Here is a 57,671-nt window from a genome sequence, read left to right on the forward strand (position 1 = left end):
TGATTATGAATAGAATTATAAAAATCATATTACTCGATATTCTCAAGAATAAAATAATCATAGCTTACACTTTGATTTTAGCAATTTTATCTTGGAGTTCTTTTGCTTTAGAAGATAACTCATCAAAAGGTATTTTAACTATTTTAAACGTAATTTTATTTACGGTTCCTCTAGTTTCCATCCTTTTTTCAACAATTTATCTCTATAATAGTTCAGAGTTTGTTGAACTTTTATTAAGTCAACCCATTAAACGAAAAAAGATTTGGATTAGCTTATTTCTGGGACTTTGTTTTTCCATGATACTCGCTTTTTTTGTCGGAGCAGGAATTCCCTTATTAATCAATTCTCCAGATAGTGTCGGAGTAATGATGCTCATTAACGGTTGTTTTATCACCGCAATTTTTACAGCCCTAGCATTTTTAAGTTCCATTTTGACCCGTGATAAAGCAAAAGGAATCGGAATAGCCATTATGACTTGGTTGTTTTTTGCACTTCTTTTTGACGGATTAGTTTTGTTTTTATTATTTCAATTTCAAGAGTATCCTATAGAAAATGCAATGGTCGGAATTACCGCATTTAGTCCAATTGACTTAGCTCGAATTCAAATTTTATTACATCTTGACGTATCGGCCATGATGGGCTATACTGGAGCTATCTTCAAAGAATTTTTTGGAACTTCAACGGGTTTAATTATCTCTTTTTTATTATTGATATTATGGATAATTGTTCCGTTTTTCGTTTCCTTAGTCAAGTTTAAAAATAAAGATTTATAACCTAATCTTTTAAGTGATGAAAAAAGATATCCAAAATAGAGATGACATCATCAAATTAGTTGATGCATTTTATATAAAAGTAAAAGCAGACGATCTCCTTGGAAACATTTTTACAGACGTGGTTCATGTAAATTGGGAAACGCACTTACCCAGAATGTATGATTTTTGGGAAAACATTCTTTTTTGTACAGGTAATTTTGATGGAAATCCGATGATGACGCACAAAGCATTAAATCAAAAAAAACAAATGGACTTTACTCATTTTAACCGTTGGAATAGTATGTTTAAAGAAACAGTGGATAGTTTATTTAAAGGCGAAAAAGCCACTGAAATAAAAAACAGAGCCATGAATATCTCCAAAGCAATGATGGATAAAGCATTAAGTTAAAAAGTGTTAACTATGATTTGACGCATAGATTTTTAGCCCAATTCTTCTTAAATTTGAACAGTTTGTAAACGAAATACAAGCTGTTTTTTTTAATTTAAATTTTATAAATATGAATGTTTTAGAACAACCTACAATTGGAGAATATGTGGCAAAGGATTTTAGAACCGCTGCCGTTTTTTCAAAATATGGTATTGATTTCTGTTGTAAAGGAAATCGAACGATTGAAGAAGCTTCTGAAAAAAAAGGATTAGATTTCAATCAAATTGAACAAGAGGTTACTCAAATTTTAGCGACACAAGCCACCAATACCATCGATTTTAATTCATGGCCATCCGATTTGCTGATTGATTATATCGAAAAAACACACCACCGTTATGTCGTAGAAAAATCGGCAGTTTTAGTTCCGTTTTTAGACAAATTAACCAAAGTACATGGTGGAAATCATCCAGAATTGTTTGAAATTCATGAACTTTTTGTTGGATGTGCAAGCGAATTAGCTCAACACATGGTTAAAGAAGAGACCGTTTTATTTCCGTTTATTAAAAAAATGGAAAATGCAATCAGAACAGGTCAAGCTATCGAACAACCGCATTTTGGAACGGTAGAAAACCCGATTGCCATGATGAAACATGAACACGAAAATGAAGGTGATCGTTTTGTAAAAATTGCTGCATTAACCAATAATTACACACCACCAGCTGATGCTTGTAACACCTATAAAGTTACGTTTGCAATGTTACAAGAATTTGAACAAGATTTGCATAAACATATTCACTTAGAAAATAATATTTTATTTCCACGTGCTATTGCGATGGAAAGTAGATTCAACTAAGAATACGCATTTATAATAGGTTTTTAATTCAACTAAAAATCACTTCAAATATCTTTTTTGAAGTGATTTTTTAATTAAATAGTAAACGAGTTTGCTAGTTTGTTAGCTTTTAAAATTTAAAAAGAAATAGCGTTTATTTCAGCTTTATAAAAATCAAGTTGTTGATGAATGCTGTCATCATTAGTTTTGAAAAAAGCACTAGTTTTAAGTAAATTGTGATAATAATCAATACCCAAATTTATGTTATTTCTATACGTATTCCATTTTTTTAATTGATTAGCCGTTACTTCATCTGTAAAAGTGCTAATTTCATTTCTTAAATAGTCTACATACATTTTTAATTCTTTGACAAACAAGTTTGGGCGATTTTCTTGCAACATCACATTGGCATTTCCATAAATGTGTTGCACCATATCTTTTAGTGAATATTCGCTGTCAAAATAGGCTAAGTTTGGCCCTGGACAAATCACGACACCCTGTTGTTGTCCTTTTATTGGTAAATTATTTTCAAGATAGGAGGAATTCGCCAATCCAACGCAAAGACACGCTTTTTCAGTGATTTTTTGTTGTTTAATTTCAAATTCCTTGAGAGAAATTTCACTTTTTTGTTGGTCTAACTTGTCTAATTCTAAATCTTGGTATTTTTTTGAAGCCGTACAAATCCCTTCTTTATTATAGGATTTGTTTAAAGCTAAAAACTTTTTCGGACAAGAACTTCCTGCTTTATGATCATTAATTCTTTTTTGTTTCCAAAAATCATTAGAAACCCCTTTAATCGAATTAAAAGGAACGCCCAAAGGTGAAATGTTACTCAGATAAAAGTCTTTTTCTTTGGCTTCTGCTAATAACTTTCTCGTTTCTGCATCTACAGAAGTGGCTTCTGGTACTAAAAGAAATGGCGAACCCCAACCAATTGAATCCAACTGATATTCTTCCAATAAAAAGGCGTGTTCTTCTGCAGTTCCAACACCACCTTGAGCGGTGAATTTTATTGGTAAAGCGGCAGTTGGCAATGGAAGTTGTTTTAACGTCAATGCTTTTATCAATAAATCATGTGTAGATTGATGTAATTCGCTGCGTTTTTCTTTAAAATCTTGTAAAATGGGACCCATTAAAAAGCCTTCGGTTGCAAATGCATGGCCGCCACAATTCAAACCCGATTCAATACGGTATTCTGAAACCCATAATCCTTTTTTGGCTAAAAAATTCCCTTGAATCAAAGCCGAACGATAATCACTTACTTTGAGAATTATTTTTTTTCTAAGCAAACCATTTGTGTCAGGATAAAAATCGGGAAAACTTTCAAAATAGCTGTATAATCGCGGATTCATTCCAGCCGATAAAACGACAGATGAACTTAGATTGCTGTTAGCGAAACCTCTCAAAGCAGCATGAGCATCGTTAAATTCGATTGGTAATTGTTCGCCATTTTCAAAGTTGTCTTTATCCACTTTTGTCATAATATTGACATCAATTTCACCCAAAGAAATATTATTTTCAATAAATTGAACTAAGTTATCTTTCATCGATATTCCTTCGTCAATAAATTCTTGTAATCCTTTTTTTAAATCGGATTTGTTGGGTAAAAGAGCGATATAGTTTTCTAAAGCAGTTTTGCTTTCAGCTAAATCTTTTTTAAATTTTTCAAATTTTTGATTCACAATACTATCCATGGTATTGAGATAAGTTGTGATTCTTTTTGCTCTATAATCTTGTATTTTCTGTGTGATTTCTTGATAGGGAATACTGAACTTTTCACTGTAAAAAGCTCTCATTTTCTCTATTAAATCATCGTCTGTTATAGAAACAGTAGAAGAAATTCCATATTGAGCCACTCGAATAGGGCTATCAATGGTAAAAGCCAATCCCATCACTGGAATATGAAAGGAATGACTATTTTTTTTGTTTGACATAGTTTTATATTAAATTATTTTTGTTTGTTTTTGTTGGAATGTCTTCATTAAATGAAAAATAATGATTCCCAATCCGGTGATAATTCCTACTCCAAACAACACAAATGCAAGATGCAAACCGTGTTGCGATTCTTGAAATTTGCTAAAGGTTTCGGATGAATTCCCAAAGAGCCAAATGCTTTTTTTCAATCCCATAATCAAAAGTGTAACCCAAAATAAGATAAAGGAAATGTGAAAAATTTGGATTCCGTTTTTTAATTTTTTAACTGTTTTTTCAGAAAATGAGAAAGCGGTATTAAAAATGTAAGTGATTGAAGAAAAAAGAATTAAGGTGTTAATTCCGATGGTTGTTCCCATGGAATGGGCCACCGTAATATGGGTGCCGTGCGTAAATAAATTGATAGACGGAATTGAAATTAATAAAGCCACAATAATATTTAGAAAAACCCATAAATCGGCTAAAATCATAAATCGATAGGCAATAGAAAATTGAATCTTTTTCTCTTGGGATAGGTTTTTTCTCCAATCATAAATTATAGAGAATAGAATTACCCATTCGGTCATACTAATGACATATGCAAAATAGCGTATCCACGATGCGGTTGGCACCATATAGACATGATGAGCCCAACCAAACATCAAATTGGTTAAGCCTAAAAAGTAAAAAAAGAAGGCTTTTTTAGAAGTGGCATAACTGCTTTCACCGCTTATTTTTTCCATGACAAACAACGCGGTTCCATAAACGAGCATGTTCCATGAACCAACATAGGAACCACCAGCTTTCCATTGCACAGCGATGTTCTGTATAAAATTATCTCTAAAATAGGGAAGGAGCCATAAGTGAGCTTCGGTAAAATGAAAAATCATCAATACGATTCCGGTAGACCACATATAATAGTAAACAGGCCAAGTTTTAAACGACGAAAGCATTGATTTGAAATAATTGATTCCAAATAAAATCCATCCAGAAACAATTGGAAAATAATAATAACTTGGAAATTCCAGGTATTCTTTTCCTGCAAAATTTTTAGATAAATAAGAAAAAGCAATACCAATTCCAGTTATAATAAAGAACCAAAAATGTGCTTTGACAAGCGTATTGCTGTAGAATTTAAGGGTTGGATTCGTTTTTAAATAATAATAAATTCCGCCAATTGCTGCTAATAAAATCCAAGAAACTACAAATAAAGTATGCAACGGTCTAATCGCGTTGAAAGGAAGTTTTTCTTTGATAAAATCAGGAAATATATATTGTAATCCGCCCAATAAACCGAATGACATTCCTATAAATAAGGAAATTAAAGCAGTGATTATAAAATAAAATGGATATTTGTTATTTTCCATTTTCATGTTGTTTATTTTTAATAGTTACCCAACCGTCCTTGCTAATTTTGGCATTAACATCGGGATAATACCCCGTTTGATCAATTTCTTTAAAAAATTGTACGAGTTGGTCTTTTTCTTCCTCCGAGAAATTGAATTGTGGCATTGTTTTTATACCACTATTTACAATCGCTTTGATGTATTTTTCACCCTTTCCTTCTCGAGAATATACATTAGTAATATCGGGACCAAGGTAGCCGCCCAAACCATAAATTTGATGGCAAGAACTGCAGTTGTGTTGTAGCCAAATGTTTTCACCTTTAATTGCTTTTTCAGTTAAGTGAACGGTTTGATATGCCGTTTTAGAAGTGTAAATGATATAATTATAAATTGAAAACGAGCCAATTAATACAGTAAGAATAAGAAGGTATTTTAAATGATTTTGCATTGCAACACCTAGTTTTCGATATTGATTACTGTTTTTAATTCCACTTCACTTTTGATAGAATTGGAAATCAAACAAGCCGCTTCCGATTTTTCTAAAATACGTTGTGCTTTTTCAATTTTATCTTGATTGTCAATTGTTAATACGGGTGAGAGAATAATTTTAGTCATTAAAAACTTGCCTTCTATTTTTTCTAAAATTCCTTGGGCATCACATTTAAAGTCGATAAATTCAAAGTTAGAATAATCGGCAATAGCCAAAAAAGTAGTCATAAAACAACTTAAAACGGAACCCGTATACAAATGCTCTGGCGACCAAATATTTGGCATTCCTTTGTCAAATTCTGGTGGTGTGGCTACTTCAATTGTCGTTGGTAATTCTGGCGAAGACATGATTCCTTTTCGGTCATTTTCCCATTTTAGACTTAAATTATAGACATGTTTTTCCATTGTTTTTGTATTATAGGTTTAAAACAACAAAAGAAGGAATAACTATCGATTTTGTGTATGATTTAAGTCATAGCAGAATTAAATTATGAGTGCTATAATTCCAATTAAAAGCATTAAAAAAAAGACTAACGTTACTTTCCAAAATACATTAGCTTTTTTTAATTCCATGAAATGAAAAGCAACCAATAAAAATTTAATTCCAGAAAGTGCTAATATGGCAACTACAACCATTTTCTGAACACTATATTCGGTTAAAAAAGCTATGATAATGGTGAGCACCAAGAGAATTCCAAATATTAAGGATAATTGTCTTTTCATGGCTAAAAAATTAAATAAATGATAGGGAAAAGCAATAGCCAAATGATGTCACACATGTGCCAAAAAGTCGCCGAGGCTTCTACGTCTTCTAGTTCTGCTTTGTTTTTACTTATGCTTTGTTCGGTGAGGAATAAAATTACCAATCCAATCAATACGTGAATAATATGAAAACCGGTTAACATCCAATAAAAAGTGTAAAATGTATTGGTATCTAAAGTAATTCCGTTATCAATTTTGGTGTAATATTCATAGCTTTTTAAAAGAAGAAAAAGAAAACCGCCTAGCATGGCTAGTTTAAAAAAGAATGTTGTTTTTTTTATATTTCCTTCTTTATAAAAATGAACGGCATTAGCCATAAATAAGCCGCTTGTGAGTAGAAATAGGGTGTTTATTGCACCGATTGTTGGGTTTAATTGTAGTTTGGATTGGTGAAAAACATCGGGTTCTTGTGCTCCATAGTAGACAAAAGCTACCAACGCCATTCCGAAGGTAATGAGTTCTAAATAGATGATAATCCACATCAAAATTCCTCCAGGTGGAAAATATACGTTCTTGTAATCGATAGCTGTTTTATTCATTTATTTCTGTTTTATTTTATCATATAATTTGACCATCGATTGCAATAATTCTGATGGTGTTGTCAAAATTTGATAATGATTTTGTCCAAACATTTGAGGTAAATAATATTTGGCTTGTGCTTCAATGGCTAAGGCATACGAATTTATATTTCTTTGATTTAGCTCTCTCAACGCTTGTTTTACATCATTTACACCATATTTACCTTCATATTTATCATAATCGTTTGGTTTTCCGTCAGAAATTAAAATAATCCATTTGTTTTTGGTGTTTCTAGTATCTAAACGAGCTCCGGCGTGACGCAAAGCTGCACCAATTCTTGTATAGCCAGAAGGTTCAATAGCTCCAATTTTGTTTTTGGCGGTAGACCAATTTTCATCAAAATCTTTTACGGTTAAATAAGTTGAAAAATTTCGTGTTTTAGAATAAAAACTATCAATTGAAAAATCAATATTAAATTCGTTTAATATTTCACCAAACAAAATGGAAACTTCTTTTTCAACATCAATCACACGATTTCCTTCTGCATAACTATCGCTGGATAAACTGATGTCTAAGAGCAACAAAATAGATAAATCCTTTTCTCTTTTTCTGTTGGAAATATAAATTTTTTCAGTCGGATTTTTTTTGGAATGCACATCAACATACAAATCAGTTATGGCATCAATATCAAATTCTTCGCCTTGATTTTGTCGTTTTTGTTGTTGCATTTTGTTGTTTAAATTCGTCAGAATCTTTCTTAAATTCGTAAGCGTTGCACTGTTTTTAAGGATGGTTTTTTTATAATAACCAGCATCTGTTTTCAATTGTGTTTTAGGATAAACTTTACAAAATTTGTCTTTGTATTTTCGTTTTTCAAAATCCCATTCGTCATACAAAAGATGAAAACCTTTGGTATCAATTTCGGCACTTTCAGAAATAGACGTATTTTCGGTAAATTCAGATTGATAAACAGAATGAGCCGTGTCATCAACACGAACGGTGAATTTCATATTCAAATCTTCAATCGCGTTTTCATGTTTTTCTAACTCATCCGAACCATCAAAATCACGCCAATTTCCATTAAATTCTTCGGCTGTTTCTGCTTTTTCAAAACTGTGTAATAAAACATAATCTTCTTGTTGTTTTTTATCAATTTCAATGGTGATAATTTCTTCTACCGCTTTTGTTTTTAAGGTTGTAATTTCTTGATTATTATTGGATTTTTTTACCAAATCAGAAAAATTTTCGAGCACACTTTCGGTACTTTCTTCTTTTTCATTTTTCATTAATTTTCCATAAATCCATGAATAATCTGTTGGATTTTTTTCTGTAGCAACGGAATCCAAATGAGTTTTTAAAGCAGTATAGATTTCTTTTGAATTGGGATAATTTTTAAATAATACATCCAATATAAGTTGTTTGTTTTCGTCTGAAAAGGATTCTTCAGCAATCAAATTAATGTTTAAATCGGATTGCATACTTAAAAACAAAACTCTAAAAAAGTAATACTTTATATTTTCTTCTTTAGAAGAAAGCAGGTTAAAATAAATAGGTAAAAAATAGTTGTTGTTTTTGTAACCACCTTCGCGTTCTGCAGGGTAAATTTCAATAGGTTTTGCTGTAATAGCTCTTGCTAAAATGGTTAAACGCGGTTTTATATCTTTTAAGAAAACAGCCTTGTTGTCTAAAAGAATTTTTTCTTTTTTTCTTTTTTTGAAATACTTAGAAACTTTTCCGAAAATGAGTTCGTCTAAATCCATTTTGTTGTTTTAAATCATCAAATCGCACAAATCCTTTAACGACTGAATCGTTTGTAAATCATCTGTCAAAGGTTCTACAATTGCAATGTGTGTTGAAAGTCTTTTTGGCAACCCACTTGTAATCAATTTTGCTGCATTTACTAAAAGTCTGGTTGAAACGGTTTCCGTTAACCCAAGTTCGGTTAGATTTCTAATTTTATTTCCAATGGCAACTAATTTTTTTGCATTATCTGCATCAATAGTTGTTTCGTTTATTAGAATTTCAACTTCTTCTTTTGGTTCAGGATAATCAAATGAAAGAGCCGCAAATCGTTGTTTAGTGGATGGTTTTAACTCTTTAAATCCACGTTGATAACCTGGGTTAAAAGAGGCAACTAACATAAAATCGTCATGTGATTTTACGGTTATTCCAAGTTTATCAATAAACAATTCTCTACGATGATCGGTTAAGGAGTGAATGGCAACAATTACGTCTGGTCTTGCTTCTGCAATTTCATCTAAATAGATAATTGCACCTTCTTTTACAGCAATTGTCATTGGTCCGTCAATCCATATTGTTTCGGCACCTTTGATGATAAAACGCCCAATTAAATCGGTAGAAGATGTTTCTTCATGGCAACTAATTGTGATGAGTTTTTTGTTTAATTGATGAGCCATATACTCAATAAAACGCGATTTTCCTGTACCAGTTGGCCCTTTTAAAAGCAATGGAATTTTATTTGAATAAGCGTGAGAAAATATTTCTTCTTCCTTTCCAATGGAATGATAATAGGGAATAGTTTGTGTCATTTTGAATTTAAATTATTGTTTAGCCTCAGCTTTATATGAAAATAAATTAGGGTTGATTTTTATAGAAAGAAAAGCCCAATTATTACCAGCATTTTTGTTTCCTGTTTTTATGATTTCCATGGATGATGAAGCAAACATTTGAGAATATCCACCTTCAACTGTTACATAATCATACATTTTGTATCCACATGTTACATCTACTTCAGTTCCAAGATAGTTGTCTTGTTTTTCTCCCGCATTATAAATGGAAGCAGCTGAGGCAAAATAATGTGGTGTTACTTTTGCAAAAAACTTATTTTTTTCATAGCCAAGATTCACATAAATATCATTTAATCCTATTGAATTTGCGTGATTGCCTACGTAGAAATAATCCATATAGCCATTAAATTTATGATTAGTTCCGTACAAAGGATTGAACGATTTTACATCAGTTGAAGTATCGTTTTGGTCTTTTCCAGAGAGTACTTCAAATCCTAAACCAGTGTTGAAATTGGTGTTGATTTTGTAATTTACATTAGCAGAAAAATAATGAGCACTAACAGAATTAGTTGCTATTTTTCCTGTTTGTAAATACGCAGCACCATCGACATTTAACTTGTTTTTTTTGTAGACCAATCGTGTTCCGATAGTTTGACTATAATCCACTTTTTCTTCCGTGTCAACAAGATAGGGCATTCCGTTATTAAGTGCTAAAACGCTTAAATTAAACTCATTAAAATCGGTGTGATACCATAAATATTGAAAAGATTTATATTGTGGAACAGTGTAATCTTCTTGGAAATTAGTTTCTTTATTTGCATTTAAGGCCAATCCTAAATGAAATTTATTTTTTGAATTGGGATTGAATTTTAAAAGAAAAGCATCATGACTTCTGGCTTGCATTGTCCAATCTACATTTCCAAAAATACGGGCATCGTCATAATTAATTTCTTGTCTTCCTAACTTAAACGAAAATTGCTCCTCTAATTTAATTTCGCCATAAGCTTCATGAAAAGCATTATTTAAATCTGTTTTTGAAGTAGTGGCAACATCGCCCCAAGTTCTTACATTTTGAGGCGAAACTTTTAATATAATATTTTAAAAGAGTAATCAAAAGTTAATCGGGTGCGTTGCGAAATAAAAGAAGCTGCTTTTTCTGAATCTGGTTTTAAGGTCCCGTAACCATTTCTATTTTCAAATCGGGCACGTAAATCGGCACTGACGTCAAATTGTTGAGCTTTCGTTGAACTAAATGCAAGTAGAGCAATAACGAGGCTGCAAAAATATTTTTTCATGATATTATAGGTTTACTGTTTCAATAATTTTTTCGACAGTTTCTTTGTTGTTCACGCCTAAACCTTCTTGTTGATGAACTAATTCACCTTCTTTATTAAAAACACTAATAATATTTGAATGTGAAAAATCAATGGGAGAAATTTGTTTGTATTTGACCGCTAGTACATTTGCAAATTCCTGTACTGTTGTTTTTGTTCCTTGAAGAAATATCCATTGTGGAGCTTCCATAAAGTTTACTTTAGCAAATTCTTTCAGTTTATCGGGAGTATCAATTTCGGGATCGATGCTTACTAAGACAAAGTTTAAATCATTCAGCTTATTTTTTGGCATTTTAGATTCAATATCTCGCATATCGGCTACTAATCTTGGGCAAGCCGCTTTGCAACTAGTATATATCATAACCATCACCGTTACTTTTCCTCTAAAATCTTTAATTTCAACGGTTTTATTGTCTTGTGTCTTCCATTTACTGGATAAATTAAAAATAGATTCTTCTGAAATTGGCGTGTCTTTAATTTGTTTTTCTTCTTGTTTACAACCGAACAGAAATAAACTTGAAATGATAAATAGCAGTATTCTTGTTTTCATTTTTCAATATCTTTTACACATCTAAACCCTAAATTTTGAACCGAATAATTTGCTTTCACACTTCCTCTAAAAGCATATCGAATAAATGCGGCATAATTCATTAAATCAGTTGCGTTTAAAGAACCACTTCCACAAAATAAGTTGTTGTTTTCTGCCGAATCACCTCTGGATTCACCCGTAATTAAAACCGAATTAAAATCTGAAGTCCATTCCCAAACTAATCCATGCAAATCATAAACACCGTAATAGTTTTTAAAAGTAGTTCCAACTTCTTTTTGGTATGTTTTTGGCTTTTCATACCAATCTAAAATAATTTGATTGTAGGATTCTAACTTTCGAGCATCTGGAATTGTTTCATCCGCCATTGCTGCATATTCCCATTCATCTACTGTTGCTAATCTTTTTCCTTGGCAATCACAATACGCATTTGCAGCATACCATGAAACATTTGTAACCGGACTATTTGGTTTAGCGTCAACATTTAATAAAGTATCATTTTGCCATTTAACTAGGTAATTTCCGTCGGCAAATAATTTTTTAACCTTTGATTTTTGCCATTTTTCATTCTTTTTAACAAAATCTAAAAATTCAGCATTTGTTACAGGATGTACATCCATATATAAATCATTCACAATTACTTCTTCTTGTTTTTGTCCATATAAAGGAACGTAACTTCCACCTTTAACAAGAGCCATTTCAGTTGTAACACTAAAAGAGCTATCTGCTTCTTTTGATATAGTTATATTTGAAATAGGACTAGTTACGGCAGCATTTTGTCCTTCATTGTTTTCACAAGAAACAATAAGTAAAATGACTAATAAAAAACGTATTCGGTACATTTTTGTGATTTTTACATTTAGTTAAAAAATAACCATGATAGTAAACAGTAAAGCACTATCATGGTTATGTAACTAATTAACTATTTTTTTGCATTTCTAACTTTTGTAACCATTTCTTTAGTAACATCTTTTTTGCTGTTACCCCATGTGCTATATACATAGGTTAAAACATTTGCAATTTCATCATCTGTTAATGTTTGTGCGGTCATTACACTGTTGTATGTTTTACCATTCACAACCATCTCACCCGTTTTTCCATGAATCACGATATCAATGGCTCTATCTACATCAGCATTTAAATAATCTGAATTAGCAAGAGGAGGGAAGGCGTTTGCTAAGCCTTCTCCAGCTGGTTGATGACAGGCATAACAAGTTGTAGAATAAATTGATTTTCCATCTGCAATTCGTTCAGCTAGTGTAACCGGAATTGTTGGGTTAGCCGCTTTACTACCTGGCATTGTTTGAATTGTTCCACCTTCAGGTAAATAAACAGTATTAGATTGTGTTCCAGAATAAACGGTTTTGTTTTCCTCACCAGTAACTTTTAAGATACCTAAACTTCCTTTATTAAAGGTTCTAAAGATAGAGTGGTCAACAATCACTAATGAACCTGGTACGTCTACTTTAAAGTCTACAATGGCTGCACCACCGGCAGGAATTAAAGTGGTTTGTACGTTTTTATTAATTAAAGAACCGCCTTCTACGTGTACTTTATCAAAAATTTCACCAATCACATGGAATGAAGAAACCAAGTTTGGTCCACCATTACCTACATATAAACGAACCGTTTCACCTACTTTAGCGGATAAAGATTTATCTCCAGTGATTGCACCTGTTTTTCCATTAAAAACTACATAATCTGGTTCTTCTTTAATTGCTTTTGCCATATCAAAAGGCTGTAAACCTTTTTCGCCATAAGCCCCTTTCGTATAAAAATCGCCTTGCATAATGTAGTATTCTTTATCTACTTTAGGAAGACCGCCAGCAGGTTCAACTAAAATTAAACCATACATACCATTGGCGATGTGCATTCCTACGGGAGCTGTAGCACAATGGTAAACAAACAAGCCTTCATTTAATACTTTAAAAGAAAAAGTGATTTCATGACCCGGAGCTACAAACGAGGCTTCTGCACCACCACCTGGACCTGTTACTGCATGTAAATCGATATTATGAGGTAATTTATTATCAGGATGGTTTTTTAGGTGAAATTCAATTTCATCACCAACTCTTGTTCTAATAAAACTACCAGGAACTGTACCTCCAAATGTCCAATACATGTATTTAACACCGTCGGCCATTTCACCTTCTTGCTCAATAATTTCTAAATTAACAATTAATTTTCTAGCGGGTCGATCTCCGATTGGTTTTGGAACAAATGGAGGAGAAGTTAACTCTGCAACCACAGCTACACCTACCGTTTCTATTTTTAGAGGATCAATAGTTTCTTCTTCGTTGTTGGATTTACAACTGACGAAGAGTGCGATTGCAGCAACAGCAAATACTAATTTAAGTTTTTTCATTTTATTGGTTTATTATTGATTTTCGCCTACAAGGGCTTCATCAGAGGGCAATCCGTACTTTATGAATTCATAAATAAACATTCCAATTCCAACAGTAAACATCGTGGCACAAATAAGTAATACAACAAAGTGAATGGCAATTTCATTTTGGACATCCATAAAGTCCATTTTTAATTTTCGTTCCATGTACACTTGAGCTACTCCAGCTACACCAAAGGCAACAGTCATTCCAAGTATTCCTATGTTAGAAATCCAAAAAGCCATGTGACCGTTGGTACTATTATACCGTTTACGACCTGTTAGATTTGGAAGAGCATAACTAATAATTGCTAATACAATCATTGCATACGCTCCCCAGAATGCATAATGTCCGTGCATTGCCGTGACGAGGGTTCCGTGTGTATAAAGGTTTGTTTGTGGCAAAGTATGAGCAAAACCTAGTAAACCAGCACCCACGAAAGATACGATTGCTGAGCCAATTGTCCAAAATAAAGCGATTTTATTTGGATGACTTTTTTCACCTTTGCGATACATATTTACTGCAAACAACGCCATTGCTAAGAAAGCTAGTGGTTCTAAAGCAGAGAATATTCCACCAACAACCAACCAAATTTTGTTTACACCAATATAATAATAGTGGTGACCCGTACCTAAAACTCCTGATAAAAATGTTAAACCAATAATAACGTATAACCATTTTTCAATAACTTCTCTATCAACACCTGTCAATTTAATTAATAGGTAGGATAAAATACCTCCCATAATTAATTCCCATACTCCTTCAACCCAAAGGTGAACAACCCACCATCTAAAGAATGAATCGGTTACTTGACTATCAAACCAAATCATTCCAGGAATGTATAGTAAAGCTGCAAAAACTAATCCCATTGTTAAAACCAAAGCGGTGGTTGTTCTTCGTTTTGCTTTATATAGCGTTCCTAAAATTAAACCTAAGAAAAGCAAGACATTGATAACGACTAAGAAGTCTAATTCTCGTGGAATTTCTAAAAACTTTCTTCCTTCCCAATGATTAAAATGGAAACCAACAACTGCCACCACACCAACAACGGCTAGTGATATAAGTTGTACATATGCCCATTTTATACTAATTAATTCGCGTTGGGCTTCTTCAGGAATAATATAATAGGCGGCTCCCATAAAACCAGTTAATAACCAAACTACAAGTAAGTTGGTATGAACTGCACGAGCAGTATTAAATGGAATAAATTCGTGTAAGCCTTGCATTCCTATGCGGTCAAAGCCCATGATAAAGCCATAAATTATTTGCAAGGAAAATAATAACATGCATAAGGCGAAAAACCAATAGGCTACTTTTTGTGATTTATATTTCATCTTCTTATTGTATTTTTTGTTGATCTTTTAATTTGTCTTTGGCTAAGGGAGAGACGATTCGGTCAAAACCATTTAAATCAATATTCCCAATCCATTTAAAATAGGCTACCATGGCATCCGCATCTTCTTGGCTCATTTTATATGCAACCATTTTTCTGCCTTTTGGAGCCCAAGGAGCTGGCGACATTAAGACAGCTTTAATATAGCCTTCGCCACGTCGTTCGACCACTTTAGTTAATTCAGGAGCATAATAACCCCCTTCACCCATAATGCTATGACAACCCATACAGTTATTGGATTCCCATAATTCTTTACCTCTCACAACATTCTTGTCAATGTTTTTTGAGTTTGTCTGGTCATTGCTAGGCATAAACGAATAAATAGTCAATCCAATAAAAATTAAAAAGGTGACTAAAGTACCGCCTAGAAAAAACGCTCTTGCTTGTGATTTTGAAAGCATAGATTTATAATTTTAGTTAGTATTTATTATAAAGGACAACTTTGTCTTTTATTGATGTCAAATTTCTTTTATTTTGAAATAACAAAATATGATATAAATCATAAAAGTTAAATAAAAGATAAAATTGTCTTTAATTATGTATTATAATTAATTTTGAAATAAAAAATGTTTTCAAAAAGTTGCGAATATGCTATCAGGGCCACTATTTTTATTGCTAGTAAATGTTGTGAGAATAGACGAGTAGGATTAAAAGAAATTGCAATTGCCATTGATTCTCCGATTGCTTTTACGGCAAAAATTTTACAAAAGCTGACGAAAGATAAAATTGTTCACTCCACAAAAGGAGTAAATGGTGGATTTGAAATTTTAAAAAAAGATTTAAAATCGATTCGATTGATTCAAATTGTAGGTGCTATTGACGGAAATAGTGTTTTTTCTGGTTGTGGGTTGGGGTTAGAAAATTGTTCTGAAACGCATCCTTGTCCTGTGCATTTTGAATTTAAAGAGATAAAGGAAAGGTTATTTATTATGCTAGAGAAGACGTCTTTAGAACAATTAGCATTAGAATATAAATCGGGGACTTCATTTTTGAAATATTAAAAAAAAAAGCATAGGCTACGACGACCTATGCTTTTAAATGAAGATGAACTAATACTATTTTATTTTGGTAACAATACATCACCAATTACATGGATTATTCCATTTGAAGTGGGGATAGTTGCTAAAATTTCTGAACCGTTCACAAAGGTTTTATCTCCTTCTTTTGTAATGTTAACTTTTCCACCAAAAACCATGTCAAACTTTTGATCGTTTTGCATGTATTCTGCTTTTAAAACACCTACATAAGTATGGTATCCTAAAATGTTTTCTAAGTCACCTTTTTTCTCTGGTTTTAATAATTCATCTACTGTTCCAGCTGGTAATTTGTCAAAAGCGGCATTGGTTGGTGCAAAAACGGTAAACGGACCGGCATTGCTTAAAGAACTCACAAGTCCAGCTGCTTTTACAGCGGCAACAAGTGTGGTGTGGTCTTTACTGCCTGAGGCAACTTGAACAATGTTTGGATTAGAAATGTCATCTTGAACACCTTCTTGACCCACACTTAAATCAACACCGTTTTCAACAGCCGTTGACTCTGTTGTCGTTTCGGTATTTTCTTTGCAACTTAAACTAAAAAAGAGAGCAACAATAGCTAAAAATGAGATTGTTTTTTTCATAATGGTTATACTTTATTATTACTCTGCAAAGTACTAACATTACAACATTTTATTTTATGATTTAAATCACAAAGAACAACTTTTTTTAACTTTTTTTTATATTTATGAGTGTCATGCTTAACATTCCTAAAAACAATATAAAAGCAACTCCTAATAAGATGACATTTATATATGGAATCATCGTATAACTAAAACCAGCAATGCCTTGAATAACCAAAACTAATTCATTTAAAAAGATTCCCACTGTAAAAAGGGCTAATGCTTTTTTTAACATTGAATTAGAAGATACCAATTGATTTGTAAAAAGATAAATTAATAAATACAATGAAGTAATGGCGAGTAAAACTAAATGTAAGTAGGCAATAACAATAGGACGGAATCCAAAAGCAAGTTTGCCAATGCTAGGAACAGTTGAACCCAATTGCAGCAATAATTTTAAACCAATACTAGCAACAATGCATATATATATCCATTTAAAAAAAGGAATTAAGGAATAACTTTTTAAAAATGCTGGAATAATAACTTTACTAAATTTTATCCAAGCACCAATTTGTAAAAATGCACTTAAAACCGCTAAAGCATAAACCCAAACCGGAAGTTTTAACCATAAAACAGATAATAAATAAGCTGGAATACAACTTATAAAAAACCAATTAAAAACAGTTTTATTCGCTTTAATTAAGCTAGGAGTAGGTGTGAGCTGACTTACAAATAAACCTAAACAAGCAAACCAAAACCAACCATTATACTGAAAATGTAAATAATAATAAATGGATGATAGGTATAAATCTTGTGGAACATTTCTTGTAGCCATCATATAAGCTAAAGCAAAAGTGCCTAATGACGAAATGACATTAAAAAACAAAGCTGCTTTAAACCAATTTTTAGCCAAATTATCATTAGATATCGTTTTTAAATCTTTAAAATACAAGACAGCAAACCAAAAAGAGACAAATATGGATAAAGTAGAGAATAAAATGGAGATCAAACCATAACCTTGAAAAATAAAACTAAAAAGCATAATATAGGCACAAACTAAATTAGCTATGATTACTTTTTTGTATTTTTCAAGTGATAGAGCAGGATTATACTTAGATAAAAAATAGATCATTAAAACAAAGAGTGTTTGAGTTACCCAACCAGCAAAAGCAAAATGTGAATGGGAATGTTGAATGTTTTTTTGATGAATTATTGGCAATTCAAACGCAATTTTATATCGCATTAATAAACCCAATGTAGCAACAAGCAATAAATTGAATAAGGAAAATTTAATCCAATAGGAAACGGGGAATTTCATCATTAAAAAAATAATTTATGGTTTGTAATTTCAACTTTTTTATGGTTTTTCATTTGAGTGAGGGTTCGAATGACGGTTTCTACACGCAAACCGGTAAATTCAGCAATTTCTTGTCGTGTGTATGGAATTTGAATTTTTCCACCAGTATCATTACCATTATGTTTTTTAAAATGTTCTAAAAAAGCTGTTATACGAAATTCAGGTTTTTGATTAATTACTGCTTTTGTGGTAATGGTTTTATTGAAAATTCGTAAGGCTAACAAACGCATAAAACTTTTGTTAATTTCAGGATATTCTTCAATTATAGTAAGGAATTTGTCTTTTGAAATTTTAATAATCACACTGTTTTCCATAGCAATGGAATTACAAGGATAAACTTCATCTATTAAGAGTGGTGGTTCTCCAAAACTACTCCCTTTTTTGAATATTCCATGTGTAAAGTCTTTTCCATCTTCATTTGTACAAAACATTTTTACAGAGCCTTCTACAATTTGATAAAAGAATAAAGCCAAGTCGTCTTCATAAAAAATGATTTCATCTTTTTGATACTTTTTGGCCACAGCTCCCCATGTGAATAATAAATCCAAGTCAATTTGCATAGTAAACCCAATTTAAACCTTACAAATATTCTAAAATTAAAAATATAATAAAAATGACATTTATCATATATGTAACAATCGTTACAATATAATAATAAATTGTTTACTAAATTTGTTTTTTTACTAATTTATCATGAAAAACCTGCTTTTATTTTTCTCTGTTTTTTTTCTATTATCTTGTAATTCAAGTAAAAAAGACAAGTATGAGTCTGTTGAAACGGACAAAGTTCAAATAGACACCATTGCACATCGGGGTAAAAAGTTAATGGAAACGCATTGCTATTTATGTCATAGTCCAAATGCGGAAGAAAATGAAGGACGTATTGCTCCGCCAATGATTGCGGTAAAATCTCGCTATTTGATGGATTATGATTCCAAAGAAGATTTTGTAAAAGCAATACTCAGTTTTGTTGAAAACCCAACGGAAGAGAATGCCAAAATGCATGGAGCGGTCAGGAATTTTGAGGTAATGCCTAAGCAAGTTTTTCCAGATCATGCTGTAGCTCAAATTGCCGATTTTATGTTTGATTACCAAATTGAAGAACCAGAATGGTTTGCGGCTCATTGGCAGGGACACGGTCATGAAAATTGGGAACAACCTGGAAAAAAAGTTGTCGTAATTGAACCACCAAAATCCTATGAAGAAATTGGTTTAGAATATGCTTTAGCAACAAAAAAATTATTGGGTGAAAACTTAATGCAAACCATACAAAAACAAGGAACTTTAGAGGCTCTGGCATTCTGTAATATCCAAGCAATGCCGTTAACGGATAGTATGTCTACCAAATATAATGCTTCTATAAAACGGGTTTCGGATAAAAATAGAAATCCAAATAACAAAGCCAATGCCGAAGAATTAGTTTATATTGAACAATTCAAAAAAGTACTAGCAGCTAAAGAAGAACCAAAACCAGTAATTGTAGATAAAGGGGAAAAAGTACAATTTTATTATCCAATTCCAACCAACACCATGTGTTTACAATGTCACGGAAAACCTAAAGATATTAAACCTGAGGTTAGAGCCAAAACCTTAAAAATATATCCAAAAGATATAGCAATTGGTTATGGAGAAAATGAAGTACGTGGAATTTGGAGTATAACGTTTGATAAAAAAAAATAATGACAAAAAAAGGATATATTATCACAGGAATTGGAATAGTAGTTGGATTAATTGCGGGTTATGCCTACTATCATTTTATAGGATGTGCTTCTGGAACGTGTTCCATTACTTCAAAACCTGTAAATAGCACACTATATGGTGGGTTAATGGGCGGATTGTTATTTAATTTGTTTGCTTCTTCGCCAAAAAAAGCAGAAAAAGAATGAAAGATTTTTGGAACGAACGATATGCCCATCAAGAATATGCCTACGGAGTTCATCCTAATCAATTTCTAGAAGATACAATTTCTACTTTACCAATACACGGGAAAATATTTTTTCCAGCGGAAGGCGAAGGCAGAAATGCAGTTTTTGCAGCCAAAAAAGGGTTTCAAGTTTTTGCTTTTGATTTAAGTTGTGAAGGAAAAAACAAAGCGGATAAATTAGCAGATGATTTTAATGTGAAAATCGATTACCAAGTAGGAACGATTGATGATTTAGACTATGAACAAGCCTATTTTGATGGGATTGTTTTGATTTATGCTCATTTTCCAATGGCTATTCGAAAAAAAATTCATCTACAACTATTGCGATTTGTTAAGCCTAAAGGAATAGTGATTTTTGAAGCGTTTAGTAAAGAACAACTTCAATTTAATTCGGGCGGTCCAAAAGATTTTGACATGCTTTTTTCTGAAGAAGAAATAAAAAATGAATTTCCAAACGTTAAATTTGATTTTTTAAAAACGGAAGTAATCCAATTAAAGGAAGGCGAATTTCATCAAGGAAAAGCTTCTGTCATTCGATTTGTCGGAATAAAAGAAGGATTGAACTAAGTTTTCAAAGTAAATTATTTTTTAAAATACACTCCTAAATTTATTTGTGAATGAAAATAAAATCAAACTTTTTAATTTTTTAATTACATTTGTTTCATGAAATTTAAAGTTTACATACTTTTTATTTATTTAGTAACGTTAACTGTTTTGCCTTCAGTTCGAGCGATGAAACTCCAATTTGGTGAAACTAGTGAACAAGCGTGCAATTCTTCCGAACCAATTGAATGTGATAAAGGTAAACTAGTAATGAGTTTAAATTTTAGCCCGATTCAATTTGTAAATGAATTAAATTACACGTTTAAAAATATCATCTTCGATTTTGATTTAAGAAAAGAAACCTCTTTTTATGAATCTTTTTTTATATCGATCTATCAAAATTCTATTTGGCATCCTCCTAAATTTTAGTTGTACTTAAGATTTTACCTATTACTGCATTTGTTGCAGTTCACTTAATATACAACAAAATGAAAAAACTATTTATTTTTCTTGTATTCAGTTGTTTTCAACTAGTACAAGGACAAAATAATTTCCCCTATGACGTGGTGTTAACACCTGTTAGCGTTGCTGGTTTACCCGGGTTACATTCGTATGCTTTTGGTCAACACAATGGAAAATGGCTTATTATAGGCGGTAGAAAAGATGGAATGCATGCTCGTCAACCGTTTAATGCCTTTCCAGAAAATCAAAATAATACCACTATTTATGTCGTTGATATTGCCACACAACAATCTTGGTCGGCATCAATGAATACATTAGCCACCGGATTAAAAGAGCAGTTGCAATCTACTAATATGAATTTTCATCAAGATGGAGATGCTTTATATATCATTGGCGGTTATTCATTTGCTGTTTCGGCAGATGACCATATTACGCATGATAAATTGACTGCGGTAGACGTTCCAGGCTTAATAAATGCAGTCGTTAACGGTTCTAGTATTTCAAGTTATTTTAAGCAAATTTCTAATCCGATTTTTGCAAATACAGGCGGACATTTAGGAAAAATAGGAAATGAATTTTATTTGGTTGGTGGTCAAAAATTTGATGGCCGCTATAATCCGATGAATGGTCCTTCTTTTACACAAACCTATTCGGATGCTATTCAAAAATTTGAAATAGATAATACAGGAACGCAATTGTCAACTTCTAATCATACGGCTTGGATTGATGCTGTTCATTTACATCGACGAGATTATAATTTATTACCGCAGGTTTTTCCTGATGGCGAATTAGGCTATACGATTTCTTCGGGTGTTTTTCAAATTAGTGCCGACTTACCTTTTTTGTATCCAGTTGATATAAAAGCGGGTGGTTATTTTCCGCAAACAAGTTTTAATCAATATTTAAGCAATTATCATTCAGGTACCGCTTGTTTATTTGATGCGACCAACAATACGATGCATAATTTGTTTTTTGGCGGAATGAGTCAGTATTATTACAATAACGGAACATTAGTACAAGATGATACCGTTCCTTTTGTAAAAACAATCAGCAGAACGAGTAGAGCGACGGATGGCACGTTGACAGAATATAAATTGCCCGTTGAAATGCCTAATTTAAAAGGCTCGGGAGCTGAGTTTATTCTAAAAACAACTTTACCACATTATGAAAATGAGGTAATCAAACTCGCCGAAATCGCAGGAGATGAAATTGTAATTGGCCATCTTTTTGGCGGAATACAAAGTTCGATAAATTCACCTTTTACATCTAACCAAACGGGTTTAACAAGTGCCGACCCAACCGTTTATGAAGTTAAATTGGTATATAATCCGAGTTTGTCAATTGAAACCTTAGACGGAAGTTCACCTTTTGCTTTTTCTGTTTCTCCAAATCCTATCACGCAAGATACAATCAATCTTAGTTTTACGATTCCTTATCAAGCCGATTTAGAATACATCATTTCTAATCTTGAGGGTAAGATTTTAGAAGAAGGTTCCATCAATAAATTGAATTTAGGAAACAATGAAATGCGTTTCACCCTTACCGAAAATCAATCTAAGGTCTTGATTTTAACCTTAGTATTTGATCACAAATTTTATCAATCTAAAAAAATCATTAAAAAATAAATAAATTAAATTTTAAATAACATACTCATGAAAAAATTAACATCTATTATCGTAATTTTTGTCTTTTTATTTTCTTTTCAATTGAATGCACAAGAGCCACAACAAAAAAAGAAAGAAGCAGCAAAAAAAGAGCAGAAATGTTGCTCTAGTAAGAAAGAGGATACTTCTAAAGCATCTTCTAAATCGTGCGGCACATCAAAAAAATCAACAAAAGGTTGTTCTTCAACAAAATGTTAACCTAAAAAAATCATAATTTTTAAGCATTCTGTAGAAGGAATGCTTTTTTTTGTATCTTTGTCAACCAAATGGTTAAACTATTTAGTCGGAATGAAAAACACAGATAATAAAGAAACTACAGAACACCAAATACTGGAAGCTGCCAAAGTAGTATTTCAGGCAAAAGGAATGGAAGGTGCTCGAATGCAAGAAATAGCAGATCAAGCGGGTATAAACAAAGCAATGCTTCACTATTATTACAGAAGTAAAGAAAAACTTTTTGAAGCTGTGTTTAAATCCGCTTTTTTGCTATTAGCTCCGCAGTTAAACGCTATTTTGAATGATGATTCTTCTATTGAGGACAAGATTAAAAATTTTACGTTTAACTATGTTACTTTTATGATGAAACATCCTTATTTGCCAAATTTTATTTTCCAGGAACTCAACCGTAAAGAAGATTTTATTCAATTATTGAAACAAAATACGGGTTTTCCTAAACTAGAGAAATTTAAATCAAAGTTGGATAGTGAAATCAGTCGTGGAATTTTAAATCCGATTGAAGCAGATCAACTTTTTGTCAACATTATTGCTCTTAATATTTTTCCTTTTTTAGGAAAACCGTTAATCAAAGCTTTTGCAAATAAAGATGACAAGACTTATAAGGATTTTTTGGAAAGCCGTAAAACCGAAGTGGCTAATTTCATTATCAATTCAATAAAACGTCAATAATATGAAACGATTTATTTTAATTTCAATTACCTTATTTACAGTTCCGATTTTTGGACAACAAATCATAACACTTGATAAATGTTATGATTTGGTCGAGAAAAATTATCCAATTGCCAAGCAAACCAACTTGATAAAAGAAAAATCTACTTATGAAATAGCTGCTTTAAATAAAGCAAAATTACCTAGCATTAACCTGAACGCACAAGCAACATATCAATCGGATGTTATTGGGTTGCCAACACCAATGCCAGGAGTAGAACCTATAAATAAAGATCAATACAGAGCAATTTTAGATGTAAATCAATTGATTTATAACGGTGGAATAATTGATGCCAACGCAAAATTTAAAGAAGCACAAATGTTAACGCAACAACAACAAGTGGCGGTTAATTTGTATCAACTTAAATCGCGAATCAATTTTTCTTATATGATGATTTTATTGTGGCAAGACCAACGTGAGTTATTGATAGACAAACAAAACACGATTAAAACTAAAATTAACGAAGTACAATCGGGTGTTAAAAACGGAGCGATATTACCATCTTCTGAACAAGTTTTAGAGGCTGAATTATTAAAACTAGAACAAGCTTTAACCGAAAACAGGTTTTTGAGAATAAAAGAAATTCAAAATTTAGCTAGTTTAACAGCCAGTTCCATAGAAGAAAATGCCATTTTTGAAAGACCAAACACGAATATTAGCGAAAAAGGTGTTCGTCCTGAAACCAAATTTTTTGAATTGCAACAAGCACAGATTGAGGCTTCTGAACGTATTATTTCTAAAAACAATTTACCCAAATTAAATGCTTTTGGTCAAGCAGGTTTTGGAAATCCAGGTTTAAATATGTTAGATAATTCGTTTCAAGATTTTTATATGGTTGGTTTAAAGTTGAACTGGAATGTGTTTGATTGGAATAAATCCAAAGCAGAAAAACAGGCCTTAGCTATTGCCAAAGATATTGTAACCACTGAAAAGGAAACCTTTGAAACCAACAATCAAATGCTATTAAACGAACTGCAATCGGAAATCTCTAAAATAGATGCCCTGATTAAAACCGATACCCAAATTATTCAGTTGCGTGAAAAAGTAGTACAATCTTCCGATTCTCAATTGCGAAATGGGGTGATTACTTCTTCTGATTATGTAATTGAATTGAATCATCTTTTTGATGCTAAAACCAATCAGAAAGTACACCAAACCCAACTTGAATTAGCAAAAATAAATTATCAAACTAGTAAAGGAATAAATTAGTCGCAAGTTAAAAGTCAAAAAATAATAAAAATCATCATATGAAAAATATACTAACTATACTTATCACATTAACCTTATTTTCTTGCAACAAGGAGGATAATGATGCAGATGCTTACGGAAATTTTGAAGCTACAGAAGTCACCATTTCTGCCGAAAGTAACGGAAAAATTGAGTTTTTAAATCTTGACGAAGGAATGCTACTCGAAAAGGAAACGGTTATTGGACAAATCGACACCATTCAGTTGTATTTAAATAAAGAGCAATTAATAGCTTCAAAAAAGACCATTTATTCCAAATCGGCCAATGTGTTATCGCAAAGAAGCGTCATTCAAGAGCAGTTAAAAACGGCTAAAATTGAACAAAATAGAATCACCACTATGTTTAATGAAAATGCGGCAACCCAGCGACAAGTAGATGAAATTTATGGTAAAGTAAAAGTGCTCCAACAACAAATAAATAGTGTAGAAACGCAAAACGCACCCATACTAAATGAAGTAAAATCGATTGAAGTACAAATAGAAAAAATTAATGACCAACTCAAAAAATCAAAAATTGTAAACCCGATTAAAGGAACAGTTTTAACCAAATATGCCGAACCAAATGAAATTACATCTTTTGGAAAACCCTTATACAAGATTGCCGATTTATCTGAAATGACCTTACGTGTTTATTTTAGCGAAACACAATTATCATCTATAAAAGTAGGTCAAGAGGTTAGTGTTTTGATTGACGAAAATGAAGGAACTAAAAGCTATAAAGGAAAAATTTCTTGGATTTCATCAGCAGCAGAATTTACTCCAAAAATTATCCAAACGAAGGAGGAAAGAGTCAATTTGGTTTATGCTGTAAAAGTAATCGTTACTAATGACGGCAGTTTAAAAATAGGAATGCCAGCAGAAGTGTGGTTAAAATAAGGATGAACTTAAACTGCGTTACTCAAAAAATAAATTAATAAATATTCAAAATGAAAATTAAATTAATAAAACTGACCTTGTTATTACTAGCTTTTTCAAGCTGTAATAAACAAAACGTAACGGAGAATTCATCTGAACAAATTAAAACGGAAATTGCAAAAGTTTCAAAAAATAGCGAAGAAAATACAGACCCTATAACTATTAGTTCTGAACTAGTATATACTGAATCGATGAATTCTGAACAAAAAAATGTAAAAACTAAAAGCAAAGACGGATTGACTTTAATGAAACAAAATTGTTATGCTTGCCATAGTGTTACCACAAAATCCCATGACGATATCATTGCTCCGCCTATGATTGCGGTTAAAAGAAGGTATTTAAAAGAATATGATTCAAAAGAAGATTTTGTTAAAGCATTTGTAGACTATGCAAGTGACCCAAAAGCTGAAAACGCATTGATGTTTGGTGCTGTTGATAAGTTTAAAGTGATGCCAAAGCAATCATTTGCAAAGGATGATTTAACAAAAATAGCAGTTTATGTTTTTGACAATGAAATTGAAACGCCAGAATGGTTTGAAGACCATCTTCAACAAAATCATAAAAAGGGCAAAGGAATGGGCAAAGGAAAAAACAAACAAATTAATAACTAAAAATTCAAATAATTATAACTTAAAATGAAACAATTTATTTCCTATAGTTTAACTTTTTTATTAGCTATTTTTGGGTTGCTGACTCTATTTTTGAGTGCTTCGGTAATTTTTGATTTATTTGGAATTAGAGCCAAAGAAGGAAATTATGTGCTTTTCATTGTATGGGCAAACTTTATCAGTAGTTTCATTTACTTAATTGCTAGTTATGGAATAATTAAAAATAAAAAATGGGCAGCTGTTATTTTAGGAATTTCAGCCTTACTTCTTATAAATGCATTTATAAGTTTTATTATTTATATCTCTGCAGATGGCATTTATGAAACTAAAACGATAGGTGCAATGATTTTTAGAATTACTGTAACCTTATTTTTTGCAGCATTTGCCTATTATACAATTAACAAGAAAAATATAAACCAATACTAATTAATAAATTTAAAATTAAAAATCATGAACAAACTAAAAATTAGCACACTTGGATTAGCAACTTTCTTCCTTTTTTCGTGCAACGATAAGGTGAAAACTGAGGCTGCAGAAACAACAGAAACTGTTGAAACAACTGGCCATGACGAGCATAATCACGATCATTCCGACGAACTCACGATTCATTTAAACGACGGACAAAAATGGAAAGTCGACGACAATATGATGTTACACATTCGAAACATGGAAAAAGATATTGCAGCGGTTAGTATAGACAATCCGAAGGAATATCAATTGTTACCTGAAAAATTGAAAAAAAATCTTGATTTATTAACTTCAAATTGCACTATGGAAGGACAAGCTCATGATGAATTGCACAAATGGCTAGTTCCTTATATTGATTTAATTGATGCTTTTTCAGAAGAGGAATCAAGCGAAAACTTTGCAAATATCCAGCAATCATTAAACACTTTTAATCGCTATTTCGAATGAATTTAAAAAACATACATACCGAGCAAAAAGCGGTTCAAACCGCAGTGTTATTTGAACCAACGGAAAAAGTGATTGCGATGCAAATTGCAAAAGGAGAGCAATTAAAAGAGCACCTCACAAAAGTCCCCGCTTTATTGGTTTGTGTTTTAGGAAAAGCAAATTTTAATGATGAAAACGGACAACAAATCAGTTTACTGTCCGGTGATTTCATAAAAATTGAACCAAACGTAAAGCATTGGGTTGATGCTATTGAAGAGAGTAATTTTTTATTAATTAAATAATTTTTGATAAAATCATTAAAAACCAGTAAAACCAAAATCATGAAAAAATCAATAGTAGTACTTGTTGTTTTTGCTTTATTCAGTTGTAAATCAGTTCCAACAAAACCAGAATTAGTAAAAGCAATGAATTTAAAAGACTTGCATATCGAACAAAAAGATGTTCAAACTAGTTTATTGTTTGTACCAACAGAAAGCAAAGTAATGTCTTTACAAATCGCTAAAGACAAACAATTAGCAGAACACATTACAAAAGTCCCTGCCTTATTGGTTTGCGTTTCAGGAAGGGGTAGCTATGGTGACGAAAAAGGTATGAAAATGAACTTAAAACCCGGTGATTATGTAAAAATTGAACCCAACGTGAAACATTGGGTTGATGCAGAAGTAGAAAGCAATTTTCTATTAATAAAATAACTCATAACTCATAACTCATAATTTAATAAATGAGCATTTCTGTCCAAAATATTTCTAAATCATACAATGAACTCAAAGCAGTTGACAATGTTTCTTTTGAAGTAAATTCGGGCGAATTATTTGGGTTAATTGGGCCAGATGGAGCTGGAAAAACGACTATTTTCAGAATTTTAACGACGCTTTTAATTCCAAATGAAGGAAAAGCAACGGTTATCGATTTTGATGTGGTGAAGGATTATAAAGCCATCCGAAATTCGGTTGGCTATATGCCTGGAAAGTTTTCGTTGTACCAAGATTTAACAGTCGAAGAAAACCTGACTTTTTTTGCTACTATTTTCGGAACAACCATCGAAGAGAACTACGATTTAATCGAAGATATTTACGTTCAAATCGAACCGTTTAAAAACCGAAGAGCAGGAGCCCTATCAGGTGGAATGAAACAAAAGTTAGCGTTGTGTTGTGCGTTAATTCACGCTCCAAAAGTGTTGTTTTTAGACGAACCCACAACAGGAGTTGACCCAGTTTCTCGAAAAGAATTTTGGCAAATGCTCAAACGATTGCAACAAAAAGGAATCACTATTTTAGTTTCTACACCCTATATGGATGAAGCCGCTCTATGTGATCGAATTGCTTTAATTCAAAAAGGGAAAGTATTAAAAATTGATTCGCCACAAGCCATTACAGCCAATTATGATAAAGTAATTTATGATATTCAATCTAAAAATACCCATGGTTTAATACATGATTTAAAAAACTATCCAAGTTATTACAGTGTGTATGCTTTTGGCGAATTTATTCACTATATCGATAAAAAGACAGATTTCAATCCGAAAGAAATCGTAGCGTATTTAGAAAACAAAAAACATTCGGATATCATCATAAAACCAGCCCAAACGACCATCGAAGATGTATTTATGGATTTATAATTTCCTGCAAGGTTTCTAAAACCTTGTAGGTATGTACAAATAATATGAATTTAGAACCAATCATACAAGTTGAAAATTTAACCAAAAAATTTGGCAATTTTACTGCTGTCAAAGGAATTACGTTTAATGTGTACAAAGGAGAAATTTTTGGATTCCTTGGAGCTAACGGAGCTGGAAAAACAACCGCTATGAAAATGTTAATCGGTATTTCAAATCCAACTTCTGGCAGCGCCATTGTTGCTGGATTAGATGTCGCCACTCAAGCCGATTTAGTTAAGAAAAGCATCGGCTATATGAGTCAGAAATTCTCTTTGTATGACGATTTAACCATTAAAGAAAACATCACTTTTTTTGGTGGAATTTATGGCTTATCGCGAAAGCAAATTAAAGAAAAAACAAAACAACTCATCTCCGAATTAGAGATGCAAAACGTGGTCAATAATTTAGTGAGTTCCTTGCCATTAGGTTGGAAACAAAAATTATCCTTTTCAGTTGCTTTGTTACACGAACCTAAAATCGTTTTTCTGGATGAACCAACAGGTGGTGTTGACCCAATAACCAGAAGACAATTTTGGGAAATGATTTACACCCAAGCCTACAAAGGCACAACCCTATTTGTAACGACACATTACATGGACGAAGCCGAATATTGCGACCGCGTTTCCATTATGGTTGACGGCGTGATTGAAGCACTTGACACACCCAAAAAGCTAAAAGAACAATTCAACGTAGATTCTATGAACGATGTGTTTTTGAAATTAGCTAGGAATATAGAATAGTTTAAGATTGAAGTAGTAAGTAGTAAGATTTAAAAAGAGAATAGATTTTACTGATTTCTCTAATTTCTTAAATCTGTTTTCCGAAAAAAATGTGGCAAACAAACTTAATGAACCTTAATTTCTTACTGGTTCAAAAAAGAAATAACTGAAAGTTAAAAATGAAAAGATTCATCGGTTTTGTAAAAAAAGAATTCTATCACATTTTTCGTGACAGACGTTCTATGTTTATCCTTTTCGGAATGCCAATAGCACAGATTATGCTGTTTGGTTTCGCCATCACAAACGAAATCAACAACGTAAATATTGCTATTTTAGATCAGTCGAAGGATGTAGAAACACATAAAATAATTCAAAAAATTAGCAATTCTTCTTATTTTAATATAGAACAAGAAATAACAACCGAATCACAAATCGAATCCGTTTTCAAAAAAGGAAAAGTAAAAGCCGTTTTAGTTTTTGAAGCTGATTTTATAAAAAATTTACAAACGCAAAAAAACGCAAAAGTTCAGGTAATTACAGATGCAACCGACCCGAATATGGCGAATACTATTTCTAATTATATTGCTTCAATTTTACAGAACCATATTCAAGAAAAAAATCGAAATAACAAACAAGCCTATCAAATTCAAACGCAAACACAGCTGTTTTATAATCCAGCGATGAAAAGCGTTTTTACCTTTGTTCCTGGAGTAATGACGGTTATTTTAATGCTTGTTTCTGCCATGATGACGTCTATTTCAATCACTCGCGAAAAAGAATTAGGCACCATGGAAATCTTGTTAGTTTCGCCTTTAAAACCGTTTCAAGTAATTATTGGAAAAGTTTTTCCATACATTTTTTTATCAGTAATCAACGCGGCCGTTATTTTGCTTTTAGGCTATTTCGTATTCAAGATGCCAATGGAAGGGAGTTTGTTTTTATTAGCGGTAGAAAGTGTTTTATTTATTATTTGTGCTCTAGCATTAGGGATTTTGATTTCCACTTTAGCCGATTCACAACAAACGGCTATGATGATTTCGCTATTTGGACTCATGTTGCCCGTAATTTTATTGTCTGGATTCATTTTCCCGATTTCGAGCATGCCATTACCGTTACAAGTTATCAGTAATATTATTCCGGCCAAATGGTTCATTATCATTATCAAAGCCATCATGCTCAAAGGAGCTTCTTTTGTGCTAATTTGGAAGGAAACCTTGATTTTAGTAGCCATGACACTATTTTATATTATCGTTAGCATTAAAAAATACAAAATACGATTAGAATAAATCATTCAATTGCAATTGCAATGACAATAACAATTTCAATAATAAAAACTTGACGTCTTTGCGTCTTAGCAGCAAAAAAAATGAAAACGATATTATTCATCATACAAAAGGAATTCAAGCAAATTTTTAGAAATAAAAGCATGTTGCCTATTATTTTTATTTTGCCTTTGTTACAATTGGTTATTCTATCCAATGCAGCGAGTTTTGAAGTCAAAAACATCAAATTCTCTTTTGTAGATAACGATCATTCAGCAGCCTCACGCGAGTTGATTAGTAAGTTTCAGGCATCTACTTATTTTAACGTCGTAACCGATTTTAAATCTAAAAAAGAAGCGGATTTACAAATGCAAAAAGGAAGTGTAGATGTTATACTTGAAATTCCCACTCATTTTGAGCGAAATTTAATCAAACAACAAAGCACCGATCTTTCGGTTAGTATCAATGCGATAGACGGAGCTGCCGCTGGTGTTTCAAACGTTTATATTACACAAATTATCACCGGTTTTAATCAATCCTTGCAACCTAAACTACACACCTATCATCAGGGTAATAGGGTGCACCCTGAAAATATCATGACAATTCCATCTTTTTGGTATAACAAAACGCTGAATTATAAAACCTTCATGGTTCCAGGTATTTTGGTATTATTGGTTACGATGCTTTCTTTGTTTTTATCTTCCATGAATATTGTTCGCGAAAAAGAAGTGGGAACCCTAGAACAAATTAATGTTACGCCAATTAAAAAGTATCAATTTATTATTGGTAAGTTATTTCCATTTTGGGTTTTAGGTTTGGTCATTTTAACAGTTGGGTTAGTTATTGCAAAAGTGATTTTTAATGTACCCATTTTAGGTAATATTTTCTTGATTTACGGATTTACTTCTATTTATTTAATATTGATTTTAGGCATTGGATTATTTATTTCTAATCATACCGATACCCAACAACAAGCGATGTTTATTGCCTGGTTTTTTACGGTGATTTTTATTTTAATGAGCGGACTTTTTACACCAATAGAAAGCATGCCAACCTGGGCTCAAAATGTAACGTATTTTAATCCTATCCGTTATTTTGTAGAAGTAATTCGAATGGTCATGCTAAAAGGAGCGGGGTTTAATGATATAAAAGAACAAATTGGCATAATTGCTTTGTATGCATTTGTTATCAATGGTTTTGCCGTTTGGAGTTATAAAAAAACATCTTAAATATAATCTAAATGAAAACAAACAAATTAAAATTAATTAAAGATGAAAACTTGTTTGTTAGAGGGCCTTTATCGCGTTTTAATGAGTTAACCTTTGCTTTTAAAGTGTTTTTTAACTTTATAAAAGCATTTAGAAAAATGCACTTTCTTGGTCCGTGTGTTACGGTATTTGGTTCAGCAAGATTTACGAATGATTCGGCTCATTATAAAAATGCAGAAATGATAGGTGCTGCTTTAGCAAAAACTGGCTTCACGGTTATGACAGGTGGTGGACCAGGAATTATGGAAGCAGCAAACAAAGGTGCTTTTGAAGCGGGTGGATATTCTGTAGGATGCAACATTATTCTGCCTTTTGAACAAAAACAAAATCCGTATTTGCATAAATGGATTGATATTCCTTACTTTTTTTTACGCAAAGTTATCCTCGTTAAATACTCATATGCTTTTGTGGTAATGCCGGGAGGAATTGGAACTTTAGATGAACTTTTTGAAGCCTTAACACTCATTCAAACCAAAGTAATTCAAGATTTTCCGGTTGTAATTTTCGATTCGATATATCATAAAGAATTATGCCAACATATTCAAATAATGGCTCAAAATGAAAGCATTAGTCCAGAAGATATGAAACTGTTATTTGTAACTGATTCTGTCGAAGAATTAATTTCTCATATTGAACAATACTCAATTAAAAAGTTCGGTTTGATAAAAAAACAAGTCAAACCAAAATGGTGGCTTGGAGAATAAATTAAATTTTTAAGGTTAGATGAATAATAATAAAACTATCAACACAATAAGTGCTCTTGTTTTAGCTGTATTTGCTCTGCTTACATTGTTTTTAAGCAGTTCAATACTCTTTGATTTATTTGGAATGAGAGCCAAAGAAGGAAGCTATGTTTGGTTTATCGTTTGGGCTAATTTTATAAGTAGTATTCTTTATTTAATTACAAGTTTTGGGTTGCTTAAATATAAGTTATGGTCAATACAGCCAATACAATTTTCATTTATTATATTACTCGTTGCTTTTTTTAGCCTTTATATTCATGTTGAAAATGGAGGAAATTTTGAAATTAAAACGATTTATGCTTTGGGGTTTAGAATAATTCTAACCTTATTGTTTTACTTATTTATTAAATTTAATTCAGAAACATGGGAAAAGTATGCTTCTTAAGTTTGATTTTATGGTTTGCACCGATGATAAAAACACCGACGAATTCTTATTCTTTAACTATAAAAGTCAACGATTTAAAAAACTCTAACGGTGCTGTTGTCATCGCATTATATAATAAAGACGGCTCAATTCCGGATGAAAAATTTGAACACTTTTACAAAAAAGAGCTTTTGTATATTGTAGAAAATAAAGCAACATTTACCTTTGATAAGTTGCCTTCTGGTTTTTATGCGATAACCATTTTGCATGATGAAAATAGTAATGGTAAAATTGATAAGAAAATGATGTTACCATTGCCCAAAGAAGGAGTTGGATTTTCTAATTATGATGATTTTGGCTTAAACAATCGTCCAAATTTTAAAAAAGCAGGTTTTAACTTAAACAAAAACACAACTATAGCAGTTAAAGTAATTTATAAATAAAAATGCGGATTTTAATAATCATTTGGTTACTGTTTTTTAATAATATATTCCAGTTAGTGGGACAGGAAGCAGACTCTCTTTTGCCCAAACTATCATTATTAAAAATAGCATTAATAAACCAAAGCGATAGTTATGTTACCTTTCCAATTGATGTTGGAAATATCGAACCATTACTTTTTGAAGCCAATATAAGTCCTTCATTTGTCATAAGAAAACGAAAAGACTCTAAAATGTTAGCTTTATTAACACCTCAAATTATTATTAGGATGTATGATGAAGATTCTTATCCTGTAAAAACACCCAGTTATATTCCTCAATTATCAATATACTATCTTTTAAATAAAAAAACAGAATTAGATTATTCCGTTTTATTCGGAAGATTAGCCCATCATTCAAATGGACAAGATGGTGAGTTTTATGATGAAAATGGTTCAATAAATTTAGAAACAGGAAATTTTTCCACGAATTTTATAGAATTTGGTTTTCTCCAAACGGGATATAGCAATGACTTAAAAGCAATTAAAACCATAAAAAACGCTATTGAAATTCATCCAAAATATTGGATGTTTAAAGAATTACCCGGAATTTATAGCGGTTTAAGATGGAATAGTTCTTTTACCTCATTTAAGTTTCCCATTAACAAAGCAAGAAATCAAGAGCGTGCAAAATTTTCACTCAAAGCAGAAACTACAGTGATGCTTGATAATTATAATGACTTGAAATTTTTTGATTTAGATCGTATAAATGCAAAGTTAACATTCTATTATCATCCAAGTTTTTTGGAAGATATCGGATTGTTTATTCAATTTTATCACGGGATGGATTATTATAATATTTATTTTAATCATCAAATAGCTGTAATTCGTTTTGGAATGATGACTGAAATTTTACGTTTTTAAAAACATTAGCTATGAAAGAAAATCAACTATTTATTAAAAAAGCATCACTAGAGATAGAACCTTTTTCTATTCAAAAATTAGAGTATTCACTCCAATCATGCGGTGCGTCAAAAAACGAAATTGAAACCATTTTAATTAAAATTCAGCCCTTTATATATGACGGAATATCAACGAATGAAATCTATAAAAGAGCTCATGCTTTACTGAAAAAACAGAACAGAATATCTGCATCTCGATACAGTTTAAAACGTGCACTATTTGATTTAGGTCCAACTGGCTATCCTTTTGAGAGGCTTGTTGCTGCCTTATTAAAAGAAAAGGGTTTTAAAACCAGTGTTAATGTTATTCTAAATGGTGAATGTGTGACCCATGAAATTGATGTTTTAGCTGAAAAAGAAGGCTTTGTTTATGCAATTGAATGCAAATTTCATTCTGATGGCAGAGCTACAAGCAACGTAAGAATTCCACTCTATATTAATTCGAGATTTTTAGATATTCAAAAACAATGGAATACAAATCCAAACAATGAAACACATTTAAAACAAGGTTGGTTAGTAACCAATACCAGATTTACAGAAGATGCTGTAAATTATGGAAAATGTGTTGGCTTAACGATGTTAAGCTGGGATTATCCAAAAAATAATGGTTTAAAAGCTAACATTGATACCTTGGCACTCTATCCGGTTACTACGTTAACAACGCTATCAAAAAAAGAAATGCACCAGCTCATTGAAAACGATGTTATCTTGGTTAAAGAATTGATTCATGCTTCTGATAAATTGAAAAACATTGGATTATCAGAGATAAGAATTAAACATGTTTTAAAAGAAGTAAAAGATTTGTGCCGGAATAGTTCAGCCTACTAAAAAAAAACGAGCAATCAGGCTAAAACACACTGCGATTTTGTCAATTAATCCGAAGTGATTTTTAACTAAATAATTTTTTTTTGGAGTTATAAAAAAACAAATTCGTTGTGTAACAAATGTTGCTGTACACAGTAATTTAATAGTCTAATTTTGAATAACTAAACCAATAAAAATGTCAAAAATAGTCATATTAGGTGCAGGAATCTCAGGTCACACTGCGGCTGCACATTTAAGAAGAAAACTAGGAAAGGAGCATGAAGTGCTTGTGGTTTCTCCAAACCGTAATTACCAATGGGTTCCTTCCAATATTTGGGTAGGAATTGGCAGAATGAAATCCAAACAATTAATATTTCCATTAGAACCTTTATACAAAAGAAAAGGAATTGGTTATAAACAAGCCAAAGTCGTTTCTTTTCATCCCGAAGGAAACAAATCTGAAGAAAAACCATTTGTTACTGTTGAGTATGTTTATGGCATAAATCAAGGGATGAAAGAAAACGTGACCTATGATTATTTAATTAATGCTACCGGTCCAAAATTAGCTTTTGAATTGACCGAAGGATTAGTTCCAGGAACAAATAAAGCGTATTCGGTTTGTACGTATGATCATGCTGAACACGCTTGGGCTGGATTAAAAGAACTGATTAGTAAGTTAAAAACTTCCGATAAAAAAGCAAAAATTCTTATTGGCACAGGTCATGCAAAAGCCACTTGTCAAGGTGCTGCCTTTGAATATATTTTAAATGTAGAAAAAGAATTGGTAAATCATGGCGTAAGAGACAAAGCAGAAATTACTTGGATTTCAAATGAGTACCATTTAGGTGATTTTGGTATGGATGGCATGTTATTAGATTATAATGGTTTCAACATGAAATCGAAAGACATGATTGAAATGATTTTTGAAGACCGAGGCATCAAATGGATTTTAGGTGCTGGTGTGAACAAAGTAGAAGACGGAATTGCACATTATGAAAATTTAGAAGGTGAATATAAATCGCAAGAATTTGATTTTGCGATGCTAATTCCAGCTTTTTCAGGACATGGTTTTAAAGGATTTGATAAAAATGATACCGATATTACAGATAAATTATTCAAAGGTTTTATGATTGTGGATGCTGATTATACGCCAAAACCTTATGAGGAATGGACGGTTCAGGATTGGCCTGAAACCTATCAAAATCCATCCTACAAAAATATTTTTGCTCCTGGAATTGCTTTTGCACCACCTCATTCCATTTCAAAACCAAGAAAAAGCAAAAACGGAACGGATATAACTCCAGCTCCACCACGAACAGGAATGCCGTCAGGAATTACGGCAAGGTTAGTAGCTGAAAATATTATCGATTCTATCAAATTAGGAAAAGAATCGCTACATCACAAAGGCTCGATGGGAAATATGGGTGCAGCATGTATTGCATCTGCAGGATACGGAATGACAAAGGGTAGTGGTGTAAGTATTACCACTTTTCCAATTGTTCCCGATTATAAAAAATATGCCGATACTGGAGGAAGAGACATAAACAAAACCTTTGGAGATATTGGTTTAGCCGGACACTGGGTCAAATTAGCCTTGCATTATGCTTTCATCTATAAAGCAAAAATGAAACCTTTTTGGTGGTTAATTCCTGAATAAAATTCAGGGATAAACTTAAAAAAGGTTAATTCCTGAATAAACTTTAGAAAAAAGAAAAAGAAAAAAGATGATAGATGAATAGTTAATAGATTTAGAATAATTATCTATTTTAACCCACAACCCACAACCCACAACCTAAAACCTATAAAAATGACACAAAGAATATCAAAAGCACAGCGTTCTAAAATGCAAAATCTATTTATACAGTTTTTTAAATTTTTCTATTTAAATATTAGAATTATTAAAATTGTAGCTGGAGGTCATGGAGGAACAAGATCGTAAATCATTTTAATTGAATGATTGTTTTTTAGATTATTGGTTAGTCTGAGAGGTTGTTTATGAAAGTAAGCAACCTCTTTTAATTTTATTACACAACAGTGTAACTCTTGTTACTGTCTACGCTATTTTCTTACTGTATTTTTGCTCAAAATAAGTGAATAACCATGAAGAATAAATTACTACTAACTTTTATTGGAGTGTTTGCCATAGCTTATAATGCTAAAGGGCAAGATACTATTCCGCTTTCTAAAAAAGTCATTTTAGAAAGAGTCAACGAAAATAATTTGCAAATTAAAATTGCAGAAAAAAATGCAGCTTCAGCAAAAGCAGATTATAATCAATCCAATTCGTTGTTTTTGCCAAGTATTTCGGCTTCACACACCGCTATTTCTACTTCTAATCCATTAATGGCTTTTGGGTCAAAATTAAACCAAGAAGTATTAACGGCAGCCGATTTTAATCCAGCTTTATTAAACAATCCTAATCAAACGCAAAATTATGCTACTAAAATTGATGTTTTGCAACCTATTATTAATGTAGATGGTTTTTATGGAAGACAAGCTGCAAAATCAAAATTTGAAGCATTTCAATTGCAAACCGAACGCACAAAAGAATATTTACAATTGGAAGTAAATAAAGCATTTATGCAATTACAATTGGCTTATAAAGCAGTAGAAGTTTTAGCAAAAGCCAATGCAACTGCTCAAGCAAATCTTAAATTAGTAGAGAATTATGCTAAAGAGGGAATGCTTCAAAAAACCGATTTACTTTCGGTACAAGTTCGGGTCAATGAAGTTAAAAATCAATGGCAATATGCTAAATCAAATGTGCAAAATGCCTCAGATTATTTAGCCTTTTTATTGAATGAAGACAATTCCGACAAGGTTTATAAACCGATTGAAGATATTTCAAAAACAATTGACATCAATGATTTTGATTCGAAATTAATCTCAAACAGAAAAGATATTTTGGCCATGGATAAATCGGTAGAAGCCTATGAAAAAATGGCACAAATGAACAAAATGAGTTTCTTGCCACGACTAAATGCTTTTGGAAGTTATGAGATGTTTGATACGCAAATTTTTCAAACGGGAGCGAAAGGGTATACTATTGGAGCTCAATTAGCGTGGGATGTTTTTGACGGATACAAATCTATTGGAAAACTACAAAAAGCGAAAGCAGATTTAGATAAAGCTCAAACAGAAAGCGAGCAATATAAAGCACAAAGTCAATTGGAATTAAACAAAACCAATCGTCAATTAAAAGATGCCGAAAACAGAGTTTCACTCTCAAAATTAGCATTAGAACAATCACAAGAAGCGTATCGAATTAGAGAAAATCGTTTCAAAGAAGGTTTAGAAAAAACCACCGATTTATTAAATTCAGAAACCCTACAATTCCAAAAAGAGTTAGAATATTTACAAGCAGTTTTTGACTATAATTTCACACAAAAATATTTAGAATTTTTAACCCAATAAGAAGAAAGAAAGAAACAAGAAGAAAGAGAAAAGACAGCATTTTTTAAGAATTCTCAAATTTCTCAAATCTGTATTTCATAAAAGAATCAATATCAATGACAATTTCAAAAATCAATTTCAATTTTAAAAATAGTATAATGAAGAATATATTTTATAAAACATCAATTATAGCTTTTCTTTTTGCTTTGTTAACTTCTTGTGGTGGCGAAAAGAAAAACGAAATCGCAACGGAAACTCCAATAGCTGTAAAAGTGAGCGGAACAACCGAAAACAGTAACAGCCCTTACGTTACCGCAAGTGGAAAAATAGAATCACAAAATAGTGCTACTGTAAGTACTCGAATGATGGGCTATGTAACCAAAGTACATGTTAAAATGGGACAAAAAGTTACTGCAGGTCAATTATTAGTTAGTATTAATAATTCTGATTTACAAGCTAAAAAAGCACAAGTTGATGCTTCTATTTTACAAGCAACAGCCGGTTATACTAATGCTAAAAAAGATTATGAACGTTTCAAAACATTATTTTCACAACAAAGTGCTTCTCAAAAAGAATTAGACGACATGACCTCGCGTTATGAAATGGCAAAAGCGGGTTTAGAAGGTGCAAAACAAATGCGTAACGAAGTAATGGCTCAATTTTCGTATGCCAACATTACAGCACCATTTTCAGGAGAAGTTACTACTACTTTCGTAAAAGAAGGTGACATGGCAAATCCAGGTATGCCTTTAGTAGGTGTAGAAGGAAACGGATTAATGCAAGTAATGGCAATGGTTTCTGAAGGTGATATTACTTCTATCAAAAACGGAATGCCTGTTACGGTTTTAGTAAAATCATCTAACCAACAAATAGAAGGAAAAGTGAGTGAAATAAGTGGTTCAGCTGCAAATACTGGCGGACAATATTTGGTGAAAATCAATTTAGAAAATACAGATAAAACTATTCTTTCTGGAATGTTTGTCAATGTGAAATTCCCAATTGAAAAACCAAAAACAACAACAGAAACTAAATCTTCTAATAAAATAGTTGTTCCAACTTCTGCACTCGTTAAGAATGGTCAGTTAACTGGAATCTATACGATAAGTTCAGAAAAAACAGCTTTATTACGCTGGTTAAGAGTTGGAAAAAACTTTGGCGATCAAGTTGAGGTTTTATCAGGATTAGCAGCAGACGAACAATACATCGTTTCCGCAGAGGGAAAATTATACAACGGAGTTAAAGTATCAATTAAATAATGAGGTAATTTGAAAATTTGGAAATGATGTTTTCTGTTGTCATTTTCAAATTTCCAAATCATTACATTTTCAAATTATAAAATTATGCAAGAAGGTATATCAGGTAAAATAGCCAATCTTTTCATTAACTCTAAGTTAACCATTTTATTAATGGCAGCCTTAATGATTATTGGTGTCTATAGTTCGTTTCTAATTCCAAGGGAAGAAGAACCACAAATTAATGTTCCAATGGCCGACATCATGGTGGGTTATCCTGGAGCAAATCCTACAGAGGTAGAAAGCAGAGTAATCAAGCCTTTAGAAAAGATTATCTCAAATATAAAAGGTGTTCAACACGTACACAGTATGGCGATGAATGGTCAAGCGATGATTATTGTCCAGTTCTATGTTGGCGAAGATACCGAACGCTCGTATGTGAAATTGTACGATGAGTTAATGAAAAATCAAAATATGTTTCCACAAGGAGTTTATCCGCCTATGGTAAAAACGCGTTCTATTGACGATGTACCGATGTTGGGATTAACGCTTTGGAGTGAAAAATATGATGATTTTCAATTGCGTCAAATTGCCGAAGAAGTTACTTCTGAAATTAAAAAAGTAAAAGATGTTTCGATTACCAAAGTAATTGGAGGAAGAAACCGTGAATTAAAAGTCATTTTAGATAAAGATAAAATGGCCGAAAATGGGGTTGATGCTTTAGGTATTATGCAAATGATACAAGCTAATAACAGCAGTTCACAATCAGGAAGTATTGTTAATAACGATAAAGAATTTTTAATTACAACAGGCAAATTTCTAGAAACGTCAGAAGATGTTGAGAACTTGGTAATTGGCGTAAATGCAAATATGCCTGTCTATTTAAAAAATGTGGCAACCATTCAAGACGGACCCTCTTCGCCAAAAAGTTATGTAGCTTTTGGCTATGGAAAAGCGAATGAAAAATTTAAAGAAAGTAAGTCAGAATATCCAGCGGTAACGATTTCAGTTTCTAAAGTAAAAGGAGCTGATGCTATGAAAATTGCGGATAAAATTCTAGCACAAGTTGAAACCCTTAAGAAAAACACCATTCCAACAGATGTTCATGTTGATGTAACGCGGAATTATGGAGAAACAGCTTCTCACAAAGTAGGTGAGTTGTTACTGCATTTAGGAGTTGCCATTTTGGCCGTAACTATTTTAGTGATGCTAGCCATGGGTTGGCGAGGTGGTTTAGTAGTATTCTTTTCGGTACCATTAACCTTTGCATTGACCTTGTTTAGTTATTATTTATTAGGATATACATTAAACCGAATTACCCTTTTTGCCCTAGTATTTGTGGTTGGTATTGTAGTGGATGATAGTATCATTATTGCCGAAAACATGCACCGACATTTCAAAATGAAACGATTGCCCTTTAAACAAGCTGCTATTTATGCTATTAATGAAGTAGGAAATCCAACCATTTTAGCAACGTTCACCGTAATTGCAGCTATTTTGCCAATGGCTTTCGTGTCAGGAATGATGGGGCCTTATATGAGTCCGATGCCAATTGGTGCCTCTATTGCCATGTTATTGTCCTTGTTTGTAGCGTTAACGGTTACTCCTTATTTAGGATATCATTTATTGCAAGAAAAAGACGAGCAAGGTCATAAAGAAGAACAAGGGTTAGAGACTTCTATGATTTTTAAAATCTATAAAAAGATAGAACAACCTTTTTTAGATAGTTCTAAAAAACGTAACCTCATGTTTTTAATTACGGGCATTTTATTAATTGGTTCGATGTTGATGTTCTTTACCAAATCAGTAACCGTAAAAATGTTGCCATTTGATAACAAAAACGAATTCCAAGTAGTAATTGATATGCCGGAAGGAACTACTTTAGAAAGAACAGCAATGGTTACACAAGAAATTGCACAATACCTAACCACTGTTCCAGAAGTTGTAGATTATCAAAATTATATTGGAGCTTCTGCACCTATTACGTTTAACGGATTAGTGCGTCATTACGATTTACGTGGTGGTAGTAACATGGCTGATATTCAAGTCAATTTATTACATAAAGAAGACAGAAAATTACAAAGTCACGATATAGCAAAATTAGTACGTCCAACAATTCAAAAAATTGCGAAAAAATATGGAGCTAATGTAAAAATTGTTGAAGTTCCACCTGGTCCACCAGTACTTTCAACCTTGGTTGCAGAAGTTTATGGACCAAATTACGAAGACCAAATAAAAGTCGCTAGTCAAGTAAAATCTATTTTAGAAAACACAGCTGATGTAGTTGATACGGATTGGATGGTGGAAGATAATCAAATAGAATATCGTTTAGAAGTAGACAAAGAGAAAGCGATGTTAAACGGAATTGCTCCACAACAAATAGTTGGTAATTTGACGTACTTATTGCGTGAAATGCCTGTTTCTAATTTATATGATGAAAATTCAAATGACAATGTCAACATCGTATTATCATTAGATGATAAAGACAAAACAACTTTACAAGATATTCAAAATTTAAAAATCAAAGGTAGTCGAGGTAACGTTGTTCCAGTTAGTGATTTGGTTAAAGTGAAAGAACAAACACTTCAAAAAACCATCTATAGAAAAGACCAAAAAAGGGTAGTTTATATTTTAGCAGACATGGCTGGAGGTTTAGAAAGTCCTGTTTATGCTATTTTAGGAATGAATGAAAAATTACAAAAAATCGAACTTCCAAAAGGGTATAAAATCAATGAATTATACATGGAACAACCATCTGATGAAAGTGATTTTACTGTAAAATGGGATGGAGAATGGCAAATTACGTTAGAAGTTTTCCGTGATTTGGGTGCAGCCTTTTTAATCGTAATTGTAATTATTTACATGTTGATTGTCGGTTGGTTCCAAAACTTCAAAACACCATTGGTTATGATGGTTGCCATTCCGTTATCGTTAGTCGGAATTGTATTAGGTCACTGGGCTTTAGGAGCGTTTTTTACAGCAACTTCTTTTATTGGAATGATTGCTTTAGCAGGAGTCATGGTGCGGAACTCGGTCTTACTAATTGATTTTATCGAAATTCGATTAAACGACGGAGCACCCATAAAACAAGCTATTATTGAAGCGGGTGCAGTAAGAACGACACCAATTTTATTAACTACTGGAGCGGTTGTTATTGGAGCATCAATCATTTTATTTGACCCAATTTTCCAAGGATTAGCCATCTCGTTAGTAGCAGGAGCAATTGTTTCAACAGTATTAACCTTATTAGTGGTGCCCTTAATTTACTACATCGTAGAACGTAAAAAATGGGAGAAATAATTTAGTTTAAAGTTTAAGGTTTCAAGTTCAAAACCTTAAACTTTAAACCTTAAACTAATAAAAACAAATTAAAAATGAAACTACTTATAATCACCGCAATAAAAGAGTTTGAAAAAGAAATCAAACAACAATTAAAAAACGCAAAAGTTAGTACGTTTTCGTATCGAGATGTGATTGGATATCGAGATAGTACAGAAGATGCTATAGAATCGAATTGGTTTTCTAGCGAAATGAACAAAACAGATTCTATCTTATTTTATGCTTTTGTACAAGAAGAACATGTTGAGGCTTTGTTTGAAAATATTAATGAATTTAATGTGCAACAAAAAACACTATCAAACATACATTTGGCAGTAGTAAACATAGAAAAATCAAATCAAAAATAGAAAAAATGGTAAATAAATTAATCAAAAGAATAGCAGGAATATTTATAATAATAACTGTTTTATTAGGAATGTATGTCAATCAAAATTGGTTGTGGTTTACGTTATTTGTAGGAGCAAATTTAGTGCAATCTACCTTTACAAATTGGTGTTTATTGGGAGATATTCTTCGAAAAGTATTTAAAGTAAAAGACTAATTTTTCTGATAAATATCATTTCAGCGTACTAGTTTTATGACTACCTTCGGAGAAGAAAAAATGTAAAACTATGTACTCAGATATCGAAATTGCTCAATCTGCCAAAATAAAGCACATCAAAGAAATTGCTGCTAAACTTGCTATTCCAGAAGATGATTTGGAATATTATGGCAAATTCAAAGCAAAATTACCATTGTCTTTAATCGACAGCAAAAAACTAAAAACAGCGAAATTAATTTTAGTCACTGCAGTCACGCCAACTCCAGCCGGTGAAGGAAAAACAACGGTTTCTGTTGGATTGACAGACGGAATGAATGCCATTGGAAAAAAGACTATTGCTGTGCTACGCGAACCTTCGCTTGGTCCTGTTTTTGGTATGAAAGGCGGAGCAGCCGGCGGAGGCTATTCGCAAGTGATTCCGATGGAAGATATTAATCTGCATTTTACGGGCGATTTTTCTGCCATCGAAAAAGCAAATAATTTATTGGCAGCCTTAATTGATAATAATTTACAAAGCAAAACACATAATTTAAATATTGATCCTCGAACCATTGTTTGGAAGCGAGTGATGGACATGAACGACCGTGCCCTTCGAAATATCATTATTGGTTTGGGTGGTTCTGCAAACGGAATCCCAAGACAAGATGGTTTTAATATTACACCAGCCTCAGAAATCATGGCAATTTTATGCATGGCCGATGATTTAAAAGATTTAAAAGAACGTTTAGGCAATATATATATCGGAGCTACTTTTACTGGTGAACCCGTTTTTGCCCATGATTTAAAAGCGACCGATGCGTTAACCGTTTTACTAAAAGACGCCATAAAACCAAATTTGGTACAAACCCTCGAAGGAAATCCTGCCATTCTTCATGGCGGTCCTTTTGCGAGTATTGCACAAGGAACCAACTCTATTATTGCAACCCGAATGGGTTTGTCTTTAGGAGATTATGTGGTTACAGAAGCTGGATTTGGTGCCGATTTAGGTGCCGAAAAATTCTTTGACATTAAATGTGCGGTTTCTGGATTAGAACCTGATGCCGTTGTGCTAGTAGTAACGATTCGTGCTTTACGTCATCATGGTGGAGCCTTAAAAGCTGAATACGGAACTCCTTCCGTAGAGAAAGTAAAAGCAGGTTTGCCTAATCTTGCCAAGCACATTGAAAATATGAAAGTTTTTGGTCTCAATCCGCTGATTGCAATTAATTTTTTTCCAGGTGATGCTGAGGAAGAAATTGAATTGGTGAAAAATTTATGCGATTGCTATGGTACAAAAGCAATTGTTGGTAAAGGTTTTACAGAAGGTGGAGCTGGAATGGTTGATTTGGCTAACGAATTGGTCAAACATATCGAAAAGTATCCAGCTGCATTCCAACCTTTATATCGTTTTGAAGAAACACCCGAAGAAAAAATTATAGCCATTGCCACTAAAATATATGGAGCTGCTGGAGTTGAATTTTCTGCGAAAGCAAAATCCCAATTAAAGCAAATCAACGATTTTGGTTTTGCTAATTATCCGATTTGTATTGCAAAAACACCAAAAAGTTTTTCTGACGACGAATCTAAACGCGGTCGACCAGAAGGTTTTGTAATTACGGTACGCGAATTTGAAATTGCTTCGGGAGCTGGTTTTATTATTCCAATTTTAGGCGAAACGATGCGAATGCCTGGTTTGCCAGCCGTTCCTAATGCCGAAAATATTAAAATTGACCACAACGGCGTTGTTTCTGGATTAAGTTGATTTAAAAGAAATAAAACTACATTTTTTTAAAGAACCGCATTATTAAAAGAATAAGAACAAAAGTATTCAAGGTAAAAGGAGAAATAAATTCCCTATTCTAAGGAGTAGGGAATTATAGTTTAAATTATTTTCTTAAATTAAAAGTCAGCTCGCAACGAGAGTACAAAATTTCTTCCAGCACCAGAAATCCCTGAACTATACGGACGATAACGTTGGTCTGTAAGGTTTTCTACACCAGCACTTAGACTTAATTTTTCGGTTAAAGCATACATCGATTTTAAATTAAGCGTATACCAAGAAGGTGCAAAATTGTTTCCATTGCTATCTTTGGCATAAATTTCATCTTTTAATTGTTCTTCAAAAGGTAAATCTTCAAATTTTCGTTCGGCTTGATAATTAGTGTAGAATTGTAAGTTTAATTTCTCCGCTTTATAAGTTAAACTAGACATTCCAAAGAGGGGAGCAGCATGTCGTAAAGTGCTTTTTGATTGGTCATCTAGTTCTTCTTCGCCTTTTTGAAAATTCAAATCGGAGGAGAAACTAAAACCGGCTGGAAGTTTAATTTCCAATCCAGCTTGAAATCCATAAACCGATGCTTTTGCCGCATTTTGAACCGCTTCAATCTGACTTAATTCACCATCATAGATAATAAAATCGTCACCATTCAATTGAAAATTACGCTTAACCAAGGCATTTTCTAAAATAGTATAATAAGCAGTGACATCAATTTTAATGAAATTATTGATCACTTTTGCAAAACCTAAATCTAAATTATAGGCATATTCGGCTTTTAAATCGGGATTTGGCACGGTTAAAGTTCCTGGTGATGAATCGAATACTTTTCCAACATCATCTACATTGGGAGAACGGAATCCCGTTCCGAAATTGCTCGTAAAAACCCATGCGTTTTCTGTGCGATAAACACCACCAATGCTTCCCGTTAAGGCCGCATCATTTAGTTTTGCTTCTTCAAATGGAAAAGGATAAAAGGCCAAATTAGTTGTAAAATCAGATTTTAAGGCATAATAATTATAACGCAAACCAGTTTGAACATAAAAACGATTGGTCATTTTGTATTCATTATTAAGATAACCGGCCATCGACTGCCATGTAGATTTTGGATAGCGGGAAGGACCAATTTCTTCTTCTCCCGTTTTGATATTTGTTTCTAATCCTGCAGATTCTACTTCGTTTAAAACATATTCAACACCATAAAAAAGAGTGTTTTTTGAATTAATATTTTTTTTGAAGTCCACATTTACCGAGTAAGCTTCTACATTTTCTGTTTGTGTATTTCGGATATTTTTGTTTAATGAACGATCAATTCTACTTTCTTCAAACGATTGTTGAGCTAGACGAATGGTCATTTCATCATAAGTTTTTCCGGTGTTTTGATTGCTAACAGTCAAATTATTCATCATCCATTTTTGTGGACCATAATTCCATTCCGCATACCGAGCAGTTCCATTTTTCACTCGATTATGCCTGTCGTATCTTCCGTAAGGAGAGGTTTCAGAATAGTGAAAACCGTATTGAAAATCCCATTTTTCATTGGGTTTAAAACGTACTTTTTGCATCATATTAAACTGCGAATAGGCCGAAGGAATTTGTAATAACGGATCGTCTTGCGTAATCACCACATCTAAACTATCTTGCCGTTGCACATAATAAGGTTTGATATAATCGGTTGGTCCATGACTTCCTTGTCGTAAATGATCAAAATCCCAACTACTAAAACTGCTCACCAATGCCCATTTCTTCCATCCTAAATTGACATCAAAATGACCGGTTCGTTCTTGATTTGCAGAAGAAGTTCGAGCGACCGCTTTTCCGGTAATTAACGCTTCCTCTGTTAAAGTAAGTTGTGGCGTTAAGGTTTGAAAGCTCATGACGCCTCCAATCGCATCGCTGCCATAAATCACTGAACCAGGGCCAAATAAAACTTCAGTATTTTCAATTGCAAAAGGATCAAAATTAATCACATTTTGAATATTTCCAGAGCGAAATATGGCATTGTTCGTTCGAATACCATCAATTGTATAGAGTAATCGATTAGTAGAAAACCCTCTAATCATTGGACTTCCACCACCTTGTTGACTTTTTTGAATGTAAACTTTTCCAGAAATACTGAGCAAATCAGCAGCGGTTTGCGGATTGATTAAGGCGACTTCAACCGCCGATATAGAAACGATTTTCGACGGAATTTCACTCGATAATTGATTCCATCGTGTGCCAGAAATTACGACTTCTTCTAAGTTTAAATTCGATGATTCTAAATAAATTACAAAATGGTTCGCTTCAATTTCTTTATAACTATTTATAACCGTTTTATAACCTAAAATCCGAATTTCAATTTTCTCAGAATTTATAAAATTTGTCAGATTGGCTTGTCCATTTGCATTAGTAAAAACAACTGCCTTTGGAATTTGACTTGATATCGAGACTAAATCAATTGGCTTGCCGCTTTGTATATCTTTAAGCGTAATTGTTTGGGCAAAAATTGAATTTGAAAGAAATAAAAACAGTTCTAAAAGAAATAGTTTTTTCATATAATAAATTAAATAGCAGTATTTTAAAAGATTTAGAGTGACTCTTTTTTACTTTTTTAAAGATATCAATTTTTATAATGTACTCAAATATAAATTTTGAATAATACACTAATTTTTGAAGGATAACTTTTTGTAAATTCATTATTAGATTTTTTATGTTATTTTTGAATAAAAACGATGACTATTTCTCATATTGAACATATTGGCATTGCTGTTAAAAGTTTAGAAGAAGCTATTCCTTTTTGGGAAAACATGCTCGGATTAAAATGTTATGCCATTGAAGAAGTAAAAGACCAAAAAGTAAAAACTGCTTTTTTTAAGATTGGACAAACTAAAATTGAATTGCTCGAAACAACAGACCCAGAAGGACCAATTGGCAAATTCATTGAAAAAAAAGGTGCAGGTTTGCATCACCTCGCTTTGTCGGTTACTAACATTGAAGATAATTTAATGGAATTAGAAAAAAAAGGCGTTCAACTTATTGATAAAATCCCACGAAAAGGGGCAGAGGGACTCGATATTGCATTTCTGCACCCCAAAGCTACGCAGGGTGTTTTAATAGAACTTTGCGAAAAGAAAAACAACTAATCACGAGGGATTGGGCAGAATATTTTCGTTCAGGTAATTGTCTAATAATTCGCCGTTTTTAAATACTTTTTTATACAGAATTTCTTCCGTTCCATAATGAAAATGTATCTCTACATAAAAATTATGTAAGCTATATAATTTTTTATATACGGGTTTTTCTATACGTTCCGCAACACTAGTTCCTTCTTTAAAGAGTATTCGGTATTGTTCGTTTTCGGTTAAGGATAAAAAGGCAATCAGCTTCAAATTAATTCAATTTAATAAAAAGCGAAGATACCAAAACCATGAAAGTATAAAGCACAAAAAACCCGATTTAATTTAATAATAACATTAAACTAAATCGGGTTATATAATTTTATTTTAATTCAACCCAGGAAAAGTTCCAATTGTCATTTGTGTACCATCGATGACTAATGCGAACAAAAATTGATTTCTATCAACATAGTAATGCATTAACTGATTTATAAAATCTATTTTTTTACCTTCGACTCCTAGTGGTTTTTGTTGACCAAACGCTACTTTGTCCACCGTCTTTTTATTATTAATGATATCATTCCAACTGTAAAGACCACTATACATTCCGGTATTAATAAAATATTCGCCTTTTACATTAATTACTCCAAAGGCATGAAATAAATCGGCAACATTGTTTGTGCTGGCTATAATTGGATTCATTTTTGACACCTTTCCGTCATTACCCATCATAATTAGAAAAGATGGACCATACGTAAAAATTGATTCTGGAAATCCAGTTGAACCCGGAGTAGGTTTTGGAGTTGCATCTACTTTCGCTTCTGCAAAAATATACAACATATTATTTTGTGCTATTACATCTCTAAAAGCAACTTCTTTGATTTTAATCACCGAATTAAATCCTTCGATTTCATTGTTTTGCAATATACTACCGGAACTCAAATCGTATAGCATCAAATAACCATAATCGCCACGACGAACTCCTTTTGAAGGATAATTGAACGCAAGCAAATAATCTTGTGTTCCAATTGAAATAGCTTTTGGTTGGTGAATATCAATTTTCTCGCCAACTTGCATTGCTTTTTGGTCGTCTTTAGTCACTAACGAAATGTAGTTGTCTAATTTATAACTATAGGCTGGACGAACATAAACAACGTTTCCAGAATTAGTAGCCACCACATCACGTGTATAATATTCATCTGTATAAGTCACTTCTTTTTCCCATTCTACTTCTAATGAACTACCGTTAATTACTTTTACGTGGTTTACATCGGGTTCTTTTTTAGAAGAATGAACTTGATAATTCAGTACAAAATACATTTTGTTGTCTGATTGTTTCACCGTGACAGAGCCAGATTTCATTGCTGAAAGTATAGGATAACTTGCAATTAAAGTACTCGTGAATTTTCCCGTTGACTTTTCTAAAACATGTTTATAAAGGTCATTCTTTTTAGCTTTGTTAGAATAGCTTTGCGTAAAAACTACCGCTTTTTCATTTCCAATCGCAAATGAGCCCAAAATGTTATGTAACGTTCCACTATCCAAAACAGGTAGTGCGTGCTTAGTCGTTTCTACTAAATTATTTTTTTGATCAAATTTTCTTAAAATGATTTCACTTTTCGCCATCATTCCAATACGATCTAATACTGAGAGTAAATAATAGTTGTAATTGTCAACCAATACAAATTTTGGAGCTAACTCATTTTTTGCATCAAAATCAAATTTTGAACCCCATTCTGCCTGTTGAGCAAAAGTCGTTCCGAATACAAAAAGAAATAAAAGGGTAAATAAATTATTTTTCATCACGCTTATTTTTTATAAATTTCTGATTCTAAAGCTTTTAATTCATTTTGTTCATCATAACTTAACTTGATTCCGATAAGGTTTTCTTGCATCTCATTCAAATAGGCTTCAGCTTGCTTTTTATTGTTCAATGCTAAATTCAAACGAATTAAATTAAAATAAATAAACTCTCCGATTTTTGAATTGAAGTCTGATTTAGAATCTTTTTTAAATTCTACTTTTTTCAAAGTTTCTGTCCAAATGTCTATTCCTTTTTGCATAGAAACCATTGCGGCAGCACTTCGTTCTGGTTCAGAAGGTTGTAGTTTTTTTAGATTAGTAGTTACATAAATATGTGCTTTTTCTAAATCGTCATATTGACCTTTATTTTTTACTTTATCTAATTTAACCGTTCTTTTCATCGATTGAAAACCGTAATTATCATTTAAATATTGGTTTAAAAAAGCAACCACTTTATTTAAATGATTTTTTTCTTCTAACGGTTTGTTGATGTTGTTGCTTGGCGAAGAAGAAATCAATTTAAATTCTTGAAAAAATTTGGCATTTATTTTTTCAACTCCATTTTCTTTTACGATTAAAGTAGTGGGTTGATTGGCAAAAGTTTGACCTGCATTATCTTGAAATTGAACATCTTGAATGTCAATCGCAACGTCTAAATAGTTCCCTTCTTTAGAAAATCCATCAATTTTAATTTGAGAACTTAAGACGTTATTGTCAACAATAATATAATTATTTAAGTTAGGCTCTTGATAAACAGGCGGTGCTGGTTTATAATAAACTGGTTTTGTTGGGCTTACTAACCTTGGGTTTTTTCCTTGGTCAGTCATTGACATCCGTTCTAACAATGAAAGTTTTTTAAACTCAGCCGATTCCAATTCAAATTTCTCTTTTGAACTGATAACATCTTTATCGTAATCTTTTAATTTCTCTTGAAATTCTTTTTCGCTATTAGCCACTACATTTTTATAATTATCTAAAGCCGCTTGATGGTCCGCTTTCGATTTTGCAATAACGTCGTCCGCTGTAACATTATAAGGCGAAGTTACCGTTACTTTTAATAATCGGTTAGCGGGTTCAACGATTGTTTTTGGTTGTTTTAAAATTTGAAAATCTATATTTTCAGAAGAAATATTTTGAGCAGTTAAGGTAATTGTGCTTACCATTATAAGTGCCAAACTGAAATAAGAAATTAATCTCATACTAATAGGGTTTTTTGAAATGAAATGCGAAAGTAAACTATTTTAGTTTAAAAAAATAATTTTTGATGGAATTGCGTGGTTCATTGTTTTGATTCCTATCAAGTTAGAAAGTTTATTTTTTTTTAATATTATTCAATAATACTATAAATGGCTGTTGTGATATGTAAAAAGTTCTTCTAATTCACACTTCATCGAGTTTTTGGTGAGTTCAACAGATTTTTTTTTTGAAATAGATTCTCCTTCTATATTTGACCCACCATAGCATAAGTAGGTTAAGTTTATGGTAGATTTGGGGCAAAAAGGGTGGAAGCAATTCCGCCTTTTTTATTTTAAAAAAACAGGTATTTTCATTCGGTCTACCATAATATGATTTACCTTTGGCCCATGACTAAAAATAGTGAAAACAATACCGTTTTAGAGCGATTAGGATTCGAGCAATTTAACGAAATGCAAGAATTGGCTCAGGAAACAATCCTTAATTCAAGTAATACGCTTTTACTTTCGCCAACAGGTTCTGGTAAAACGGTTGCTTTTCTTTTACCACTTCTTAATTTAATTCAAGCTGATATTCGCCAAGTGCAAGTACTAATTCTAGTTCCTTCACGCGAATTGGCTATTCAAATTGAACAAGTTTGGAAAAAAATGGGCACTTCCTTTAAAGTAAATACCAGTTATGGTGGTCATTCTATGGATGTTGAAATGAAAAATTTGAGTCAGCCACCAGCTATATTAATTGGTACTCCTGGCCGAATAGTCGATCATCTAAAGCGAAAATCATTTGAGACCAATCAAATTAAAACTTTAATTTTAGATGAATTTGATAAATCATTGCAACTCGGTTTTCACGAAGAAATGGCTTTTATTTGTAATCAACTCTCCAAAATTAATAAGCGAATTTGTGTTTCGGCAACGCCAGCTCTTGAAATTCCTTCTTTTACTGGAATAACATCACCTGAAATTCTTGATTTTATTCCCGATACAACAGAAGATTCCAATCTTTCGGTGCAGTTAGTTTTATCAAAAGAGAAAGATAAATTAAATTGTTTGGTACAGTTACTTTGTTCGATAAATTCAGAAGCGGCCTTGATTTTTTGTAATCATCGGGAAGCTGCCGAACGGATTTGCGAATTGCTTCTGCAAAAAAACATACAAGCCACTTACTATCATGGCGGAATGGATCAGGAAGAACGAGAACGTGCTTTAATTCTTTTTAGAAATGGAAGTGTGAATTATTTGGTCACTACCGATTTAGCGGCCCGCGGTTTAGATATTCCAGAAATGAAACATGTTATTCATTACCATCTTCCTTCTAAAAAAGAAGAATTTATTCACCGAAATGGAAGAACGGCTCGAATGTTAGCCACCGGAACCGCTTATGTTTTACATCATCAAGACGACAAAAAGGTAGACTATATTGATTATCAAATGAAGACTTTTTCTGTTAAAAAAGAAATGGAACTTCCAAAACCGCCTCAATTTCAAACGCTTTACGTAAGTGGTGGAAAGAAGACTAAACTTAGAAAAATGGATTTAGTTGGATTCTTTATGCAAAGTGGAAATCTTGCGAAAGAAGACATTGGACTTATCGAGGTAAAAGATTTTAGTTCCTTTATTGCAATTAAAGCAAAAGCAATTAATAAGTTGCTTATTCAGATAGAAAATCAAAAAATGAAAGGGAAAAAATATAAAATTGAAGTGGCAAGAGCCGTTATCAAAAAAACAGAATAACGAATTTTAAATTTGTATTTCAATAACTTTTTTATATTTGAACATTCAATTAAAGAGATTTTTACCTTCTCTCTTTACTCTTAAAATTTAAGCAAGGTTTTTATAAAATTATAGTAAAACGATGAATACTACTTTACCCAAAGCTTATCAGCACCCTTATACGATTGATAAAAAATTTAAAAAATCGGTAGCCTATTTCAGTATGGAGTTTGCCATTGACCAAAGTTTTAAAATATACTCTGGTGGATTAGGATTTTTAGCTGGTTCACACATGCGAAGTGCTTTTGATTTAAAGCAGAATATGATAGGAATTGGTGTGCTTTGGAAGCAAGGTTATTATGACCAAATTCGGAAAGAAGACCGTTCGATGGGCGTGATGTTTCAAGAGAAAATTTTTCATTTTTTAGAAGATACGGGCATTCGCTTCACCATTGAAATTAACCATCATCCCGTATGGATAAAAGCGATGTTCCTCAATCCAACCACTTTTGGCACTGCACCGATGTTTTTTTTGTCGACCGATTTACCAGAAAATGATTATTTAGCACAGTCAACAACATTTCGCCTATATGATTCAGATCCGAATGCAAAAGTGGCTCAATGTATGGTTTTAGGCGTTGGTGGAGCTAAATTGTTGGACGAATTGAATTACCAACCGGATTTATATCATTTTAATGAAGCTCATGCCTTATCGGGAGCTTTTCATTTGTATAAAAAATTCGGCCATTCTATTGACGAATTGAAAAAGAGATTAGTCTTTACGACGCATACACCGGAAGAAGCTGGGAATGAAAAACACGAGATTCATTTTTTACAAAAGTTGAGTTTTTTCTGCGGATTACCTTTAGAAGAAGTCCGAGCGATCACTGGAATTTATGACAATACATTTAACCATACCTTAGTGGGTTTACGATTTAGCCATCAAGCCAATGGTGTTCCGAAACTACATGGCGAAGTTTCTCGCCAGATGTGGGAAGGTTATGAAGGCGTTTGTCCGATTACCCACATTACCAATGCACAGAATAAAAACTTTTGGGCCGACCCGTTTATAGAAGAAGCTCGCGTTGCGAAAGATTTAAAAAAAGTGTTAACTCGAAAAGCCCGTTTAAAACACAAGTTATTTGATGTAGTGGCCGATCAAACCGGAAAACTTTTTAAAGATGAAGTTTTGACGATTGTTTGGGCACGTCGTTTTGCCGAATATAAACGTCCCGATTTAATTACAAGAGACCAAGCACGTTTTAAACGATTAATGGATAACAAGGAGTTTCCGATTCAATTGATTTTTGCTGGAAAACCTTATCCAATGGATTATGGTGCAATTAATACGTTCAATTCGTTGGCCTATTTAAGTCGGTCTTATGCGAATATGGCTGTTCTAACGGGCTATGAATTGAAGTTATCTCGTCAGTTAAAAGAAGGTTCCGATTTGTGGTTGAATACGCCAAGAGTCACGCGAGAAGCATCAGGAACAAGTGGTATGTCGGCAGCTATGAATGGTTCTATTAATCTTTCTACCAATGATGGATGGATTTGTGAGTTTTATAAAAATGGCAAGAATTCGTTTGTTTTGCCAACGGTTGATCATCATTTACCGACTTATGAGCAAGATGAGCAGGATTTAGATAATCTATTGACTTTATTAGAAGAAGTTGTCATTCCGATGTATTATCAAAAACGTAAAAACTGGGATAAAATCATGATGGAGAGTATGAATAGTGTGGTGCCCTTTTTTGATTCAGAACGAATGGCAACAGAGTATTATGAAAAAATGTATTGATAATTCTTTCAAAGTGGGAGCAAAGCGTGAATTGCAGGTCTTATAGATTTTTCTGTATTTTTTATTTGTATATCCAGTTTCTTTATTGATTGCTGGAACAGGGCAATGTGTTAGATAACTATATCTTCCTCCGCCGTATCTAAATTCGTTTGAAAAGCCACAAGATTTACATTTTTTTGCTATTATGTTTCCCATTATTATTTGCAATTAAAAACATCAATATTTAATAAAAAAACCTCTAAATTTCATTATCAAAACACAAAAACTATCCAACAGACATCTTTGCAGATTCTTTCCATAAATATTCTGGTATAGGTTCTTTTAATTCCCACTTAACATTCATAGGTTTTGAGCCTACTGTATCTTTAAATACTGCTTCACCAATAAAAACATAGCCTAATGTATTACCATTTTCATTACTTGCTCTTTCCCTTATAAAAAGTAGTATTTTTTTATTATTTACTTGTTGATTAATATATGTCAAACCTTTGCCAGTATCAGTTCTCGAAGAGTTTTGACTTTGCCAATGAAATAAAGTTTCGCTAATGGCATAATCATCATACATGGTTGTTGGCGAAAAGTCTTCTTCCGATTTGATTAAGTTAATAAAAAACAATTCTGTATTTAAATTTACATTCTCAGCAACTCCTTCTCGACTAGATGATTTTTTTTCGAAAGTGCTAAACCTAAAGGCAACTAAAATTTGATCTCTGGTGTATCGTGCATGCAATTTTAGTGGTTGCTGATAGGGTAAGACTATGTCTAATTCTTTAAAATCTATTTTATTAATTTGATATTCTAATACTTCAATAATTTCATTTACGAGAATTTTATTCTTACCTATTTCCTTAATGCTTTTTTCTAAATTGTCAAATCCTCCTGCATTTCCCAAACATCATAATGCAACATCAAGAGCATTGTCTTTTCGTCCTCGTTGAAATCATTTATTTTGATGTCAAAACCCTGTTTTGCTATCTTTAAAATAAACTTAAAATAACTTAGAGAATTTGTTGAAAGCCATTTATTTGAAATGGCGGAATATATCTATCCGCAAAGAGAAAACTTTGCTTCGGTTATTTTAGAGAATCAGTTTAAAGAAAGTTTAAAAAAACTAAATCCTGATATTCCAGAATCAGCTAAAGTGGAAGCATACCAAAAAGTAATCAATTTGGGTACAGAAGATATTATGGAAAACAACGAACGTTTCCATAACTATCTAACCAATGGCGTTACTGTAGAATATACAAAAGGAGAAAACACAATTGGTATTCCGGTTACTTTATTAGATACTCAAAATATTGAAAACAATAGCTTTTGGGTAGTCAATCAATTAGTGGTTAAAGAAAACAATACCGAAAAACGTTTTGATGTCGTTATTTATGTAAATGGTTTACCTTTAGTTTTTATAGAATTAAAAAATGCTACTGATGAAAAAGCAACAGTCTTAAAAGCATTTCAACAAATCCAAACCTATAAACAAGCAGTTCCAAGTATTTTTTATTACAATGCACTATGTGTCATTTCCGATGGAATAGATGCGAAAGCATCCAGTATATCAGCTCCTTTCTCAAGATATTTACCTTGGAAAGCATCAAAAGAAAATACAGCTGAAGTTAAAACCGAGTTACAAATTCTAACAGAATATATGTTAGACAAAAAGACTTTGGTTGAATTAATACGCTATTGTACCGTTTTCGAATCAGAAGAAAAAAAGGATGCGAAAACAGGATTAATATTTCAAACTAAAGTAAAAAAAGTAGCTGCCTATCATCAATATTATGCAGTACAAAAAGCAGTAGCACAAACCATACGTGCAACGCACAGTTCAGATGGAGACAGAAAAGCAGGTGTTGTTTGGCACACTCAAGGTAGTGGCAAATCATTAACAATGGTGTTCTATAGTGGTCAAATAATTACACATCCATTAATGGAAAACCCAACGATTGTGATGTTAACCGACCGTAATGATTTAGATGATCAATTGTTTGGCACTTTTGGTAATTGCGTAGATTTATTACGTCAAAAACCTGTACAAGCCGAAAACAGAGAACACATCAAAGAATTATTAAAAGTTTCTGGTGGTGGAGTAATCTTCACTACTATTCAAAAATTCTCTCCAGAAACAGGAAATGTCTACGATACCTTATCGGAAAGAACAAATATTGTTGTGGTTGCTGATGAAGCACACCGCAGTCAATATGGTTTTGCAGGTAAAGAAGTTGAAACCGAACAAGGAATGGAAACA

62 protein-coding genes (1 of these 62 only partly in view) are annotated in these 57,671 nt (G+C 32.4%); 39 read left to right on the forward strand and 23 right to left on the reverse strand.

Annotation, left to right across the window (positions count from 1 at the left end):
- The first annotated feature begins 5 nt into the window (after positions 1 to 5).
- From PHR76_RS02845 to ric, 3 genes are all read left to right on the forward strand, one after another.
- Positions 6 to 773: an ABC transporter permease subunit gene (locus PHR76_RS02845; protein ID WP_300058342.1), complete on the forward strand. Its 768-nt coding sequence runs from the start codon at positions 6 to 8 to the stop codon at positions 771 to 773.
- Positions 774 to 789: 16 nt separating this feature from the next.
- On the forward strand, positions 790 to 1,161 hold the full coding sequence (locus tag PHR76_RS02850) for a group III truncated hemoglobin (RefSeq protein WP_300058344.1): 372 nt from the start codon (positions 790 to 792) through the stop codon (positions 1,159 to 1,161).
- A gap of 109 nt (positions 1,162 to 1,270) precedes the next feature.
- Complete coding sequence (ric, locus tag PHR76_RS02855; RefSeq protein WP_300058347.1) at positions 1,271 to 1,993, forward strand: iron-sulfur cluster repair di-iron protein; 723 nt, start codon at positions 1,271 to 1,273, stop codon at positions 1,991 to 1,993.
- Between the two features lie 116 nt (positions 1,994 to 2,109).
- On the opposite strand, the gene PHR76_RS02860 is transcribed toward ric, so the two are convergent.
- From PHR76_RS02860 to PHR76_RS02930, 15 genes are all read right to left on the reverse strand, one after another.
- A complete protein-coding gene (locus PHR76_RS02860) occupies positions 2,110 to 3,906 on the reverse strand; it encodes a hypothetical protein (protein ID WP_300058350.1) in 1,797 nt (598 codons plus the stop codon).
- 9 nt (positions 3,907 to 3,915) lie between these two features.
- On the reverse strand, positions 3,916 to 5,250 hold the full coding sequence (locus tag PHR76_RS02865; RefSeq protein WP_300058352.1) for a cbb3-type cytochrome c oxidase subunit I: 1,335 nt from the start codon (positions 5,248 to 5,250) through the stop codon (positions 3,916 to 3,918).
- Entirely contained in the window at positions 5,240 to 5,677 is a 438-nt protein-coding gene (locus PHR76_RS02870) for a cytochrome c (protein WP_300058355.1), read from the reverse strand. Before PHR76_RS02870 ends, PHR76_RS02865 begins: the two co-directional genes overlap by 11 nt.
- Before the next feature lie 8 nt (positions 5,678 to 5,685).
- The gene (locus PHR76_RS02875) at positions 5,686 to 6,123 is read right to left on the reverse strand and encodes an OsmC family protein (RefSeq protein ID WP_300058356.1); all 438 of its coding nucleotides are present in this window, start codon (positions 6,121 to 6,123) and stop codon (positions 5,686 to 5,688) included.
- A gap of 78 nt (positions 6,124 to 6,201) precedes the next feature.
- Positions 6,202 to 6,441 carry a cytochrome C oxidase subunit IV family protein gene (locus tag PHR76_RS02880; protein ID WP_300058359.1) on the reverse strand — a complete coding sequence of 80 codons (240 nt, stop codon included), beginning with the start codon at positions 6,439 to 6,441 and terminating at the stop codon, positions 6,202 to 6,204.
- 2 nt (positions 6,442 to 6,443) lie between these two features.
- Complete coding sequence (locus PHR76_RS02885; RefSeq protein WP_300058362.1) at positions 6,444 to 7,019, reverse strand: cytochrome c oxidase subunit 3; 576 nt, start codon at positions 7,017 to 7,019, stop codon at positions 6,444 to 6,446.
- Positions 7,020 to 8,759 carry a VWA domain-containing protein gene (locus tag PHR76_RS02890; RefSeq protein ID WP_300058364.1) on the reverse strand — a complete coding sequence of 580 codons (1,740 nt, stop codon included), beginning with the start codon at positions 8,757 to 8,759 and terminating at the stop codon, positions 7,020 to 7,022.
- A 9-nt stretch (positions 8,760 to 8,768) separates the two neighbouring features.
- Positions 8,769 to 9,548 (reverse strand): CbbQ/NirQ/NorQ/GpvN family protein, encoded by a 780-nt coding sequence (locus PHR76_RS02895; RefSeq protein WP_300058366.1) that lies wholly within the window; start codon positions 9,546 to 9,548, stop codon positions 8,769 to 8,771.
- Between the two features lie 12 nt (positions 9,549 to 9,560).
- Complete coding sequence (locus PHR76_RS02900) at positions 9,561 to 10,622, reverse strand: alginate export family protein (RefSeq protein WP_366143565.1); 1,062 nt, start codon at positions 10,620 to 10,622, stop codon at positions 9,561 to 9,563.
- Positions 10,613 to 10,822, reverse strand: coding sequence for a hypothetical protein (locus PHR76_RS02905; RefSeq protein ID WP_300058369.1), 210 nt, complete (start codon positions 10,820 to 10,822; stop codon positions 10,613 to 10,615). Before PHR76_RS02905 ends, PHR76_RS02900 begins: the two co-directional genes overlap by 10 nt.
- Positions 10,823 to 10,826: 4 nt before the next feature.
- Positions 10,827 to 11,411 (reverse strand): SCO family protein, encoded by a 585-nt coding sequence (locus PHR76_RS02910; protein ID WP_300058372.1) that lies wholly within the window; start codon positions 11,409 to 11,411, stop codon positions 10,827 to 10,829.
- A complete protein-coding gene (locus PHR76_RS02915) occupies positions 11,408 to 12,250 on the reverse strand; it encodes a formylglycine-generating enzyme family protein (RefSeq protein WP_300058374.1) in 843 nt (280 codons plus the stop codon). Before PHR76_RS02915 ends, PHR76_RS02910 begins: the two co-directional genes overlap by 4 nt.
- A gap of 80 nt (positions 12,251 to 12,330) precedes the next feature.
- On the reverse strand, positions 12,331 to 13,773 hold the full coding sequence (nirK, locus tag PHR76_RS02920) for a copper-containing nitrite reductase (protein WP_300058376.1): 1,443 nt from the start codon (positions 13,771 to 13,773) through the stop codon (positions 12,331 to 12,333).
- Between the two features lie 12 nt (positions 13,774 to 13,785).
- Positions 13,786 to 15,126 carry a cbb3-type cytochrome c oxidase subunit I gene (locus tag PHR76_RS02925; RefSeq protein ID WP_300058378.1) on the reverse strand — a complete coding sequence of 447 codons (1,341 nt, stop codon included), beginning with the start codon at positions 15,124 to 15,126 and terminating at the stop codon, positions 13,786 to 13,788.
- A 4-nt stretch (positions 15,127 to 15,130) separates the two neighbouring features.
- A complete protein-coding gene (locus PHR76_RS02930) occupies positions 15,131 to 15,586 on the reverse strand; it encodes a cytochrome c (RefSeq protein WP_300058381.1) in 456 nt (151 codons plus the stop codon).
- Positions 15,587 to 15,751: 165 nt separating this feature from the next.
- On the opposite strand from PHR76_RS02930, the gene PHR76_RS02935 reads away from it, so the two are divergent.
- Positions 15,752 to 16,186 carry an Rrf2 family transcriptional regulator gene (locus tag PHR76_RS02935; RefSeq protein ID WP_300058383.1) on the forward strand — a complete coding sequence of 145 codons (435 nt, stop codon included), beginning with the start codon at positions 15,752 to 15,754 and terminating at the stop codon, positions 16,184 to 16,186.
- Between the two features lie 59 nt (positions 16,187 to 16,245).
- Here the strand turns inward: PHR76_RS02935 and PHR76_RS02940 are convergent, their stop codons facing one another.
- The 3 genes from PHR76_RS02940 to PHR76_RS02950 form a co-directional block, all read right to left on the reverse strand.
- A complete protein-coding gene (locus PHR76_RS02940; protein ID WP_300058385.1) occupies positions 16,246 to 16,803 on the reverse strand; it encodes a fasciclin domain-containing protein in 558 nt (185 codons plus the stop codon).
- Between the two features lie 85 nt (positions 16,804 to 16,888).
- Positions 16,889 to 18,103, reverse strand: a complete 1,215-nt coding sequence (locus PHR76_RS02945; protein WP_300058387.1) for a hypothetical protein — start codon at positions 18,101 to 18,103, stop codon at positions 16,889 to 16,891.
- Positions 18,103 to 18,699, reverse strand: coding sequence for a Crp/Fnr family transcriptional regulator (locus tag PHR76_RS02950; protein WP_300058390.1), 597 nt, complete (start codon positions 18,697 to 18,699; stop codon positions 18,103 to 18,105). The genes PHR76_RS02945 and PHR76_RS02950 overlap by 1 nt, the downstream gene beginning before the upstream one ends.
- Positions 18,700 to 18,832: 133 nt before the next feature.
- Between PHR76_RS02950 and PHR76_RS02955 the strand changes: the two genes are divergently transcribed.
- The 31 genes from PHR76_RS02955 to PHR76_RS03105 all read left to right on the forward strand — a co-directional run bounded on the left by PHR76_RS02955 (position 18,833) and on the right by PHR76_RS03105 (position 45,806).
- Positions 18,833 to 19,819, forward strand: a complete 987-nt coding sequence (locus PHR76_RS02955) for a DUF3365 domain-containing protein (RefSeq protein ID WP_300058392.1) — start codon at positions 18,833 to 18,835, stop codon at positions 19,817 to 19,819.
- The gene (locus PHR76_RS02960) at positions 19,819 to 20,025 is read left to right on the forward strand and encodes a DUF6132 family protein (protein WP_300058394.1); all 207 of its coding nucleotides are present in this window, start codon (positions 19,819 to 19,821) and stop codon (positions 20,023 to 20,025) included. The genes PHR76_RS02955 and PHR76_RS02960 overlap by 1 nt, the downstream gene beginning before the upstream one ends.
- On the forward strand, positions 20,022 to 20,630 hold the full coding sequence (locus PHR76_RS02965; RefSeq protein WP_300058397.1) for a class I SAM-dependent methyltransferase: 609 nt from the start codon (positions 20,022 to 20,024) through the stop codon (positions 20,628 to 20,630). Before PHR76_RS02960 ends, PHR76_RS02965 begins: the two co-directional genes overlap by 4 nt.
- 96 nt (positions 20,631 to 20,726) lie before the next feature.
- Positions 20,727 to 21,035, forward strand: a complete 309-nt coding sequence (locus PHR76_RS02970; RefSeq protein ID WP_300058400.1) for a hypothetical protein — start codon at positions 20,727 to 20,729, stop codon at positions 21,033 to 21,035.
- Positions 21,036 to 21,094: 59 nt separating this feature from the next.
- Positions 21,095 to 22,693 carry a hypothetical protein gene (locus tag PHR76_RS02975; RefSeq protein ID WP_300058403.1) on the forward strand — a complete coding sequence of 533 codons (1,599 nt, stop codon included), beginning with the start codon at positions 21,095 to 21,097 and terminating at the stop codon, positions 22,691 to 22,693.
- A 27-nt stretch (positions 22,694 to 22,720) separates the two neighbouring features.
- Positions 22,721 to 22,930 (forward strand): hypothetical protein, encoded by a 210-nt coding sequence (locus PHR76_RS02980; protein WP_300058406.1) that lies wholly within the window; start codon positions 22,721 to 22,723, stop codon positions 22,928 to 22,930.
- Between the two features lie 90 nt (positions 22,931 to 23,020).
- A complete protein-coding gene (locus PHR76_RS02985; protein ID WP_300058409.1) occupies positions 23,021 to 23,638 on the forward strand; it encodes a TetR/AcrR family transcriptional regulator in 618 nt (205 codons plus the stop codon).
- A gap of 1 nt (position 23,639) precedes the next feature.
- On the forward strand, positions 23,640 to 24,887 hold the full coding sequence (locus tag PHR76_RS02990; protein WP_300058412.1) for a TolC family protein: 1,248 nt from the start codon (positions 23,640 to 23,642) through the stop codon (positions 24,885 to 24,887).
- A 38-nt stretch (positions 24,888 to 24,925) separates the two neighbouring features.
- Positions 24,926 to 25,801 (forward strand): HlyD family efflux transporter periplasmic adaptor subunit, encoded by an 876-nt coding sequence (locus tag PHR76_RS02995; protein WP_300058415.1) that lies wholly within the window; start codon positions 24,926 to 24,928, stop codon positions 25,799 to 25,801.
- 50 nt (positions 25,802 to 25,851) lie between these two features.
- Entirely contained in the window at positions 25,852 to 26,451 is a 600-nt protein-coding gene (locus PHR76_RS03000; protein WP_300058418.1) for a c-type cytochrome, read from the forward strand.
- Positions 26,452 to 26,475: 24 nt separating this feature from the next.
- Positions 26,476 to 26,874 (forward strand): hypothetical protein, encoded by a 399-nt coding sequence (locus tag PHR76_RS03005; RefSeq protein ID WP_300058420.1) that lies wholly within the window; start codon positions 26,476 to 26,478, stop codon positions 26,872 to 26,874.
- 24 nt (positions 26,875 to 26,898) lie between these two features.
- The gene (locus PHR76_RS03010) at positions 26,899 to 27,363 is read left to right on the forward strand and encodes a hypothetical protein (RefSeq protein WP_300058422.1); all 465 of its coding nucleotides are present in this window, start codon (positions 26,899 to 26,901) and stop codon (positions 27,361 to 27,363) included.
- Positions 27,360 to 27,644, forward strand: a complete 285-nt coding sequence (locus tag PHR76_RS03015; RefSeq protein WP_300058424.1) for a hypothetical protein — start codon at positions 27,360 to 27,362, stop codon at positions 27,642 to 27,644. The genes PHR76_RS03010 and PHR76_RS03015 overlap by 4 nt, the downstream gene beginning before the upstream one ends.
- 39 nt (positions 27,645 to 27,683) lie before the next feature.
- Positions 27,684 to 28,055 (forward strand): hypothetical protein, encoded by a 372-nt coding sequence (locus tag PHR76_RS03020; RefSeq protein ID WP_300058426.1) that lies wholly within the window; start codon positions 27,684 to 27,686, stop codon positions 28,053 to 28,055.
- Between the two features lie 29 nt (positions 28,056 to 28,084).
- A complete protein-coding gene (locus PHR76_RS03025; protein ID WP_300058428.1) occupies positions 28,085 to 28,981 on the forward strand; it encodes an ABC transporter ATP-binding protein in 897 nt (298 codons plus the stop codon).
- Between the two features lie 44 nt (positions 28,982 to 29,025).
- Entirely contained in the window at positions 29,026 to 29,760 is a 735-nt protein-coding gene (locus tag PHR76_RS03030) for an ABC transporter ATP-binding protein (protein WP_300058430.1), read from the forward strand.
- 158 nt (positions 29,761 to 29,918) lie between these two features.
- Complete coding sequence (locus tag PHR76_RS03035) at positions 29,919 to 31,025, forward strand: ABC transporter permease (RefSeq protein WP_300058432.1); 1,107 nt, start codon at positions 29,919 to 29,921, stop codon at positions 31,023 to 31,025.
- 80 nt (positions 31,026 to 31,105) lie between these two features.
- Positions 31,106 to 32,230 carry an ABC transporter permease gene (locus PHR76_RS03040; protein WP_300058434.1) on the forward strand — a complete coding sequence of 375 codons (1,125 nt, stop codon included), beginning with the start codon at positions 31,106 to 31,108 and terminating at the stop codon, positions 32,228 to 32,230.
- Between the two features lie 11 nt (positions 32,231 to 32,241).
- Entirely contained in the window at positions 32,242 to 32,973 is a 732-nt protein-coding gene (locus tag PHR76_RS03045) for a TIGR00730 family Rossman fold protein (RefSeq protein ID WP_300058436.1), read from the forward strand.
- Positions 32,974 to 32,992: 19 nt separating this feature from the next.
- Complete coding sequence (locus PHR76_RS03050; RefSeq protein ID WP_300058437.1) at positions 32,993 to 33,397, forward strand: hypothetical protein; 405 nt, start codon at positions 32,993 to 32,995, stop codon at positions 33,395 to 33,397.
- Entirely contained in the window at positions 33,376 to 33,819 is a 444-nt protein-coding gene (locus PHR76_RS03055) for a DUF2141 domain-containing protein (RefSeq protein ID WP_300058438.1), read from the forward strand. The genes PHR76_RS03050 and PHR76_RS03055 overlap by 22 nt, the downstream gene beginning before the upstream one ends.
- Positions 33,820 to 33,821: 2 nt before the next feature.
- Positions 33,822 to 34,718, forward strand: coding sequence for a hypothetical protein (locus PHR76_RS03060; RefSeq protein ID WP_300058439.1), 897 nt, complete (start codon positions 33,822 to 33,824; stop codon positions 34,716 to 34,718).
- 11 nt (positions 34,719 to 34,729) lie between these two features.
- Complete coding sequence (locus tag PHR76_RS03065; protein ID WP_300058440.1) at positions 34,730 to 35,584, forward strand: restriction endonuclease; 855 nt, start codon at positions 34,730 to 34,732, stop codon at positions 35,582 to 35,584.
- Positions 35,585 to 35,756: 172 nt separating this feature from the next.
- A complete protein-coding gene (locus PHR76_RS03070) occupies positions 35,757 to 37,217 on the forward strand; it encodes an FAD/NAD(P)-binding oxidoreductase (protein WP_300058441.1) in 1,461 nt (486 codons plus the stop codon).
- A 150-nt stretch (positions 37,218 to 37,367) separates the two neighbouring features.
- Positions 37,368 to 37,499, forward strand: a complete 132-nt coding sequence (locus PHR76_RS03075) for a hypothetical protein (RefSeq protein ID WP_300058443.1) — start codon at positions 37,368 to 37,370, stop codon at positions 37,497 to 37,499.
- Between the two features lie 161 nt (positions 37,500 to 37,660).
- The gene (locus tag PHR76_RS03080; RefSeq protein ID WP_300058444.1) at positions 37,661 to 38,974 is read left to right on the forward strand and encodes a TolC family protein; all 1,314 of its coding nucleotides are present in this window, start codon (positions 37,661 to 37,663) and stop codon (positions 38,972 to 38,974) included.
- 137 nt (positions 38,975 to 39,111) lie between these two features.
- On the forward strand, positions 39,112 to 40,209 hold the full coding sequence (locus PHR76_RS03085; protein WP_300058446.1) for an efflux RND transporter periplasmic adaptor subunit: 1,098 nt from the start codon (positions 39,112 to 39,114) through the stop codon (positions 40,207 to 40,209).
- A gap of 84 nt (positions 40,210 to 40,293) precedes the next feature.
- The gene (locus tag PHR76_RS03090; RefSeq protein ID WP_300058448.1) at positions 40,294 to 43,485 is read left to right on the forward strand and encodes an efflux RND transporter permease subunit; all 3,192 of its coding nucleotides are present in this window, start codon (positions 40,294 to 40,296) and stop codon (positions 43,483 to 43,485) included.
- 74 nt (positions 43,486 to 43,559) lie between these two features.
- The gene (locus PHR76_RS03095; protein WP_300058450.1) at positions 43,560 to 43,871 is read left to right on the forward strand and encodes a hypothetical protein; all 312 of its coding nucleotides are present in this window, start codon (positions 43,560 to 43,562) and stop codon (positions 43,869 to 43,871) included.
- A 5-nt stretch (positions 43,872 to 43,876) separates the two neighbouring features.
- Positions 43,877 to 44,065, forward strand: coding sequence for a DUF2892 domain-containing protein (locus PHR76_RS03100; protein WP_300058453.1), 189 nt, complete (start codon positions 43,877 to 43,879; stop codon positions 44,063 to 44,065).
- A gap of 70 nt (positions 44,066 to 44,135) precedes the next feature.
- Entirely contained in the window at positions 44,136 to 45,806 is a 1,671-nt protein-coding gene (locus PHR76_RS03105) for a formate--tetrahydrofolate ligase (protein ID WP_300058456.1), read from the forward strand.
- 137 nt (positions 45,807 to 45,943) lie between these two features.
- Here the strand turns inward: PHR76_RS03105 and PHR76_RS03110 are convergent, their stop codons facing one another.
- A complete protein-coding gene (locus PHR76_RS03110; RefSeq protein ID WP_300058459.1) occupies positions 45,944 to 48,355 on the reverse strand; it encodes a TonB-dependent receptor in 2,412 nt (803 codons plus the stop codon).
- 177 nt (positions 48,356 to 48,532) lie between these two features.
- On the opposite strand from PHR76_RS03110, the gene mce reads away from it, so the two are divergent.
- Entirely contained in the window at positions 48,533 to 48,943 is a 411-nt protein-coding gene (mce, locus tag PHR76_RS03115) for a methylmalonyl-CoA epimerase (protein WP_300058461.1), read from the forward strand.
- Here the strand turns inward: mce and PHR76_RS03120 are convergent, their stop codons facing one another.
- The 3 genes from PHR76_RS03120 to PHR76_RS03130 all read right to left on the reverse strand — a co-directional run bounded on the left by PHR76_RS03120 (position 48,944) and on the right by PHR76_RS03130 (position 51,918).
- Positions 48,944 to 49,189, reverse strand: coding sequence for a hypothetical protein (locus PHR76_RS03120; RefSeq protein WP_300058463.1), 246 nt, complete (start codon positions 49,187 to 49,189; stop codon positions 48,944 to 48,946). It abuts the gene before it with no gap.
- A 114-nt stretch (positions 49,190 to 49,303) separates the two neighbouring features.
- Positions 49,304 to 50,719 (reverse strand): hypothetical protein, encoded by a 1,416-nt coding sequence (locus PHR76_RS03125; RefSeq protein ID WP_300058465.1) that lies wholly within the window; start codon positions 50,717 to 50,719, stop codon positions 49,304 to 49,306.
- A 5-nt stretch (positions 50,720 to 50,724) separates the two neighbouring features.
- Positions 50,725 to 51,918 (reverse strand): hypothetical protein, encoded by a 1,194-nt coding sequence (locus PHR76_RS03130; RefSeq protein WP_300058467.1) that lies wholly within the window; start codon positions 51,916 to 51,918, stop codon positions 50,725 to 50,727.
- 384 nt (positions 51,919 to 52,302) lie between these two features.
- Here PHR76_RS03130 and PHR76_RS03135 point away from each other — a divergent pair, with 384 nt between their 5' ends.
- Positions 52,303 to 53,646: a DEAD/DEAH box helicase gene (locus PHR76_RS03135; protein ID WP_300058469.1), complete on the forward strand. Its 1,344-nt coding sequence runs from the start codon at positions 52,303 to 52,305 to the stop codon at positions 53,644 to 53,646.
- 121 nt (positions 53,647 to 53,767) lie between these two features.
- A complete protein-coding gene (gene glgP / locus PHR76_RS03140; RefSeq protein WP_300058471.1) occupies positions 53,768 to 55,426 on the forward strand; it encodes an alpha-glucan family phosphorylase in 1,659 nt (552 codons plus the stop codon).
- 265 nt (positions 55,427 to 55,691) lie between these two features.
- On the opposite strand, the gene PHR76_RS03145 is transcribed toward glgP, so the two are convergent.
- Positions 55,692 to 56,318, reverse strand: a complete 627-nt coding sequence (locus PHR76_RS03145; protein WP_300058473.1) for a DUF3427 domain-containing protein — start codon at positions 56,316 to 56,318, stop codon at positions 55,692 to 55,694.
- A 138-nt stretch (positions 56,319 to 56,456) separates the two neighbouring features.
- Here PHR76_RS03145 and PHR76_RS03150 point away from each other — a divergent pair, with 138 nt between their 5' ends.
- Positions 56,457 to 57,671, forward strand: partial view of a type I restriction endonuclease subunit R gene (locus tag PHR76_RS03150; protein ID WP_300058475.1) — the start only. The gene runs 1,818 nt beyond the window's last position; the window shows 1,215 of its 3,033 coding nt (coding positions 1-1,215); the start codon lies at positions 56,457 to 56,459; its stop codon lies beyond the right edge, outside the window.

Origin of the sequence: Flavobacterium sp. (genome assembly GCF_028689845.1) — a bacterium.
Lineage (GTDB): Bacteria > Bacteroidota > Bacteroidia > Flavobacteriales > Flavobacteriaceae > Flavobacterium.

Coding starts and splice junctions, on each gene's coding strand:
- PHR76_RS02875 (WP_300058356.1), bottom strand. CDS start 6,123: ATGGAAAAACATGTCTATAATTTAAGTCTAAAATGGGAAAATGACCGA.
- PHR76_RS02910 (WP_300058372.1), bottom strand. CDS start 11,411: ATGAAAACAAGAATACTGCTATTTATCATTTCAAGTTTATTTCTGTTC.
- PHR76_RS03095 (WP_300058450.1), top strand. CDS start 43,560: ATGAAACTACTTATAATCACCGCAATAAAAGAGTTTGAAAAAGAAATC.
- nirK (WP_300058376.1), bottom strand. CDS start 13,773: ATGAAAAAACTTAAATTAGTATTTGCTGTTGCTGCAATCGCACTCTTC.
- PHR76_RS03030 (WP_300058430.1), top strand. CDS start 29,026: ATGAATTTAGAACCAATCATACAAGTTGAAAATTTAACCAAAAAATTT.
- PHR76_RS03025 (WP_300058428.1), top strand. CDS start 28,085: ATGAGCATTTCTGTCCAAAATATTTCTAAATCATACAATGAACTCAAA.
- PHR76_RS02860 (WP_300058350.1), bottom strand. CDS start 3,906: ATGTCAAACAAAAAAAATAGTCATTCCTTTCATATTCCAGTGATGGGA.
- PHR76_RS02905 (WP_300058369.1), bottom strand. CDS start 10,822: ATGAAAAAATATTTTTGCAGCCTCGTTATTGCTCTACTTGCATTTAGT.
- PHR76_RS02995 (WP_300058415.1), top strand. CDS start 24,926: ATGAAAAATATACTAACTATACTTATCACATTAACCTTATTTTCTTGC.
- PHR76_RS02930 (WP_300058381.1), bottom strand. CDS start 15,586: ATGCTTTCAAAATCACAAGCAAGAGCGTTTTTTCTAGGCGGTACTTTA.
- PHR76_RS03045 (WP_300058436.1), top strand. CDS start 32,242: ATGAAAACAAACAAATTAAAATTAATTAAAGATGAAAACTTGTTTGTT.
- PHR76_RS02845 (WP_300058342.1), top strand. CDS start 6: ATGAATAGAATTATAAAAATCATATTACTCGATATTCTCAAGAATAAA.
- PHR76_RS02940 (WP_300058385.1), bottom strand. CDS start 16,803: ATGAAAAAAACAATCTCATTTTTAGCTATTGTTGCTCTCTTTTTTAGT.
- PHR76_RS03135 (WP_300058469.1), top strand. CDS start 52,303: ATGACTAAAAATAGTGAAAACAATACCGTTTTAGAGCGATTAGGATTC.
- PHR76_RS03090 (WP_300058448.1), top strand. CDS start 40,294: ATGCAAGAAGGTATATCAGGTAAAATAGCCAATCTTTTCATTAACTCT.
- PHR76_RS03125 (WP_300058465.1), bottom strand. CDS start 50,719: ATGAAAAATAATTTATTTACCCTTTTATTTCTTTTTGTATTCGGAACG.
- PHR76_RS03100 (WP_300058453.1), top strand. CDS start 43,877: ATGGTAAATAAATTAATCAAAAGAATAGCAGGAATATTTATAATAATA.
- PHR76_RS02950 (WP_300058390.1), bottom strand. CDS start 18,699: ATGCAAATTGACTTGGATTTATTATTCACATGGGGAGCTGTGGCCAAA.
- PHR76_RS03085 (WP_300058446.1), top strand. CDS start 39,112: ATGAAGAATATATTTTATAAAACATCAATTATAGCTTTTCTTTTTGCT.
- PHR76_RS02965 (WP_300058397.1), top strand. CDS start 20,022: ATGAAAGATTTTTGGAACGAACGATATGCCCATCAAGAATATGCCTAC.
- PHR76_RS02970 (WP_300058400.1), top strand. CDS start 20,727: ATGAAATTTAAAGTTTACATACTTTTTATTTATTTAGTAACGTTAACT.
- PHR76_RS02990 (WP_300058412.1), top strand. CDS start 23,640: ATGAAACGATTTATTTTAATTTCAATTACCTTATTTACAGTTCCGATT.
- PHR76_RS03005 (WP_300058420.1), top strand. CDS start 26,476: ATGAAACAATTTATTTCCTATAGTTTAACTTTTTTATTAGCTATTTTT.
- PHR76_RS02960 (WP_300058394.1), top strand. CDS start 19,819: ATGACAAAAAAAGGATATATTATCACAGGAATTGGAATAGTAGTTGGA.
- PHR76_RS02980 (WP_300058406.1), top strand. CDS start 22,721: ATGAAAAAATTAACATCTATTATCGTAATTTTTGTCTTTTTATTTTCT.
- PHR76_RS02935 (WP_300058383.1), top strand. CDS start 15,752: ATGTTTTCAAAAAGTTGCGAATATGCTATCAGGGCCACTATTTTTATT.
- PHR76_RS02955 (WP_300058392.1), top strand. CDS start 18,833: ATGAAAAACCTGCTTTTATTTTTCTCTGTTTTTTTTCTATTATCTTGT.
- PHR76_RS02885 (WP_300058362.1), bottom strand. CDS start 7,019: ATGAATAAAACAGCTATCGATTACAAGAACGTATATTTTCCACCTGGA.
- PHR76_RS02890 (WP_300058364.1), bottom strand. CDS start 8,759: ATGGATTTAGACGAACTCATTTTCGGAAAAGTTTCTAAGTATTTCAAA.
- PHR76_RS03015 (WP_300058424.1), top strand. CDS start 27,360: ATGAATTTAAAAAACATACATACCGAGCAAAAAGCGGTTCAAACCGCA.
- PHR76_RS02850 (WP_300058344.1), top strand. CDS start 790: ATGAAAAAAGATATCCAAAATAGAGATGACATCATCAAATTAGTTGAT.
- PHR76_RS03130 (WP_300058467.1), bottom strand. CDS start 51,918: ATGAGATTAATTTCTTATTTCAGTTTGGCACTTATAATGGTAAGCACA.
- PHR76_RS02865 (WP_300058352.1), bottom strand. CDS start 5,250: ATGGAAAATAACAAATATCCATTTTATTTTATAATCACTGCTTTAATT.
- PHR76_RS03060 (WP_300058439.1), top strand. CDS start 33,822: ATGCGGATTTTAATAATCATTTGGTTACTGTTTTTTAATAATATATTC.
- PHR76_RS02945 (WP_300058387.1), bottom strand. CDS start 18,103: ATGATGAAATTCCCCGTTTCCTATTGGATTAAATTTTCCTTATTCAAT.
- PHR76_RS03040 (WP_300058434.1), top strand. CDS start 31,106: ATGAAAACGATATTATTCATCATACAAAAGGAATTCAAGCAAATTTTT.
- PHR76_RS02925 (WP_300058378.1), bottom strand. CDS start 15,126: ATGAAATATAAATCACAAAAAGTAGCCTATTGGTTTTTCGCCTTATGC.
- PHR76_RS03110 (WP_300058459.1), bottom strand. CDS start 48,355: ATGAAAAAACTATTTCTTTTAGAACTGTTTTTATTTCTTTCAAATTCA.
- PHR76_RS02895 (WP_300058366.1), bottom strand. CDS start 9,548: ATGACACAAACTATTCCCTATTATCATTCCATTGGAAAGGAAGAAGAA.
- PHR76_RS03020 (WP_300058426.1), top strand. CDS start 27,684: ATGAAAAAATCAATAGTAGTACTTGTTGTTTTTGCTTTATTCAGTTGT.
- PHR76_RS03075 (WP_300058443.1), top strand. CDS start 37,368: ATGACACAAAGAATATCAAAAGCACAGCGTTCTAAAATGCAAAATCTA.
- PHR76_RS03065 (WP_300058440.1), top strand. CDS start 34,730: ATGAAAGAAAATCAACTATTTATTAAAAAAGCATCACTAGAGATAGAA.
- glgP (WP_300058471.1), top strand. CDS start 53,768: ATGAATACTACTTTACCCAAAGCTTATCAGCACCCTTATACGATTGAT.
- PHR76_RS03035 (WP_300058432.1), top strand. CDS start 29,919: ATGAAAAGATTCATCGGTTTTGTAAAAAAAGAATTCTATCACATTTTT.
- PHR76_RS03080 (WP_300058444.1), top strand. CDS start 37,661: ATGAAGAATAAATTACTACTAACTTTTATTGGAGTGTTTGCCATAGCT.
- PHR76_RS03010 (WP_300058422.1), top strand. CDS start 26,899: ATGAACAAACTAAAAATTAGCACACTTGGATTAGCAACTTTCTTCCTT.
- PHR76_RS02880 (WP_300058359.1), bottom strand. CDS start 6,441: ATGAAAAGACAATTATCCTTAATATTTGGAATTCTCTTGGTGCTCACC.
- ric (WP_300058347.1), top strand. CDS start 1,271: ATGAATGTTTTAGAACAACCTACAATTGGAGAATATGTGGCAAAGGAT.
- PHR76_RS02975 (WP_300058403.1), top strand. CDS start 21,095: ATGAAAAAACTATTTATTTTTCTTGTATTCAGTTGTTTTCAACTAGTA.
- PHR76_RS02870 (WP_300058355.1), bottom strand. CDS start 5,677: ATGCAAAATCATTTAAAATACCTTCTTATTCTTACTGTATTAATTGGC.
- PHR76_RS02985 (WP_300058409.1), top strand. CDS start 23,021: ATGAAAAACACAGATAATAAAGAAACTACAGAACACCAAATACTGGAA.
- PHR76_RS03055 (WP_300058438.1), top strand. CDS start 33,376: ATGGGAAAAGTATGCTTCTTAAGTTTGATTTTATGGTTTGCACCGATG.
- PHR76_RS03105 (WP_300058456.1), top strand. CDS start 44,136: ATGTACTCAGATATCGAAATTGCTCAATCTGCCAAAATAAAGCACATC.
- PHR76_RS03050 (WP_300058437.1), top strand. CDS start 32,993: ATGAATAATAATAAAACTATCAACACAATAAGTGCTCTTGTTTTAGCT.
- PHR76_RS02915 (WP_300058374.1), bottom strand. CDS start 12,250: ATGTACCGAATACGTTTTTTATTAGTCATTTTACTTATTGTTTCTTGT.
- PHR76_RS03000 (WP_300058418.1), top strand. CDS start 25,852: ATGAAAATTAAATTAATAAAACTGACCTTGTTATTACTAGCTTTTTCA.
- PHR76_RS03070 (WP_300058441.1), top strand. CDS start 35,757: ATGTCAAAAATAGTCATATTAGGTGCAGGAATCTCAGGTCACACTGCG.
- mce (WP_300058461.1), top strand. CDS start 48,533: ATGACTATTTCTCATATTGAACATATTGGCATTGCTGTTAAAAGTTTA.